The sequence below is a fragment of the Quadrisphaera sp. KR29 genome, from assembly GCF_052644995.1.
In genome coordinates, this window is the sequence record NZ_JBQXXG010000008.1 from 114,573 (window position 1) to 170,650 (window position 56,078).

The 56,078-nt window shown below is 77.3% G+C and carries 53 protein-coding genes and 1 tRNA gene (2 of these 54 cut by a window edge); 27 read left to right on the forward strand and 27 right to left on the reverse strand.

Features of this window, described 5'->3' with window-relative positions; translation table 11 throughout:
• Together ACUN9U_RS09445 and ACUN9U_RS09450 are read right to left on the reverse strand one after the other, a co-directional pair.
• On the reverse strand, positions 1-508 hold the 5' portion of the coding sequence (locus ACUN9U_RS09445; RefSeq protein ID WP_445484696.1) for an aldo/keto reductase. Its footprint begins 539 nt before the window's first position; the window shows 508 of its 1,047 coding nt (coding positions 1-508); its start codon is at positions 506-508; its stop codon lies beyond the left edge, outside the window.
• A gap of 390 nt (positions 509-898) precedes the next feature.
• Positions 899-1,792: a LysR family transcriptional regulator gene (locus tag ACUN9U_RS09450; RefSeq protein WP_445484697.1), complete on the reverse strand. Its 894-nt coding sequence runs from the start codon at positions 1,790-1,792 to the stop codon at positions 899-901.
• 88 nt (positions 1,793-1,880) lie between these two features.
• Here ACUN9U_RS09450 and ACUN9U_RS09455 point away from each other — a divergent pair, with 88 nt between their 5' ends.
• The 4 genes from ACUN9U_RS09455 (at position 1,881) to ACUN9U_RS09470 (ending at position 4,751) form a co-directional block, all read left to right on the forward strand.
• A complete protein-coding gene (locus ACUN9U_RS09455; RefSeq protein ID WP_445484698.1) occupies positions 1,881-2,648 on the forward strand; it encodes an aspartate/glutamate racemase family protein in 768 nt (255 codons plus the stop codon).
• A gap of 53 nt (positions 2,649-2,701) precedes the next feature.
• Positions 2,702-3,781 (forward strand): zinc-binding dehydrogenase, encoded by a 1,080-nt coding sequence (locus ACUN9U_RS09460; RefSeq protein WP_445484699.1) that lies wholly within the window; start codon positions 2,702-2,704, stop codon positions 3,779-3,781.
• Entirely contained in the window at positions 3,778-4,155 is a 378-nt protein-coding gene (locus ACUN9U_RS09465; RefSeq protein WP_445484700.1) for a TraR/DksA family transcriptional regulator, read from the forward strand. Before ACUN9U_RS09460 ends, ACUN9U_RS09465 begins: the two co-directional genes overlap by 4 nt.
• A gap of 149 nt (positions 4,156-4,304) precedes the next feature.
• On the forward strand, positions 4,305-4,751 hold the full coding sequence (locus ACUN9U_RS09470) for an HIT family protein (protein ID WP_445484701.1): 447 nt from the start codon (positions 4,305-4,307) through the stop codon (positions 4,749-4,751).
• Between the two features lie 23 nt (positions 4,752-4,774).
• Here ACUN9U_RS09470 and ACUN9U_RS09475 read toward each other — a convergent pair whose 3' ends face one another.
• Together ACUN9U_RS09475 and ACUN9U_RS09480 are read right to left on the reverse strand one after the other, a co-directional pair.
• On the reverse strand, positions 4,775-5,146 hold the full coding sequence (locus tag ACUN9U_RS09475; RefSeq protein ID WP_445484702.1) for an STAS domain-containing protein: 372 nt from the start codon (positions 5,144-5,146) through the stop codon (positions 4,775-4,777).
• A 114-nt stretch (positions 5,147-5,260) separates the two neighbouring features.
• Positions 5,261-7,492 carry a DEAD/DEAH box helicase gene (locus tag ACUN9U_RS09480; protein WP_445484704.1) on the reverse strand — a complete coding sequence of 744 codons (2,232 nt, stop codon included), beginning with the start codon at positions 7,490-7,492 and terminating at the stop codon, positions 5,261-5,263.
• Between the two features lie 226 nt (positions 7,493-7,718).
• Between ACUN9U_RS09480 and ACUN9U_RS09485 the strand changes: the two genes are divergently transcribed.
• Positions 7,719-8,156: a hypothetical protein gene (locus tag ACUN9U_RS09485; RefSeq protein WP_445484705.1), complete on the forward strand. Its 438-nt coding sequence runs from the start codon at positions 7,719-7,721 to the stop codon at positions 8,154-8,156.
• 11 nt (positions 8,157-8,167) lie between these two features.
• Here ACUN9U_RS09485 and ACUN9U_RS09490 read toward each other — a convergent pair whose 3' ends face one another.
• Positions 8,168-9,157: an SDR family NAD(P)-dependent oxidoreductase gene (locus tag ACUN9U_RS09490; RefSeq protein ID WP_445484706.1), complete on the reverse strand. Its 990-nt coding sequence runs from the start codon at positions 9,155-9,157 to the stop codon at positions 8,168-8,170.
• Between the two features lie 82 nt (positions 9,158-9,239).
• Between ACUN9U_RS09490 and ACUN9U_RS09495 the strand changes: the two genes are divergently transcribed.
• The gene (locus tag ACUN9U_RS09495; protein WP_445484707.1) at positions 9,240-9,863 is read left to right on the forward strand and encodes an SbtR family transcriptional regulator; all 624 of its coding nucleotides are present in this window, start codon (positions 9,240-9,242) and stop codon (positions 9,861-9,863) included.
• Between the two features lie 25 nt (positions 9,864-9,888).
• On the opposite strand, the gene ACUN9U_RS09500 is transcribed toward ACUN9U_RS09495, so the two are convergent.
• Together ACUN9U_RS09500 and ACUN9U_RS09505 are read right to left on the reverse strand one after the other, a co-directional pair.
• Positions 9,889-12,156, reverse strand: coding sequence for a S9 family peptidase (locus tag ACUN9U_RS09500; RefSeq protein WP_445484708.1), 2,268 nt, complete (start codon positions 12,154-12,156; stop codon positions 9,889-9,891).
• Between the two features lie 54 nt (positions 12,157-12,210).
• The gene (locus tag ACUN9U_RS09505; RefSeq protein ID WP_445484709.1) at positions 12,211-14,700 is read right to left on the reverse strand and encodes a GAF domain-containing SpoIIE family protein phosphatase; all 2,490 of its coding nucleotides are present in this window, start codon (positions 14,698-14,700) and stop codon (positions 12,211-12,213) included.
• Positions 14,701-14,855: 155 nt separating this feature from the next.
• On the opposite strand from ACUN9U_RS09505, the gene ACUN9U_RS09510 reads away from it, so the two are divergent.
• On the forward strand, positions 14,856-15,389 hold the full coding sequence (locus tag ACUN9U_RS09510) for an ATP-binding protein (protein WP_445484710.1): 534 nt from the start codon (positions 14,856-14,858) through the stop codon (positions 15,387-15,389).
• A gap of 42 nt (positions 15,390-15,431) precedes the next feature.
• Here ACUN9U_RS09510 and ACUN9U_RS09515 read toward each other — a convergent pair whose 3' ends face one another.
• The 5 genes from ACUN9U_RS09515 to ACUN9U_RS09535 form a co-directional block, all read right to left on the reverse strand.
• Complete coding sequence (locus ACUN9U_RS09515) at positions 15,432-15,875, reverse strand: OsmC family peroxiredoxin (RefSeq protein WP_445484711.1); 444 nt, start codon at positions 15,873-15,875, stop codon at positions 15,432-15,434.
• 126 nt (positions 15,876-16,001) lie between these two features.
• Positions 16,002-16,994, reverse strand: coding sequence for an acetamidase/formamidase family protein (locus ACUN9U_RS09520; RefSeq protein ID WP_445484712.1), 993 nt, complete (start codon positions 16,992-16,994; stop codon positions 16,002-16,004).
• Positions 16,995-17,029: 35 nt separating this feature from the next.
• Positions 17,030-17,623, reverse strand: a complete 594-nt coding sequence (locus ACUN9U_RS09525) for a nitroreductase family protein (protein ID WP_445484713.1) — start codon at positions 17,621-17,623, stop codon at positions 17,030-17,032.
• Positions 17,624-17,708: 85 nt separating this feature from the next.
• On the reverse strand, positions 17,709-18,677 hold the full coding sequence (locus ACUN9U_RS09530) for a DUF1206 domain-containing protein (RefSeq protein WP_445484714.1): 969 nt from the start codon (positions 18,675-18,677) through the stop codon (positions 17,709-17,711).
• Positions 18,641-19,516, reverse strand: a complete 876-nt coding sequence (locus ACUN9U_RS09535) for a DUF1206 domain-containing protein (RefSeq protein WP_445484715.1) — start codon at positions 19,514-19,516, stop codon at positions 18,641-18,643. The genes ACUN9U_RS09530 and ACUN9U_RS09535 overlap by 37 nt, the downstream gene beginning before the upstream one ends.
• A 154-nt stretch (positions 19,517-19,670) precedes the next feature.
• Between ACUN9U_RS09535 and ACUN9U_RS09540 the strand changes: the two genes are divergently transcribed.
• The 7 genes from ACUN9U_RS09540 (at position 19,671) to dhaK (ending at position 27,353) form a co-directional block, all read left to right on the forward strand.
• Positions 19,671-21,791 (forward strand): M3 family metallopeptidase, encoded by a 2,121-nt coding sequence (locus ACUN9U_RS09540; protein ID WP_445484716.1) that lies wholly within the window; start codon positions 19,671-19,673, stop codon positions 21,789-21,791.
• A gap of 10 nt (positions 21,792-21,801) precedes the next feature.
• Positions 21,802-22,080 (forward strand): hypothetical protein, encoded by a 279-nt coding sequence (locus ACUN9U_RS09545; RefSeq protein ID WP_445484717.1) that lies wholly within the window; start codon positions 21,802-21,804, stop codon positions 22,078-22,080.
• 111 nt (positions 22,081-22,191) lie between these two features.
• Positions 22,192-23,910 (forward strand): GAF domain-containing protein, encoded by a 1,719-nt coding sequence (locus ACUN9U_RS09550; protein ID WP_445484718.1) that lies wholly within the window; start codon positions 22,192-22,194, stop codon positions 23,908-23,910.
• A gap of 103 nt (positions 23,911-24,013) precedes the next feature.
• On the forward strand, positions 24,014-24,877 hold the full coding sequence (locus ACUN9U_RS09555; protein ID WP_445484719.1) for a class II fructose-bisphosphate aldolase: 864 nt from the start codon (positions 24,014-24,016) through the stop codon (positions 24,875-24,877).
• Positions 24,877-25,665, forward strand: a complete 789-nt coding sequence (locus ACUN9U_RS09560) for an HAD-IA family hydrolase (protein WP_445484769.1) — start codon at positions 24,877-24,879, stop codon at positions 25,663-25,665. The genes ACUN9U_RS09555 and ACUN9U_RS09560 overlap by 1 nt, the downstream gene beginning before the upstream one ends.
• Positions 25,662-26,306, forward strand: a complete 645-nt coding sequence (gene dhaL / locus ACUN9U_RS09565) for a dihydroxyacetone kinase subunit DhaL (RefSeq protein WP_445484721.1) — start codon at positions 25,662-25,664, stop codon at positions 26,304-26,306. Before ACUN9U_RS09560 ends, dhaL begins: the two co-directional genes overlap by 4 nt.
• A gap of 51 nt (positions 26,307-26,357) precedes the next feature.
• Positions 26,358-27,353, forward strand: coding sequence for a dihydroxyacetone kinase subunit DhaK (gene dhaK, locus ACUN9U_RS09570; RefSeq protein ID WP_445484722.1), 996 nt, complete (start codon positions 26,358-26,360; stop codon positions 27,351-27,353).
• 114 nt (positions 27,354-27,467) lie between these two features.
• Here dhaK and hrpA read toward each other — a convergent pair whose 3' ends face one another.
• Both hrpA and ACUN9U_RS09580 read right to left on the reverse strand, forming a co-directional pair.
• Positions 27,468-31,757: an ATP-dependent RNA helicase HrpA gene (gene hrpA, locus ACUN9U_RS09575; protein WP_445484723.1), complete on the reverse strand. Its 4,290-nt coding sequence runs from the start codon at positions 31,755-31,757 to the stop codon at positions 27,468-27,470.
• A 32-nt stretch (positions 31,758-31,789) separates the two neighbouring features.
• Positions 31,790-32,929, reverse strand: coding sequence for a PP2C family protein-serine/threonine phosphatase (locus tag ACUN9U_RS09580; RefSeq protein ID WP_445484724.1), 1,140 nt, complete (start codon positions 32,927-32,929; stop codon positions 31,790-31,792).
• A 44-nt stretch (positions 32,930-32,973) separates the two neighbouring features.
• Here ACUN9U_RS09580 and ACUN9U_RS09585 point away from each other — a divergent pair, with 44 nt between their 5' ends.
• Positions 32,974-33,138: a hypothetical protein gene (locus ACUN9U_RS09585; RefSeq protein WP_445484725.1), complete on the forward strand. Its 165-nt coding sequence runs from the start codon at positions 32,974-32,976 to the stop codon at positions 33,136-33,138.
• A gap of 42 nt (positions 33,139-33,180) precedes the next feature.
• Here the strand turns inward: ACUN9U_RS09585 and ACUN9U_RS09590 are convergent, their stop codons facing one another.
• Complete coding sequence (locus tag ACUN9U_RS09590) at positions 33,181-33,666, reverse strand: VOC family protein (protein WP_445484770.1); 486 nt, start codon at positions 33,664-33,666, stop codon at positions 33,181-33,183.
• A gap of 111 nt (positions 33,667-33,777) precedes the next feature.
• Here ACUN9U_RS09590 and ACUN9U_RS09595 point away from each other — a divergent pair, with 111 nt between their 5' ends.
• Positions 33,778-34,686, forward strand: coding sequence for an NAD-dependent protein deacetylase (locus ACUN9U_RS09595; RefSeq protein ID WP_445484771.1), 909 nt, complete (start codon positions 33,778-33,780; stop codon positions 34,684-34,686).
• 120 nt (positions 34,687-34,806) lie between these two features.
• On the opposite strand, the gene ACUN9U_RS09600 is transcribed toward ACUN9U_RS09595, so the two are convergent.
• Entirely contained in the window at positions 34,807-36,936 is a 2,130-nt protein-coding gene (locus ACUN9U_RS09600) for an acyl-CoA dehydrogenase family protein (RefSeq protein ID WP_445484726.1), read from the reverse strand.
• Positions 36,933-37,775: a TetR/AcrR family transcriptional regulator gene (locus ACUN9U_RS09605; RefSeq protein WP_445484727.1), complete on the reverse strand. Its 843-nt coding sequence runs from the start codon at positions 37,773-37,775 to the stop codon at positions 36,933-36,935. The genes ACUN9U_RS09600 and ACUN9U_RS09605 overlap by 4 nt, the downstream gene beginning before the upstream one ends.
• A gap of 80 nt (positions 37,776-37,855) precedes the next feature.
• Here ACUN9U_RS09605 and ACUN9U_RS09610 point away from each other — a divergent pair, with 80 nt between their 5' ends.
• From ACUN9U_RS09610 to ACUN9U_RS09620, 3 genes are read left to right on the forward strand one after another with little or no spacing between them, the layout of a single operon-like run.
• Positions 37,856-39,259: an acetyl-CoA C-acetyltransferase gene (locus ACUN9U_RS09610; RefSeq protein WP_445484728.1), complete on the forward strand. Its 1,404-nt coding sequence runs from the start codon at positions 37,856-37,858 to the stop codon at positions 39,257-39,259.
• Positions 39,259-40,653, forward strand: coding sequence for a 3-oxoacyl-ACP reductase (locus ACUN9U_RS09615; RefSeq protein WP_445484729.1), 1,395 nt, complete (start codon positions 39,259-39,261; stop codon positions 40,651-40,653). The genes ACUN9U_RS09610 and ACUN9U_RS09615 overlap by 1 nt, the downstream gene beginning before the upstream one ends.
• Positions 40,650-41,579, forward strand: a complete 930-nt coding sequence (locus ACUN9U_RS09620; RefSeq protein ID WP_445484730.1) for a MaoC family dehydratase — start codon at positions 40,650-40,652, stop codon at positions 41,577-41,579. Before ACUN9U_RS09615 ends, ACUN9U_RS09620 begins: the two co-directional genes overlap by 4 nt.
• A gap of 138 nt (positions 41,580-41,717) precedes the next feature.
• Here the strand turns inward: ACUN9U_RS09620 and ACUN9U_RS09625 are convergent, their stop codons facing one another.
• Positions 41,718-41,933, reverse strand: a complete 216-nt coding sequence (locus tag ACUN9U_RS09625; protein WP_445484731.1) for a hypervirulence associated TUDOR domain-containing protein — start codon at positions 41,931-41,933, stop codon at positions 41,718-41,720.
• 147 nt (positions 41,934-42,080) lie between these two features.
• Between ACUN9U_RS09625 and fdhA the strand changes: the two genes are divergently transcribed.
• Positions 42,081-43,298, forward strand: coding sequence for a formaldehyde dehydrogenase, glutathione-independent (gene fdhA / locus ACUN9U_RS09630; RefSeq protein ID WP_445484732.1), 1,218 nt, complete (start codon positions 42,081-42,083; stop codon positions 43,296-43,298).
• A 73-nt stretch (positions 43,299-43,371) separates the two neighbouring features.
• Here the strand turns inward: fdhA and ACUN9U_RS09635 are convergent, their stop codons facing one another.
• Positions 43,372-43,842 (reverse strand): PPOX class F420-dependent oxidoreductase, encoded by a 471-nt coding sequence (locus ACUN9U_RS09635; protein ID WP_445484733.1) that lies wholly within the window; start codon positions 43,840-43,842, stop codon positions 43,372-43,374.
• A 121-nt stretch (positions 43,843-43,963) separates the two neighbouring features.
• Between ACUN9U_RS09635 and ACUN9U_RS09640 the strand changes: the two genes are divergently transcribed.
• The 3 genes from ACUN9U_RS09640 (at position 43,964) to ACUN9U_RS09650 (ending at position 46,815) form a co-directional block, all read left to right on the forward strand.
• On the forward strand, positions 43,964-45,337 hold the full coding sequence (locus ACUN9U_RS09640) for an MFS transporter (protein WP_445484734.1): 1,374 nt from the start codon (positions 43,964-43,966) through the stop codon (positions 45,335-45,337).
• Positions 45,338-45,437: 100 nt separating this feature from the next.
• Positions 45,438-46,322, forward strand: coding sequence for a DNA-formamidopyrimidine glycosylase family protein (locus ACUN9U_RS09645; RefSeq protein WP_445484735.1), 885 nt, complete (start codon positions 45,438-45,440; stop codon positions 46,320-46,322).
• Positions 46,323-46,356: 34 nt separating this feature from the next.
• Positions 46,357-46,815, forward strand: coding sequence for a phosphoribosyltransferase (locus ACUN9U_RS09650; protein WP_445484772.1), 459 nt, complete (start codon positions 46,357-46,359; stop codon positions 46,813-46,815).
• On the opposite strand, the gene ACUN9U_RS09655 is transcribed toward ACUN9U_RS09650, so the two are convergent.
• Both ACUN9U_RS09655 and selA read right to left on the reverse strand, forming a co-directional pair.
• Positions 46,799-48,685, reverse strand: a complete 1,887-nt coding sequence (locus tag ACUN9U_RS09655; RefSeq protein ID WP_445484736.1) for a SelB domain-containing protein — start codon at positions 48,683-48,685, stop codon at positions 46,799-46,801. The two genes, ACUN9U_RS09650 and ACUN9U_RS09655, sit on opposite strands and share 17 nt — an antisense overlap.
• Positions 48,686-50,110, reverse strand: coding sequence for an L-seryl-tRNA(Sec) selenium transferase (gene selA, locus ACUN9U_RS09660; protein WP_445484737.1), 1,425 nt, complete (start codon positions 50,108-50,110; stop codon positions 48,686-48,688).
• 136 nt (positions 50,111-50,246) lie between these two features.
• On the opposite strand from selA, the gene ACUN9U_RS09665 reads away from it, so the two are divergent.
• Positions 50,247-50,543 (forward strand): DUF4287 domain-containing protein, encoded by a 297-nt coding sequence (locus tag ACUN9U_RS09665; protein ID WP_445484738.1) that lies wholly within the window; start codon positions 50,247-50,249, stop codon positions 50,541-50,543.
• 36 nt (positions 50,544-50,579) lie between these two features.
• Here the strand turns inward: ACUN9U_RS09665 and ACUN9U_RS09670 are convergent, their stop codons facing one another.
• Positions 50,580-51,128 carry a DUF2000 domain-containing protein gene (locus ACUN9U_RS09670; RefSeq protein ID WP_445484739.1) on the reverse strand — a complete coding sequence of 183 codons (549 nt, stop codon included), beginning with the start codon at positions 51,126-51,128 and terminating at the stop codon, positions 50,580-50,582.
• Between the two features lie 70 nt (positions 51,129-51,198).
• On the opposite strand from ACUN9U_RS09670, the gene ACUN9U_RS09675 reads away from it, so the two are divergent.
• Positions 51,199-51,693 (forward strand): Lrp/AsnC family transcriptional regulator, encoded by a 495-nt coding sequence (locus ACUN9U_RS09675; protein ID WP_445484740.1) that lies wholly within the window; start codon positions 51,199-51,201, stop codon positions 51,691-51,693.
• Positions 51,694-51,696: 3 nt separating this feature from the next.
• Here the strand turns inward: ACUN9U_RS09675 and ACUN9U_RS09680 are convergent, their stop codons facing one another.
• Positions 51,697-52,563: an SDR family oxidoreductase gene (locus ACUN9U_RS09680; protein ID WP_445484741.1), complete on the reverse strand. Its 867-nt coding sequence runs from the start codon at positions 52,561-52,563 to the stop codon at positions 51,697-51,699.
• Between the two features lie 9 nt (positions 52,564-52,572).
• Here ACUN9U_RS09680 and ACUN9U_RS09685 point away from each other — a divergent pair, with 9 nt between their 5' ends.
• Positions 52,573-53,223 carry a trimeric intracellular cation channel family protein gene (locus ACUN9U_RS09685; protein ID WP_445484742.1) on the forward strand — a complete coding sequence of 217 codons (651 nt, stop codon included), beginning with the start codon at positions 52,573-52,575 and terminating at the stop codon, positions 53,221-53,223.
• A gap of 4 nt (positions 53,224-53,227) precedes the next feature.
• On the opposite strand, the gene ACUN9U_RS09690 is transcribed toward ACUN9U_RS09685, so the two are convergent.
• Together ACUN9U_RS09690 and ACUN9U_RS09695 are read right to left on the reverse strand one after the other, a co-directional pair.
• Positions 53,228-53,920, reverse strand: coding sequence for a GOLPH3/VPS74 family protein (locus ACUN9U_RS09690; protein ID WP_445484743.1), 693 nt, complete (start codon positions 53,918-53,920; stop codon positions 53,228-53,230).
• Positions 53,921-53,957: 37 nt separating this feature from the next.
• Positions 53,958-54,050, reverse strand: a tRNA-Sec gene (locus ACUN9U_RS09695).
• Between the two features lie 79 nt (positions 54,051-54,129).
• Between ACUN9U_RS09695 and selD the strand changes: the two genes are divergently transcribed.
• On the forward strand, positions 54,130-55,197 hold the full coding sequence (gene selD / locus ACUN9U_RS09700; RefSeq protein ID WP_445484744.1) for a selenide, water dikinase SelD: 1,068 nt from the start codon (positions 54,130-54,132) through the stop codon (positions 55,195-55,197).
• Between the two features lie 72 nt (positions 55,198-55,269).
• Here the strand turns inward: selD and ACUN9U_RS09705 are convergent, their stop codons facing one another.
• Complete coding sequence (locus tag ACUN9U_RS09705; protein WP_445484745.1) at positions 55,270-55,818, reverse strand: hypothetical protein; 549 nt, start codon at positions 55,816-55,818, stop codon at positions 55,270-55,272.
• A 129-nt stretch (positions 55,819-55,947) separates the two neighbouring features.
• Positions 55,948-56,078, reverse strand: partial view of an NrfD/PsrC family molybdoenzyme membrane anchor subunit gene (gene nrfD / locus ACUN9U_RS09710; RefSeq protein ID WP_445484746.1) — the final stretch only. Its footprint extends 1,054 nt past the window's final position; only the last 131 of its 1,185 coding nucleotides appear in the window; its start codon lies off the right edge, out of view — the gene reads right to left on this strand; the stop codon is at positions 55,948-55,950.

Below are 56,078 nucleotides of genomic sequence, written 5' to 3' on the forward strand. Positions count from 1 at the left end.
GGGCCAGCGCGACCGCCTTCTGCACCTGCCACCCGGTGAAGTTGGACAGGCCCACGTACCGGACCTTGCCGGCGCGCACCGCGTCGTCGAGGGTGCGCAGCGTCTCCTCCAGCGGCGTCAGCGGGTCCCAGGCGTGGACCTGGTACAGGTCGATGGCGTCGACCCCGCTGCCGAGCCTCGCCAGCGAGGCGTCGATGGCCCGGGTGAGGTGGCGCCGGGAGAGTCCGACGTCGTTGGCGCCCTCACCGGTGGGGAAGCGGCCCTTGGTCGCCAGCACCACGCGGTCGGTGACGTCGGCGGGCCGGTCGGCCATCCAGCGCCCGACCACCTCCTCGCTGACGCCGGCGTTGTAGACGTCCGCGGTGTCGACGAGCGTGCCGCCCGCCTCCACGAAGGCGTCGAGCTGGGCGTGCGCGCCCGCCTCGTCGGTCTCCTTGCCGAACGTCATCGTCCCGAGGGTGAACGCCGAGACGGCGCACCCGCTGCGTCCCATGAGCCTGGTCTCCACGTCCCCACCCTGCTCGCGCGGGGCTCCCAGCGCTCGCCGATCAGCACGGCGACCGGCGAGTAGCCCCGCGTCGGTGGGCTGCAGGATCGAGTAGGCGCCGAGTCGGTGCGCGTAGAACGGCGGGGCGAGGTGTTCGACTCCTGCCGGACCCACACGCGTGTGACGCGTCGCGGAGCCGTGAATGACAAGCGCGCGGCGCGTCGCAGCATCGTGAACGACACGCGCGTCGTGCGTCGTCGCGTCGTGAACCACACGGCGGGTGCGCGTCACGGCGTCGTGAACGACACGGGTGGTGCCCGTCACGGCGTCGTGGACCACACCGGTGGCGTCCGTCGGCGGGCCGTGTCCGACACCGGTGTGCTGCGTCGCACCCCTGCGGCTCGGCCGCGCTCAGGCGGCGCTGTCGACCTCGGCCACCACGCGGCGGAGCTCCGCGGTCAGCGCCTGCACGGCCGGGACCCGCTGCGACTCGGGACGCAGCAGGAGCTCGACGACGCGGTCGTCCAGTCCGGCGGCCGGGGCGTGCACCACGCCCGGGACGGCGCTGGCGCGCAGCGCCCAGACGGGCAGCAGGGCGACCCCCAGCCCGGCGGCCACGAGGTGCTGGACCGCGACGTGGTCGTCGGTCTCCAGCCGGACGTCGGGGGTGAACCCGGCGGCCTCGGCGCAGCGCACCAGGTGCGCCCGGCAGCGCGGGCACCCGGCGATCCACGCCCGCGGGGCCAGGTCGGCCAGGTGGGCCGGCGCTCGCTCCCCGGCGGGGACGACGGCGTGCACCGCGTGCCGTCCCAGCGGCAGCCGCAGCAGGTCACCGGGCACCGGCTCGGGGTCGCGCTCGTAGCGGAAGACCAGCGCCGCGGAGACCCGGTTCTGCCGCACCGCCGCCTCCGCCTCGGGGGGCTCGGCCTCGGTCAGGCGCACCGACAGCCCCGGCGCCCGGGCGGCCAGGGCGGCCAGCGCCCGCGGCAGCACCACGGCCGACGCCGTGGGGAAGGCCGCCAGCGCCACCTGGCCCCGCACCAGTCCGGACAGGGCCGCCAGGTCGTCCTCGGCGGCCCGCAGCACCTCGGCCAGCTCCTCGGCGCGCCCGGCCAGCACCCGTCCGGCCTCGGTCAGCGCGCTGCCGCGGCCCTGGCGCACCAGCAGCGCGGTGCCGGCCTCCGCCTCCAGCCGGGAGACCTGCTGGCTGACGGCCTGCTGGGTCATGCCGAGCTGGGCCGCCGCCCCGGTCAGGGAGCCCGCCGCCTCGACGGCGTGCAGCACGAGCAGGCGGCGGGGGTCCACCGTCCGACTGTCCCACAAGCGGTGCTTGTGGGTGCCTGCCGGTCCCACCGCCTACCGCGGGCGCGGCCCGCGCACCACCGTGGAGGGCATGAGCACCCCGACCACCCTGGGCGTCCTCGGCGGCATGAGCTGGGAGTCGACGGCCCTGTACTACCGCCTGGCCAACGAGCTGGTCCGCGAGCACCGCGCCCAGGGGGAGGCGGCCGAGCCCCTGGCCAGCGCCGACCTGCTGGTGCGCAGCCTCGACTTCGCCCCGGTGCGCGAGCTGCAGCTGGCCGGGCGCTGGGACGCCGCCGCCGAGCAGCTGCGCCGCGAGGGTCTGGCCCTCGCCGGGGCCGGCGCGGGCGTCGTCGTCCTGGCCACCAACTACATGCACAAGGCCGCGGGCCCGCTGGAGGAGGCGCTGGCCGAGCGCGGCACGACCTTCCTGCACCTCGCCGACGTCGTCGCCGCCGCCGCGCTGGCGCGCGGGGCGCGCACCGTCGGGCTGCTGGGCGCCGGCGGCACGATGACCGAGCCCTTCTACGCCGAGCGGCTGGCCCGGTCCGGGGTCGAGGTGGTGGTGCCCGACGCCGCCGGCATCGCGCGCGTCGACACCGCCGTCTTCGGCGAGCTGTGCCGCGGGGTCTTCTCCCCGGTCACGCGCGCCGACCTCGCCGGCGTCGTGGCGGACCTGGCCGCCCGCGGCGCGCAGGCGGTCGGGCTGTGCTGCACCGAGCTGGAGCTGCTGCTCGGCCCCGGGGACGCCCCGGACGGCGTGCCGCTGCTGCCCTCCGCGCGCCTGCACGTCGAGGCCGCCCTGGCCGCCGCCGGACAGGCACCGGCCGCCGTCAACGCCTCGGCCGCCGCCCGCTGAGGCGGCGCCCGGGCGCCGCGGGCCGGGCCCGGGGCGGGGTTAGCCTGCGCGACGTGCGCGCGCTGCAGTACGCCGAGCCCGGCGGCCCCCTGTCCCTGGTCGAGCTGCCCGACCCCGAGCCCCCCGCGCACGGCGCCGTGCTCGCGGTGGAGGCCACCGGCCTGTGCCGCAGCGACGTGCACGCCTGGGCCGGGCACGACCCCGACGTCGTGGTCGGCGCCCACGCGGGCCCCGGCGGCACGGCGGCCACCCACGTGCCCGGGCACGAGCTGGCCGGGCGCGTCGTGGCCGTGGGCGAGGGCGTCGACAGCTCCTGGGTGGGACGGCGCGCCACGACCCCCTTCGTGCACGCCTGCGGCGCCTGCCCGGAGTGCCGCGCCGGGGACGGCCAGGTCTGCCGCGACCAGACCCAGCCCGGCTTCACCGCGCAGGGGTCGTGGGCCGACCAGGTGGTCGTCCGCCACGCCGACGTGAACCTCGTCGCGGTGCCCGACGACGTCGACGGCGGGGCGGCGGCCCTGCTCGGCTGCCGCTTCGCCACCGCCTACCGCGGCCTGGTGCAGCGGGCCCAGCTGCAGGCCGGTGAGCGGGTGCTCGTGGTCGGCTGCGGCGGCGTGGGCCTGTCGGCGGTCATGGTGGCCGCCGCCCGGGGCGCGGAGGTCGTGGCCGCGGACGTCGACGAGCGGGCCCTGGCCCGGGCCGTGGAGCTCGGTGCCACCAGCACCGTGGCGACGGCGGGGCTGTCCCCGCGCGAGGTCGCCGACGCCGTCGCGGACACCGCCGGCGGTCCGGTGGCGGTGAGCGTCGACGCGGTGGGGCGCCCCGGAGCCCTGGACGCGGGGCTGCTCTCGCTGGCCCGGCGGGGTCGGCACGTGCAGGTCGGGCTCGTGGCCGCCGAGCCCGTGGTCGAGGTCACCCGGGTGATCACCCACGAGCTGTCGCTCCTGGGCAGCCACGGGATGGACGCCCGCAGCTACCCCGAGCTCATGGGCCTGGTGATCAGCGGGCGGCTGCGCCCGCAGGACCTGGTCGCGCGGTGGCTCCCGCTGGCCGACGCCGCCGGGGTCGAGGAGCTCGTGCGGGCGATGGACGCCGGCACGGCCCCGGTGGGCGTCACGATGCTGCGCCCGTGACCGCCCAGCCACCCCCGGGGGAGGGGCTGTCGCTGGCCGACGTGGTGGCGGCCCTGGAGGCCGAGCGCGCCGACGCCACCGCGCAGGTGCGCGAGCTGGAGCGGGTGGTGGCGGGTGTGGTGGAGGCCTCGCGCGACTCCAACGCCGACGACGAGCACGACCCCGAGGGCGCCACCATCGCCTTCGAGAGGGCGCAGGCGATCGCGGTGAGGGACCGCCAGCTCGCGCGGCTGCGCGAGGTGGACGCCGCGCTCGACCGCGTGGCGGACGGCGCCTTCGGGCGGTGTGAGCGCTGCGGGTGTGAGATCGCTCCGGGGCGGCTCCTGGCCAGGCCGACGTCGACCACTTGCGTGACCTGCGCCGCTCTGCGCTGAGCCGTTTCTCACACAGTTCGTGTGAGGAAGGGCGCGGAGGCCGTGTGAGGTGAGTGCCCGAGGCTGTGTGAGCTCGAGTGGATGACGGTGTGAGGTCCGCCGCGGGCCCGCACGGGTTTCCGCCGCCCGCGGAGGGGCAGGGTGAGCGCGTGGCGCAGGAGTTCACCCCGCGGGGGTCCGACCAGCCGTGCGTGTTCTGCAGCATCGTGCGTGCGGAGGCCGGCGCGGAGGTGGTGCACCGCACCGACACCGTGGTGGCCTTCCTCGACGCGCACCCGCTCTTCCCCGGGCACGTGCTCCTCGTGCCCACCGTCCACGTGCAGACCTGGGACGACCTCCCCGCCGACCTCGCCCACGAGTGGCTGACCACCAGCCAGGCCCTGCAGCGGGCCGTCGAGGCGGCGACCGGGGCCGACGGGGCGCTGCTGCTGAACAACAACGTCGTCAGCCAGAGCGTGCCCCACGTGCACCTGCACATCATCCCGCGCCACCGCGGCGACGGGCTGCGCTTCTTCCTGGGCCCGCGCCGCCGCTACGCCGCGGGCCAGGCCCGTGAGGTCGCCGACGCCGTGCGCGCCCAGCTGGTCGCCGGCTGACGCCCGCCGTCGGTGCTGACCCGTCAGGTGCCGGTGGGGCGCTCCTGCTCGGACGCGGCCGACGGAGCCGGCTCGAGGTCGACGACCTGGTCGGCGCCGAACATCTCCAGGGCGGCCAGCGGCTGCCCACCGGCGCCGACCACCCGCACCCGCCGGGGCGCCACCCGGCGGGCCACCTGCACGAGCAGGCGCATGCCCGAGGAGTCCAGGAACGTGGTGCCGGACAGGTCGACCCTCTCCACGGCCTCCCAGCGCTCCGCCTCGGGCCTGACGCCCTGGGTCACCGAGAGGTCCACCTCGCCGCTGAGGACGAGCGTCGTGGGGTCGCCGTCAGCGAGCTCGACCGAGCCGAACACCTCCTCGACGGCGTCGTCGTCCGTCGGTGCAGTTCCCACGCCTCCATCTTGCACGCCGCAGGCCCCTGCCGCGGACCGGCGGCCGCCGGGCACCCGTCCGCGTGCTCCGGGCGGGCGTCTCCCGTACGAGGCGCACCCCCGCACCGGGCCGGCTCAGGCGCGCTTGAGCAGGGCCAGCGGGTAGACCGGGCCGGCGCCGGCCTCGCGCAGCAGCACCGCGGCGACCGTCAGCGACCAGCCGGTGCGCGTCTCGGCGTCGACCACCAGCACCGGCGCGCCCCCCGAGGCGTCCACCGCCTCGCGGCCCTCGACCGACAGCTCCAGGCGCGCCAGCGCCACGCCGGCCGCTGCTGAGGCGGGCGCGGGACCCGCGCCCTCGCGGCGCGGCGCCTCCAGCGGCGCGCCGGGCACCGCCGCCAGCGCGGGCAGCACTCGCAGGCGCCCCACCTCACCGAGCGCCTCGGCCAGGGCCCGGGCCGCGGCCTCGCGCACCGAAGAGCCACCCGCCGCGCCCGAGCCGTCAGCGCCGTCAGGGAGCCACGTCACCCACGCCGGCCGGCCCGCCGGCCAGCGCCAGCGGCTCAGGGTCCGCACGCACCCGTCGAGGACGTCGGACCACGTCGCGGCGGACGGCCCCTCGCGCAGCACCGCGGCCACGGCGTCTCCCCAGGCCGGGTCCTCGCCGATGGCCAGGGCGCGGCCCGGCTCGGCGCGCACGCCCTCGGGGATGCGCCCCCGGCGCCCGGCCGTGCCGGAGGGCCACATCTTGCGCGGCTCCAGCACGGTGGTCTGGCTGCGCAGGTGCCGCAGCGCGGCGGCGGCCAGCTGCTCGTCCACGTCCAGCGCCGGTGCGGGCAGGCGCCCGGTGCAGGCCGAGCAGCGGCCGCAGTCGACCGCGCCGTCGTCGTCGAGCTCGGAGCGCAGCACCCGCAGCAGGCACGGCTGCGACCCGGGTGCCTGCTCGGCCGGGGTGGCCGCGTAGCGGCGCATCACGGCCTGCTCGGCGCGGCGCGCGGCGGCCACCCCGGCGATGCGCTCGGCGTCGTAGTGCCACGGCTGCCCGGTGGTGCGGTAGCCGCCGGCGACGCGCTCGACGGCGCCGTCGACGTCGAGCACCTTGAGCAGCGCCTCCAGCCGGCCCCGCCGCAGCCCGGCCTCGACCTCCAGCTTGGGCAGCCCCACCCCCTCCTGGCCGCCGCTGAGGCGCTCCAGCACCTCCAGCACGCGGCGGACCACGGGCTCGGGCGGGAAGGCGGTGGAGTCGAAGTACGCCCAGATCCGCTCGTCGGCGGCGGTCGGCAGGAGCACGCCGACGGCGCCGTCGAGCGCGCGGCCCGCGCGGCCGACCTGCTGGTAGTAGGCCACCGGTGAGCTCGGCGCCCCGAGGTGGACGACGAAGGCCAGGCGCGGGTGGTCGTAGCCCATCCCCAGGCTGGAGGTGGCCACCAGGGCGCGCAGCTCCCCGGACAGCAGCGCCGCCTCGAGGCGCTCGCGCTCGGCGGGCTCGGTGGCCGAGGAGTACGCGGCCACCGCGTGCCCGCCGCCCTCCTCGGAGGCCAGGAACTCCGCCAGCCGCGCCGTCTCGGCCACGGTGAGGGTGTAGACGATGCCGCTGCCGGTGGACTCGCGCAGGAACTGCGCGGTCCAGGCGTAGGCGTGGGCCACGTCCGGTGTGGGCACCACCGCGAGCTCCAGGCCCTCCCGGTCGAGGGGGCCGCGCAGCGTCAGGGCCGGGGTGCCGTCAGCGGACAGCTGCGCGGCGACGTCGGCGGAGACGCGGGCGTTGGCCGTCGCCGTCGTCGCGAGCACCGGGGTGCCCTCGGGCAGCCCGGCCAGCACCGAGGCGAGGCGGCGGTAGTCGGGGCGGAAGTCGTGGCCCCAGTCGGAGATGCAGTGCGCCTCGTCGACGACGAGCAGGCCCAGGCGCGGGGCGAGGCGGGGGAGCACGCGCTGGCGGAAGCCCACGGAGTTGAGGCGCTCGGGGCTGACGAGCAGCACGTCGACGGCGTCGGCGGCGACCTGCTCCTCGATGGCGGGCCAGTCCTCGACGTTGGCGGAGTTCAGCGTGACCGCGCGCAGCCCCGAGCGGGTGGCTGCGGCGACCTGGTCGCGCATGAGCGCCAGCAGCGGGGAGACCACGAGCGTCGGGCCCGCGCCGCCGACCTGCGGGTGGTGGCGCCGCAGCGCGGTGGCCACCCAGTACACCGCCGACTTGCCCCACCCGGTGCGCTGGACGACGACGACGCGCCGGCGCTCGGCCACCAGCGCGCTGATGGCGGCCCACTGGTCCTCGCGCAGGCGGGCGCCCTCACCGGCCAGGGCCCGCAGGTGCGCCTCGGCGGCCTCGCGCAGGTCGGTGGCCGGGGTCGTCGCAGGAGCGCTCACGGGGGACCACTCTGCACGCCGCCGCCGACAGCGCGCCGTCCGCTCGGGCCCGTCCGCTCGGGCCCGTCCGGTCGGGCCCGTGCGGTCGGGTCCGTGCGGTCGGGCCGGGCCGCACCGGTCACACCTGGCGGCCGCTGCGCGTCGACCGGGTGCAGCCGCCGCACGCAGGTGCGGCGGCGGTCAGGGCATCCTGCCTCCGCAGCCACCGACGACCACAGGAGGAGCCATGACCCAGCAGGAGAGCGGTTTCAGCGCTGCCGAGCGCGCCGCGATGGCGCAGCGCGCCGAGGAGCTGCGCAGCGCGACGGGGCTCAAGGGCGCGGCGAAGCTCGTCAAGGAGCTCGAGGCCTGCACGGCCGCCATCGACGCGCTCGAGGGCACCGACCACCAGGTCGCGGCGCGCCTGCACGTCGTCGTGGCCGAGGAGGCGCCGCACCTGGCCCCCAGGACCTGGTACGGCTTCCCCTCCTACGCCAGGGACGGCAAGGTGGTCGTCTTCTACCAGCCGGCCTCCAAGTTCGGCACCCGCTACGGCACGGTGGGCTTCCAGGAGGACGCGCAGCTGGACGACGGGCCGATGTGGCCGACGTCCTTCGCCGTCCTGGAGGTCACCGACGCCGTGGAGCAGCAGCTGCGCGAGCTGGTGCGGCGCGCCGCCGGCTGACCCCGCCGGGCTCAGACGACGTGGAGCGGGGCGCCCAGCACCGCCTCGGTCTGCGCCCAGACCCTGGCGCCCAGGGCGGGGTCGCGGTAGCGGGGGTCGCCCGCGTCGAGGACGGGCGGCCCGGCCGTCTTCCCGGTGGGACCCCAGTACTGCCCGCCGCGCGCTGCGGGGTCCGTCGTCGCGCGCACGGCGGGCCAGGCCGCGGCGTCCTTGCCCTGCCCGACGAGGCCGAAGAGCGGCTCGTGGCGGCGCTCGCCGTGCCGGTGCTCCAGGACACCGGGCCGCGATGGCGTGCGGGAGCCGACGGCGACGCCGGGGTGGCTCAGCAGCGCCGCCGTGGTCGAGCCCGCGGTCCGCAGCCGGCGGTCCAGCTCGTAGACGTAGGCCTCGTGCACCGCCTTGCTCTGCACGTACCGCCGGCCGCCGCTCCACGCGCCGGCCCGGGCCAGCGGGCGCGAGGAGGTCGCCAGGTCCTCCACCGCCGGGCGCAGGCGGCGCACCAGGCCGCTGGTCGTGCCGACCACGCGTCCGCCGGGACGGCGAGCCAGCACCGGGAGGGCCGCCTCGACCAGGGCCGCGCCGGCCAGGTGCCCGGTGCCCATGACGACGTCGTGGCCGTCAGCGGTCGCCTCCCCGCGCCGGGTGACCCGCATCTGGGCCCCGTTGAGCACCAGGGCGTCCAGGTGCTCCAGCTCGGCCAGCTGCAGCCCGGCGCGCCGGACGCCGTCCAGGGAGGCGAGGTCGACCAGCAGCGCGCTGGTGGTCGCCCCGGGGTGCTGGACCGCGATGGCCTCCCGCGCTGCCTCGGCGCGCCCCGGGTCGCGGGCCGCGAGCACCACGTGGGCGCCCGCCCCGGCCAGCTGCTCGGCGATGAAGTAGCCGATCCCCGACGTGGCGCCGGTGACCAGCACGGTGCGCCCGGACTGGTCGGGCAGGCGGTGCGGGTCCCAGGCGACCCGCTCGTCGGCGTGGGCGTGGGCGTCGGGTGCGGTGGCGGTCATCGGGTCCCCTCCTCAAGTGGAGCCTTCCTCCACTTGAGGACACTAAGCGGAGGATCTCTCCGCTGACAAGTACGCTCGGCACGTGAGCATCCGCCGCCGAGCCGACGCCGAGCGCAACCGGGCCGTCCTGCTCGCCGCCGCGCGGGAGCACCAGCAGCGCTGCGGGGAGCTCCCGGGCCTGACGGACCTGGCGTCCCTGGCCGGCGTGGGGGTGGGCACCGCCTACCGCAACTTCCCCACCCAGGGGGCGCTGGTCGCCGCGATGGCGGCCAGCGGGCTGGACGAGCTGGTCGCGACCGCCCGGGCCGCCGCGGACCTGGACGACGCCCGCGCGCTGCCGGCCTTCGTGGAGGCGGGTGTGCGCCTGCTGCTCGCCGACAGGCAGCTCGCCGACGTCGTGGCCGCGGCCACCGCCGGCGAGGCCGCCTCCGGGCCCGCCCCCGTGGGCACCGCAGCGCACGACCACACCGCAGCCGCTGCCGTCGCCGAGCTGCTGCACCTGCTGGCCGACCTGCTCGCCCGCGCCCAGCGCGCCGGCGCGGTCCGCGGCGACCTGGGCCCCGCCGACGTCGCCCGCCTGGCCTGCGGGGTGCAGCACGCGGTCCGCCTGCACACGGGGTCCGCGACGTCCGGGCCGGGGCCCGGCCACGACCCCGGCGTGGTGCAGCGCTACGTGCAGGTGCTGCTGGCGGGGCTGCGCGCCTGACGGGAGCGCGCGCAGGCGCGGGGCGTCAGGCCAGCCCGAGCACGTCCAGGGCCCAGGCGTCCTCGAAGGCGCGCTCGCGCCAGGTCTCGTAGCGCCCCGACCGCCCGCCGTGCCCGCCGTCCACCTCGGTCTTGAGCAGCACCCCGGGGGCGCCGTCGGGGGCCTGGGCCCGCATCCGCGCCACCCACTTGAACGGCTCCACGTAGAGCACGCGCGTGTCGTGCAGGCTGGTCGTCACCAGCAGCTCCGGCCACGTCGGCGAGCCCGGCCCGCCGTCCTCCACCGACGGCAGGTTCTCCGTGGGCGCGTAGCCCTTGATGAGCGCGTACGCGTCGGCGTCGCGGATCGGGTCGCCCCACTCCTCCTGCTCGGGCACGGTCAGCGGCAGCGACTCGTCGAGCATGGTGGTCAGCGGGTCGACGAAGGGCACCGCCGCCAGCACCCCGGTGAACAGCCGCGGCGCCAGGTTCAGCGCCGCGCCCACGAGCAGCCCGCCCGCCGAGCCCCCGGAGGCGACCAGGCGCGCCGGGTCGACCCACCGCTCGCGGACCAGGTGCTCGGCGGCAGCGACGAAGTCGGTGAAGGTGTTGCGCTTGTGCGCCAGGCGCCCGTCCTCGTACCAGCGCCGGCCCAGCTCGCCCCCGCCGCGCACGTGCGCCACCGCGAAGACCACGCCGCGGTCCAGCAGCGACAGCCGGGGCACGGAGAACCACGGGTCCAGGCTGACCTCGTAGCTGCCGTAGCCGTACAGGTAGCCCGGCGCGGTGCCGTCGGCGGCGACGTCGGCGCGGCGCACCACCGACAGCGGCACCCGCACCCCGTCGGGAGCCGTCGCCCAGGTGCGCTCCTCGACGTAGGCCGAGGCGTCGTAGCCGCCGCGCACGGGCGTCTGGCGGCGCAGCACCAGCTGCCCGTCGCGCTGCCCCCCGGACAGGTCCAGGTCGACCACGCGCACCGGCGTGGTGAACGACGTCTGCTGCAGGCGCAGCAGGGGCGCGGCGGAGGAGGGGTTGCCCGCCAGCACCGAGGAGGCCAGCGCCGTGGGCACCGGCACCTCCTCCGGCGCGCCCAGCACGCCGTCCCGGCCGACCCTCAGGACGGCGACGCGCGGCAGCGCCTCGCGCCGCCAGGAGACCGCGACGTGGCCGGCGAAGGCGTCGACGTCCTCCAGGCGGCGCCCCGGCTCGTGACCGATGACGGTGGTCCACCGCTCGTGGGCGGTCGCGGGGTCGGCGGAGCCGTCGAGGACCCCCTCGGCGTCCAGCAGGGACAGCTCGAAGTCGGGCGCGCCGTCGTCGTGCAGCACCAGCAGCGCGTCGCGCCCGCCCAGGACGGCGTGGTCCACGGAGTACTCCACGCCCTCGCGCCGCCCCGCCACCGAGACCGGCACCTGCCCGGGCCCCCGGTCCACGCCCCCGGCGTCGAGCAGCCACACCTCCGAGGTGCTCTTGGACCCCGCCGACAGCACGATGAACCGCCCGGAGCGGGTGCGGCCCACGCCCAGCCAGTACCGCTCGTCGTCCTCGCGCAGCACCACGGCGTCACCGGCGCCGTCGGGCGCGCTCTCGCCGACCACGTGGCGGCGCACCTCGAAGGGCCGCCAGGCCTCGTCGACCACCGAGTACAGCAGCGTGCGCGAGTCCGAGGCCCACGTGGCGCCGTGGCCCAGGCCGGCGACGGCGACCTCGAGGTCGGCGCCGCTGACGAGGTCGCGCACCCGCAGCGTGAAGCGCTCGTCGCCGGTGGTGTCCGCCGACCACGCCAGCAGCTGCCCGTCGGGGCTGACCGAGGCGGCGCCCAGGGAGAAGAAGGCCGAGCCCGCCGCCTCGACGTTGCCGTCCAGGAGCACCTGCTCACCGGCCAGCGCCGAGCCGTCCTCCGGCAGCGCCGGCGGCTCCCAGGCGGCCGGGTCCTCCACCGCGCCCTCGGCGCGGACCCGGCAGATGAGCCCGTACTGCTGGCCCTCCACCGTGCGCCGGTAGTACCACCACGCGCCGTCGCGGGAGGGCACCGACAGGTCGCTCTCCTGCGTGCGCGAGCGCACCTCCTCGAACAGCTGCTCGCGCAGCGGCTCCAGGTGCGCCGTGCGCGCCGCCGCCCACGCGTTCTCGGCGTCGACCAGCTCCCGCACCCGCGGGTCCTCGGCGTCGCGCAGCCACTCGTGCTCGTCGACGACGACGTCGCCGTGGTGCTCGCGCACCACGCGCTCGCGGGGGGCCACCGGCGGGTGCTCCGGAGCCTGCGGCCCCTGCGGCGGCTGGGCGTCGGTCTGCAGGTCGGGGGCGCTGCTCACGGACCCGACCCTACGGCGCACCCAGCGCGGCGCCGTCGGCCGCGGCGGCCGTGCTCAGGCCCGGGGCACCCAGCCGACGGCGAGCACCGTGGTGTCGTCGGCGCGCGCCGAGACCGAGCGCATCAGCTGGTCGCACAGCGCGTCCAGGGAGCCCGCGGGGCCGCTGGCGGTGGCCAGGACGCGCTCGAGGCGCTCGGTCCAGGCCGACCTGCGCTCCTCGACGAGGCCGTCGGAGTACAGCAGCAGCGCTCCGCCCGGCTGCAGCTGCACCCGGGTGGCCGTGTGCTCGACCTCGTCGAGCAGGCCGACGGCCGGGCCGCGCGCCCCGTCGTCCACCAGCACCGCCGTCCCGTCGGCCCCGCGCAGCACCAGCGGCGGGTGGCCGGCGTTGGCGATGGTCGCCGCCCCGGTGGCCGGGTCGACCACGACGACGACGGCGGTGGCCAGCTCACCGGGCAGGAGCCGGGTCACCAGGTCGTTGAGGCGGCCGAGGGCCTGCGCCGGGTCGCGGGTGGCCAGCACGTGGGCCCGCAGCGCGTTGCGCATCTGGGCGCTGATCGCCGAGGCGGCCAGCCCGTGGCCCGCCACGTCCCCGAGCACCACCGCGGTGCACCCGTCGGCCAGCGGCACGATGTCGTACCAGTCCCCGCCGACCACGTCGTCGCTGTGGGGCACGTAGCGCACCGCCAGGTCGAGCCCCGGCACGTCGGGGAGCTTCTCCAGCAGCAGGGTCTGCTGCAGCGCGGTCGCGAGCCGGTTGGTGCGCTCCACCTCGCGCAGCATGGAGTCCGACAGGTGGCGCACCAGCCCCAGCGCCGCCTCCACCTCGTGGGGCGCCCACGCCTGCGCGGTGCGCCGCACGGTCTCGCTCCACGCCGCGAAGGAGTGCCGGGGAGACAGGCGCAGCGCCCCACCGGGGTCGCTGACGACCTCGTGGGAGCGGGGGTCGCCGCCCCAGGTGACCTCCTGCAGGACCTCCGGGCGGAACCAGGCGACCAGGTCGCCGGGCTGCCCCCCGGAGACGGGCGCCGCCAGCACGCCGCTGGCCACCGCCCACACCTGCCCGGGGTCCGCGGCGGCGCCGGCGCGCTGGGCGGCGCCGGGGACGGCCTCGGCCAGGCACGAGGTCACCAGCGGCCCGTCGCCGAGCGCTCCCGCGAGCGCCGCCACCACCCCCGCCGGCGGGGTGGTGCCCAGCACCCGCAGCTCCCCGTGCAGGCGCACCGCGACCCCGCCGCAGGGCACGAGGTCGGCCACGGTCACCTCCTCGCGGGTCAGCGCCTCCACCGGCATGTCGGGGTGCTCGGCCAGCAGCTCGGTCAGGCGCGCGCGCACGCGGGCGGCGGCCACGACGTCCTGGTCGGCCTCGCGCCCCACCGCCACGGGCAGCAGCAGCGAGGCGGTGCGCCCGAGGAACTCCGCGGCGGTGCGCACCGGGACGCTGGGGCGGTGCGGCCCGGCGTAGTGGTGGCACGCGATGAGGCCCCACAGCCGGTCCCCGTGCAGGAGGGAGATGGACATCGAGGCCGCCACGCCCATGTTGCGCAGGTACTGCAGGTGCACCGGGGAGACGCTGCGCAGCACCGCCAGCGACAGGTCGAGGGGCTCGCCGGTGGGCTGCGCCGGCTCCAGCGGCACCGGCTCGTAGCTCGACGTCGGGATGATGCGCAGCCACTGGCGGGCGTAGAGCGCGCGGGCCTGGGCGGGGATGTCGGTGGCGGGGTAGCGCAGCCCGAGGAAGGGCTCCAGGTCGTCGCGGCGCTCCTCGGCGACCACCTCCCCGTTCCACTCCTGGTCGAAGCGGTAGACCATGACCCGGTCGAAGCCGGTGAGGCGCCGCACGCCGGCGGCCAGCCCGGCGGTCAGGTCCGCGACGGTCCCGGCGTCCTGCAGGTGTCGCAGCACCGCGGGCAGCTGCAGGTGCCACGGGCTGGCGGCGCCCTCGTCGCCGTCAGCCGGCTCGAGCTCGAGCACCACCACCGCGCCGGGCGGGGCCTGTCCCGCGCCACCGGCGCTGCGGGCGGCGGTGCGGTGGGCCACCGCGTGGTGGGTGACCCCGGAGCCGGGCGGCAGCTCCACGGGCCGGGTGGTGGTGGCCTGGTCGTCCTCACCGCCGGCGACGGCGCTCACGAGCGCGGCGAGCTCGGGGGAGAGGTCCTCCAGGCGGCCGCCCGCGCGGGCCGCCGCCCCGAGCGCCTCGGCGGCGCCCGCGGAGGCCGACAGCACCGGCAGGCCCCCGGGTCCCTGGCCGATGACGAGGAGGTGCCCGTGGGGCTGCACCGTGCCGGGCACCCGGATCGGCTCGTCGGCGCACGCCGCCGCCGCGGCGGCGAGGGCGTCGGCGGACAGGGCCGCCACCCCCGGCGCGGTGGCCGTGCTGGCCGTGCCGGCCGTGGTGGCCGTGGTGGCCGAGGCCGTGGGGGGCCCCGAGGCGGCCGCCTCGGTGGCGCCGGCGACGGCGCGGTCGAGGGCCGCGGCGTCGGAGCCGGCGCTGCCCGTGGGGACCTCGGGAGGGGTGGCCGTGGGCCGCTGGGCGGGGGGCACGTGGCTCCTGCGGTGCTGGGCGGGCCGTGCCCGCGGTCACCGCCGGACCACGCTGTGGATCGTCGGGTGGTCACGGGGTGTGCGCTCGGCCTGCGCGGGTAGGACCGTGCCATCATCGCACCGCTGCTGCGCCACCCCGCCGACCAGGAGGCACCGTGCACCTCAGCTACGGGCTCCGGCTGCCGACGGACGTGCGCCACGTCCCCGTCGTCCGCCACCTCGCCACCGCCACGCTCACCGAGCTCGGAGTCAACCGCCAGAGCATCGACGACATCGCCCTGGCCGTCACCGAGGCCTGCAGCAACGTGGTCCAGCACGCCGGCGCGGGCGCCGACTTCGAGGTGCGGATCCGCGTGGAGGGCGAGTGGTGCCGCATCGAGGTCGTCGACGGCGGCGGCGGCTTCGACCCCGCTCGCGCGGCCGCCGAGGTGCTCGCCGAGGGACCGAGCAGCGACCTCACCCACGGGCGCGGGCTGGGCCTCATGCGGATCCTCGTGGACCAGCTCCACTTCGAGCCGGGGGAGTCGGGGACCACGGTGGTGCTGGTGAAGCACCTGGGGCTGCGCAGCGGGTCCGTGCTGGCCGCCGGCGCCGCCGCCGCAGGCGGCGAGGCTGCTGCCGGGGAGCTGGCCGGCTCGGACGCCGGCCCCGCTGCGGCCACCCCGCCCGCCCGGGCCGCCGACGCGTGAGGGCGCCCGGGGCCGTGGCCCCGGGCGCCCTCGGCAGCGCTCTCAGGACTCCAGCGAGGCGTCCAGGGTGATCTCCACGCCGGTCAGGGCCTTGCTGACCGGGCAGCCGGCCTTGGCGTCGGCTGCGGCCTTGGCGAAGCCGGCCTCGTCCAGGCCCTCGACCTCGCCGACCACGGTCAGCTTGATGCCGGTGAGCTTGAAGCCCCCGGCCTGGGAGTCCGGGCCGAGGGAGACGTCTGCCGTGACCTGCAGGGACTGCGGCGTGCCACCGGCCTGGGCGATGAGCGCCGACAGCTGCATCGCGAAGCAGGAGGAGTGCGCGGCGGCGATGAGCTCCTCGGGGCTGGTGGTGCCGTCGGCGTCGTCGGCGGCGCGCTTGGGGAAGGACACGGTGTAGGTGCCGACGCCGGAGCTGGTGAGCTCGACCTGGCCGGAGCCCTGCTCGAGGGTGCCGTTCCAGGCGGTGCGAGCGGTGCGGGTGGGCATCTCGTCTCCTCTGCTTGCCAGTGGTCGCCCGTGGTCGCCAGTGGTCGCCAGTGGTCGCCACGTCTGCTGTCGGTGCGGGCCCGGCGGGGCCGGACCGCAGTCCTGAACCTATCGCGTGCGACTCGATCACGCGCCGCGAGGTGGCTCGCCCACCTGCAGCCGACCGGGCGGCAGCACGGCGTGCACCCCGTGCACACCGCCGTTGACCACCTGCGTGACGCGCAGGTCGACCGCCGCCGAGGCCAGCGCCAGCGCCCGCTGCCGGGAGAGCCCGTGCCGGCGGCAGAGCAGGTCCACGACGCCCCCCAGCGCGTCGGCGGCCGCCTGGTCCAGCGTGGTGCCGCAGCCCAGGACCACCACCCCGGCGGGGGTCTGCGCCCACGGCCTGCCGCCCGGCAGCGACCACCACCCCTGACCGCGGTGCAGGACCAGCTGCAGCTCCAGGCGCTCCAGGGGGCACTCCAGCGCGACGCCGGCGACCTCGCCGTCGCCCTGCGCCGCGTGCCCGTCCCCGACGGACAGCAGCGCCCCGGGCACCTCCACCGGCAGGAACAGCGCCGAGCCGGCCACCAGCTCGCGGCAGTCGACGTTGCCGCCGGTGCGCCGCGGGGGGACCGTCGAGCGCGGCGGCGCCCCGGCCGGGACGGCGGGGCAGGTGCCCACCAGCCCCGGGAAGGCGCGCACGGCGACGCTGTCGCCGTGCTGGTCCACGGCGGTGCGCCGCTGCTCGTCGAGGCGCCAGACGAGCACCTCGCGGGGCAGGCGGTCCACCCCGGCGGCGCGGTCGGCGTAGGTCTCCCTCGAGCCGGCGCCCGTCAGCGCCCACGCCCCCGGCACCACGTCCAGCACCCGCACCTCGAGCACGTCGCCCGGCAGCGCGCCGCGCACCGCCACCGGCCCGGTGAGCGCGTGCCCGGGGTCCAGCGCCGGGTCGTGCCCGGGCCAGGGCTCCAGCTCACCGCTGGCGAGCGCGTCCTCGCCCTGGTGCGGCGCGTGCCAGCCGGAGTCCAGGGTGGAGGCGACGACGACGTCGCCGTCGTCCACCACCAGCGCGGGGGCCAGTGACGGGTCCAGGCGGCCGTGCGGGGGGTGGTCGGCCGGGTCGAGGCGGTGCCTCACGTGGGACTCCTCTCCGGCGCCGCGCTCGAGCGGGCTCAGCGCGCGGCGGCCCGCAGCGGCAGCAGCAGCTCCGGCAGCGGGCGCCGGGAGCGGTCCAGCTCGCGCTGGCGGGCCTTCTCGTCCAGCGCCGACAGGTCGCCCTGGCGCCCGACCGCCACCACCACGAGCGGCTCCACGCCCTCGGGCACCTCGAAGGCGGCGCGCACCTGCTCGACCTCGAAGCCGCCCATGGTGTGGACCACCAGGCCCTCGGCGGCGGCCTGCACGCCCAGGTGCGCCACCGCCTGGCCGGCGTCGAGGTCGGCCCAGCGCTGCACCTGCCCCTGCGGCGTGGTGCGCTCGGCGGCCACGAGCACCAGCGCGGAGGCCTTGTCGGCCCACACCCGGTTGAAGCCCATGAGGGTGCCCAGGAGCACCTCGTGCTCGGGGGTGCCGCGCAGGGCCACCACGAAGCGCCAGGGCTGGGTGTTCTTGGCGCTGGGCGACCAGCGCGCGGCCTCGAGCAGCCGGCCCGCGGTCTCGGCGTCCAGGACGTGCTCGGCGTCGAAGGCGCGGGTGCTCCAGCGCTCGGACAGCAGCGGGTGGACGTCCTGCGCTCCGGCGGTGCCCCGGACGGCGGTGGTGGTCACGGCCGTGGCAACCGACGGCCGCCGCGGAACCTTCCCGCGCGCGGGAGGGTTCCGCCTCCGCCGCGCCCTCGGGGGCGCGGCGGCCTCACAGGTGCCCCAGCCGGGCCCTCACCACGGCGTAGGCGCCGTACGCGGCGAAGCCGGCGCCCACGCAGCCCAGCAGGACCGGCCCCGCGGGCAGCTCCAGCAGGGCCCGCAGCGCGGCGTCCAGACCCCCGGCCTCGCGGGGGTCGTTCGTGGCGGCCGCGACGACGAACAGCCCCCCGACGACGCACAGCGCCAGCCCCTTGGCGGCGTAGCCCACGACCCCTGCCACGTCGACGCCCAGGCGCGCGGGCCCGTCGGGGAGGGTGAGGTCCTCCCGGAAGCGGCGCCGCACGCCCTTGGCGACGTGGTAGAGCCCCACGCCCACGACGACGAGCCCCGCGGCGGCCACCGCCAGCGTGCCGAGCAGCTGCTCCATGAGCTGCTCGGTGACGTCGTCGCTGGTCTCCTCGGTGTCCGTCCGCCCGCCCGCGGCGTAGGTGGCGGCGGTGACCACCACGGCGCTGTAGACCACGCCCTTGGCCAGGTCCTTCACGCCCGCCGAACGCTGACGCCAGCGCAGCTCCAGCGCGCCGTCGACCAGGTGCCACAGCGCCAGCGCCGCGAGCGCGGCGCTCGCGGCCCACAGCAGCACCGAGCCGCCCGGCGTGCCGGCCACCGCGGCCAGCGCCCCGCCCTGGTCGGCGGTGCCGCCGCGTGCGCCGAGGGCGAGCCGCACGGCCAGCCCACCGATGAGCACGTGCAGGACGCCGCTGAGGGCGTACCCGACCCGGGCGAGGGGCTCGAGGTGCTCGCGGGCGGCGCGGGCGCCGTCCTCGACGTCGTCGGAGACCTCGCCGTCGCCGTCGCGGTCCAGCCGGGAGCGCAGCGGGTGCAGCCACCGCTGCAGGTGCCGGCCGAGCCGCCCGAGCCGGCGGTGCAGCGCGCCGCCCGGCCCGCGCCCGGCGTGCTCGGCCAGCTGCGGGCCCGGGCTCAGAGCTCGCCCCAGCGGGCCCGCACGAAGCACCACACGCCGTACAGCGCGAAGCCCACCCCGACGGCCAGCAGCAGCGCGACCCCGAACGGGGCGCCCACGAGCGTGCGCATGGCCGCGTCCAGGCCCCCGGCCCGGGAGGGGTCGTTGCGCACGGCCGCGACCAGGAACAGGACCCCGACCACCACCAGGGCCAGGCCCTTGGCGACGTACCCGGCGCGCCCCGCCCACAGCGCCGCGCCGCGGGCCCTCCCGGACGGGCCGGAGCCGGCGAGGTCGTCCGCGACCTTGCGCGAGCAGCCCTTGTAGACCAGGTAGCCGCCGCCGCCCAGCACCGCCAGCCCCACGGCGCCCACGAGGAGGGCGCCGCCCGGAGAGCCCATGAGCGTGGCGGTGACGTCGTCGGTGGAGGACTCCGAGGAGGACGATCCGCCCCGCGCGAAGGTCAGGGCGGTGCCGGCCAGGACGAGGTAGACGACGCCCTTGCCCAGTCCCTTGGCGGCCTCTCCGGCCTCGCGGGCGCGGGCCTGCAGGGCGCCGTCGAGCAGCTGCCACAGCCCGAGGGCCGCCAGCGCCACCACCGCAGTCCACAGCGCGAGGCCGCCGAAGGGCGTGCCGGCGACCTCGGCGAGCGCGCCGCTGGAGTCGGCGCTGCCCGAGCCGCCCGACCCGCCCGAGCCGCCGAGGGCGATGCGCACGGCCAGCGCACCGATGAGGACGTGGAGCAGCCCGGAGACCACGAAGCCCACCCGGGCCACGGGCTCCAGGCGGCGGTGCAGCTCCTGCGCGCTGCGCCCGGCCTGCGCACCGGCGCGCCGACCGGCGTCCCCGGCCGAGGACGGCGACGACGACGGCGACGCTGACGACGGCGGCACAGCGCACATGCTGGACCTGCCGGGCCCGCTCGGCACGTCGGCGCGGCACGGCAGCGCAGCAGGTCAGCGGGCGCATCGGCGCCGGCGTCCGGTGGCGCGGGCAGTCGGCGGCGGGGGCGACCGGTGGCGCAGGCGCTGGGATAGCGTCGCCCGGGTGCTGGACCCCGAGAACCCCCTGGCCGCACCGAGCACCCTGCCGCACGGCCTGCCGCCCTTCGACGCCCTGCGCACCGAGCACTTCGCGCCCGCGCTGCGCGAGGGGATGGCCCAGCAGCGCGCGGAGGTGGAGGCCGTGGCCACCTCGGCCGCGCCGGCCTCGTTCGCGAGCACCGTCGGGGCGCTGGAGGCCTCCGGTGAGCTGCTGGCCCGCGCCGCCAACGCCTTCTACAACCTCGTCTCCTCCGACTCCGACGACGCGCTGCGCGCCGTGGAGGCCGAGCTGGCGCCGGAGCTGACGGCGCACTCCGACGCGATCCACCTCGACAGCCGCCTCTTCGCCCGGCTGACCGCGGTGCGCGACCAGACGAGCGACGGCGGGCCGGACGCCGACGGCGAGGTCCTGGACGCCGAGCAGCGCGCGGTGCTGGAGCGCTGGTGGCGCGACCTGGCCCGCGCCGGCGCCGGCCTGGACGAGGGCGCCAAGGCCCGCCTGCGCGAGGTCAACGGGGAGCTGGCGCGGCTGACCACCCAGTTCGGCACCGCGCTGCTGGCCGCGACCAACGCCGCGGCCGTGCACGTCACCGACGCCGCCGAGCTGGCGGGCCTGTCCGACGGCGAGCGCGCCGCCGCCGCCCAGGCCGCCACCGCCCGCGGCCTGCAGGGGTGGGTGCTGCCCCTGTCGCTGCCCACCGACCAGCCGGTGCTGGCCTCCCTGGACCACCGCGGGCTGCGCGAGCGCGTGTTCCGCGCCTCCACCACGCGCGGGCTGGGCGGTGAGCACGACACCCGGCCCCTGCTGGTGCGGATCGCCGCGCTGCGCGCCGAGCGCGCGGGGCTGCTGGGCGCCGCCCACCACGCCGAGCACGTGCTGGCCGACGCCACCGCCCCGTCCGTGGAGGCGGTCATGGAGCTGCTGACCTCGGTGGTGCCCGCGGCGGTGAGCAACGCGCGCGGGGAGGCCCTGGAGCTGGCCGAGGAGCTGCGCGCGGTGGAGGGCCAGGACGCGGGAGGCCGGGACGCCGAGCTGCGCCCGTGGGACTGGGCGTGGGCCGCCGCCCGGGTGCGCGCCCGCCGCTTCAGCCTGGACCCGGCCGAGCTGCGGCCCTACTTCGAGCTGGACGCCGTCATCACCCGCGGCGTCTTCGCCGCCGCGACCGCCCTGTACGGGCTCACCTTCACCGAGCGCCCCGACCTGCCGACGTACCACCCCGACGTGCGCACGTGGGAGGTCTTCGACGAGGCCGGAGCGTCCGTGGGGCTCTTCCTGGGCGACTTCTTCGCCCGGGAGTCCAAGCGCGGCGGGGCGTGGATGAGCAACTACGTCGACCAGGTCGCGCTCCCGGCCGCGGAGGGCCGGCCCGCCCGGACGTCGCGCCCCGTCGTCGTCAACAACCTCAACGTGCCCCGCCCGCCCGACGGCGAGCCGGCGCTGCTGACCCCGGACGAGGTGGAGACCGCCTTCCACGAGTTCGGGCACGCGCTGCACGGGCTGCTCTCCGACGTCCGCTACCCCCGGCTGAGCGGTACCACGGTCCCGCGCGACTTCGTGGAGTTCCCCTCCCAGGTCAACGAGGTGTGGGCGTGGGACCCGGCACTGCTGCCCGCCTACGCCCGCCACGTCGAGACCGGCCGGCCGCTGCCCGCCGAGCAGGTCTCGGCGCTGCTGGCCTCCCGCTCCTACGGCCAGGGCTTCGCGACCACGGAGATCGTGGCCGCGATGCTGCTCGACCAGGCCTGGCACCAGCTGGCGCCGGGAGAGGCGGTCGAGTCCGACGACGTGGAGGCCTTCGAGGCCGCGGCGCTGGAGCGGCACGGCGTGGCGCTGGAGCTGGTGCCGCCGCGCTACCGGTCCACGTACTTCAACCACGTCTTCTCCGGCGGGTACTCGGCGGGCTACTACTCCTACCTGTGGAGCGAGGTGCTCGACGCCGACACCGTGGAGTGGTTCGCCGAGCACGGCGGGCTGCGCCGGGTGAACGGCGCGGCCTTCGCCCGCGAGGTGCTCTCGCGCGGCGGCGCCGTCGACCTCGCCGCCGCCTACCGCGCCTTCCGCGGCCGCGACCCGCGGGTCGAGCCCCTCCTGGAGCGCCGGGGCCTCGCCGCCACCGGCTCCTGAGGGGCCGGCCGTGCCGCGGGTGCCGGGGGAGAACAACGGGCTGGGCGCCGTCTCGGCCGCGGTGGGGCTCGCCTCGCTGCTGCTGGGCGTGGTCGTGCCCCTGCTGCTGCTGGGGGGCTTCCCCGGGATCTGGCTCGCGGTGCGCGCCCGCCGTCGGGTCATCGACGGTGACGCCTCCAACCCGCGCACGGTGCTCGTCGGCTTCTTCACCTCCGCGGCCGCGGCCGCGCTGTTCCTCGTGCTGCTGACCATCGGCGTCCTGCGCTCCGCCGGGGTGGTCGGCGGCTGAGGTCGCCTGCGCCCGCAGGTGCGGGGCGGGGCTCGCCCACGACGTCCAGGCGGCCCTAGGGCACCATGGCGCCGTCCGGACGCTGCGGTCCGGCGGGCGAGGCGGGGGCTGATGACGGCGCTGCACGAGCGGGCGACGACGGCGACGGCGACGGGTCGCACCCCGGGCACGGGCCCGGAGGCCGCCGAGCTGCTGGCCGGGCTGGCCGAGCACCTCGCGGGAGAGCTGCGGCTGCGCCCGCTGCTGGAGCGGGTGCTGCGCGCGGCCCTGGAGCTGCTGGGCTGCGCCGACGGCGCGGTGAGCCTGCTGGAGGACGGCGGGCGCACCTACCGCAAGGAGGTGGAGGTCGGCGTCGTCTGCGACGCCGGGCGCAGCTTCCCCGTCGACGAGGGACTGACGGGCCTGGTGCTGCGCGGGGAGGCCACCGTCATCGTGGAGGACTACGCCGACGTGCCCGCCGGGCACCTGCACGCCGTCGACAGGGCCCGGCTGCACGCCGCCGTGGGCGTCCCGGTCCTGCACGGCCCCGCCGGGGCGGTGCTCGGCGCGCTCGTCGTCTTCTCCGCCGACCCGGCCCGCCGCTTCACCGCCGGTGACGCCGAGCTGCTGGCCCTCTTCGCCCGCCACGCCGCGGTGGCCCTGTCCGCCGCGCGCCTGCACGCGGCGCTGTCCGAGCGCGAGCGCGCCACCGCGGCCGCCCGCGACCGCGAGGCGGCCGCCGCCCGCGCCGCCGAGCGCACCGGGCGCCACCTCGCCGAGGTGGTCGACCACCTCGCCCACGGCCGCCCCGGACCCGCCGAGGCCGCCGCCCGCTGCGCGCTGGCCGCCTCGCGGCAGGCGTCCTCGAGCCCGGTGACGGGGTGGGGCGCCGGCAGCGGCCCGGTGGCCCCCGCGGCGGTGGAGGCCGCGCTGCGCGCCGAGGCCGCCTGGGCCCACCGCACCCTCGCGCTGCCCGTGCGGGTGGTCGTGGCCGGGCCGGCGAGGACCGTCGGCCGCGACGTCGCGGACCACCTCGTGCTGGCGGTGCGCTCCGCGGTGCTGCGCCTGGGCACCGGGGCGCGTGCCGGCGCCCTGCGCGTCGGGCTGGTGCACGGCGACGACGGCGTGGCCCTCCTCGTCGAGGACGACGGCGGCGCGAGCGACCAGCCGGACCCCGAGCTGCTCGAGCTGGTCGCGGCCACCGAGCGGCTCGGCGGCAGCGGAGCGGTGACCACCACCCCCGGCTGGGGCACGCACCTGCGCCTGCACCTGCCGCGCTCGCGGCAGACCGGTGAGGCGGCGGCGCCCGCGGCGCCGACCACCGGCGTGCTCGTGGTGGACGGCAGGCCCGCGGTGCGGGCGGGCCTGGCCGCGCTGCTCGCGCAGCCCGGGTCGGGCACCAGGGTGGTCGCCCAGGTGGCCGGTGCCGCCGAGCTCGCCGGCGCCGCGGGGGCGGCCAGGCCCCACGTGGTGCTCGTCGGCGCCGCGCGCGAGGGTGGGGCCGGCGCCGCCGTGGAGGCGCTGCACCGCGCGCACCCGGGGATGCCGGTGGTCCTGCTGGCCGGCCTGCCCGACGACGTCGGCGCCGCGGAGCTGTCCGCGGCCCTGCAGCGCGCCGCCCGGGGTGCCGCCGGCGCCGACCCGGCGCGGAGCGGTCCCGAGGTCGCCCCCGCCGGAGCCACCCCCCGGGAGCGGGAGGTGCTGGCGCTGCTGGAGCGCGGCTGGTCGGACCGCCAGATCGCCGACGAGCTGGTCATCACCCGCAAGACGGTGGAGAAGCACGTCGGCTCGCTGCTGCGCAAGCACGGCGTGCACAGCCGGACCGCGCTCGTCGCCGCCCGCCTCCACTGACCTCCGCGCCGCCGCGGGATGGGGGATCTCCCCACCCCGCGGCCACGGAGGATGGGGGACCTGCCCGATCCGCGACCCGTCGCGGGCGACCTAGCGTCGGCGCATGCCCGTCGTCCCCCTCACCGAGATCGTCGGCCCGGCCGCGCAGCAGCGCTACGGCGTGCCGGCGGTCAACGTCCTCAACGACCTGACCCTCGAGGGCGTCCTCGCCGGCGCCGTCGAGGCGCGCTCGCCGCTGATCGTCCAGACGAGCGTCAAGACCGTGAAGAGCATCGGCTCGGAGGTCCTGTTCTCGATGTGGACGGCGATGACGCGCGGCATCGAGGTGCCGGTCACGCTGCACCTGGACCACTGCCCCGACCGCGCGGTCATCTCCGAGTGCCTGCAGCGCGGGTGGAACTCGGTGCTCTTCGACGCCCACGAGCTGACGCTGGAGGAGAACCAGCGCCAGACCGTCGAGGTGGTCGCCGAGGCCCGCGGGTTCGGCGCGCACGTCGAGGGTGAGATCGAGGGCATCGGCGTGGAGGACGGCGTCGGCTCCGAGGCGGTCGGCCCCGACGGGCGCCTGGCGGTGGAGCGCCAGGTGGAGTTCGTGCGGGCCACCGGCATCGACGTCTTCGCCCCCGCCATCGGCAACGCCCACGGCCAGTACGCCAGCGCTCCCGTGCTGGAGGGCGGCAAGGTCACCGCCATCGTCGAGGCCACCGGCATCCCCGTGGCGCTGCACGGCGGCACGGGGCTGAGCACCGAGCAGTTCGGCGACCTCATCGCCCGCGGCTGCGCCAAGGTCAACATCTCCACCGGGCTGAAGGAGACCTTCATGCGCTCCTCCCTGGCCTTCCTCAAGGGCGCCGAGGAGAGGGGGACGTGGGACCCGCCGTCGCTGTTCACCGCGGTGCGCGCCGACGTCGTGGGGTTCACCCGGGGCCTGTGCGAGACGTTCGGCTCGGCGGGGAAGGCCGCGTGATGGCCGGCCCCAGCAGCGGGCGGAGGGCGCTCGTCTTCGACTGCGACGGCGTCCTGGCCGACACCGAGCGCGACGGCCACCTGCCCGCCTTCAACGCCACCTTCGCGGAGGTCGGTCTGCCCGTGCGCTGGTCGGAGGACGACTACGCCGAGAAGCTGCGGATCGGCGGCGGCAAGGAGCGCATGGCGAGCCTGCTCACCCCCGAGTTCGTGCGCGCCAACGGCCTGCCCAGCGACCCCGAGGGGCAGAAGGAGCTGCTCGCCGACCTGCACCGGCGCAAGACCACCCGCTACACCGAGGCGGTCGCCCGCGGCGACCTGCCCGCCCGCCCCGGCATCGCCCGGATCGTCGAGGAGGCCGCGGCCGCCGGGTGGGCGCTCGCGGTGGCCTCCACCTCGGCGGAGGCGTCCGTGCGCGCCGTCCTCGAGCACGCCGTCGGTGAGGAGCGCGCGGCCGGCTTCGCGGTCTTCGCCGGTGACGTGGTGCCGGCCAAGAAGCCCGACCCCGCCATCTACGTCCTCGCCGTGCGCGAGCTCGGGGTGGACGCCGACGACGTCGTCGTCGTCGAGGACAGCCGCAACGGCCTGCGCGCGGCGCTGGGCGCGGGGCTGCGCTGCGTGGTCACGACCTCCAGCTACACCGGCGGGGAGGACTTCACCGGGGCCGCGCTCGTGGTGCCCGACCTCGACCACGGGCCCGACGGGCCCGTCGACCTCGCCACCCTCGAGCGGGTCCTGGACGGCCCCGCGCCCCGGACCGCCACGACCAGCAGCGAGGAGCAGCGATGACCAGCACGTCCACCACCACCCAGGCCGACGTCGAGGGCGTGGTGCGCACGATCGCCCAGACCGTCGTCGACCACGAGAAGGAGTTCGGTGACCTCGACGCCGTCGCCGGGGACGGCGACTTCGGGTTCTCCATGGCCCGCGGCTTCGAGAAGGTCCTCGAGGGTTGGGACGGCTTCGACCGGTCCGACCCCGGCACCTTCCTCACCAAGGTCGCCCTCGTCATCACCAGCCGCATCGGGGGCACGTCCGGGCCCATCTGGGGGACGCTCTTCCTGCGCGCCGGCACCACGGTGAAGGGCTCGGCCGAGGTCACCGGGCAGCAGTGGGTCGAGGCGCTGCGCGCGGGCATCGACGGCATCAAGGCCCGCGGCGGCGCCGACCTGGGCGACAAGACGCTGCTCGACGCCCTGGCCCCCGCCACCGACGCCCTCGAGGAGGCCCTGGCCGACGGCGCCGACGGGCCAACCGCGCTGCGCGCCTTCGCCACCGAGGCCCGGCGCGCAGCGGACGCGACGGCCTCGATGCAGGCGCGACGCGGCCGCGCCTCCTACTCCGGGGAGCGCAGCATCGGCTCGGTCGACGCCGGGGCGACCGCCGTCGCCGTCCTGGCCGAGGCGGTGGCCGACGAGCGCTCCCGCTGACCCGACAGCCCCACCCGACAGCCCGACCCGACGCTCGACGAGGAGACCGCGGTGAAGAAGTTCGTCAACAACCCCAAGCAGTTCGTCCCGGAGATGCTCCAGGGCCTGGCGCTGGCCAACCCGGACACGCTGCGCTACGTGCCGGAGTTCAACCTCATCCACCGCGCTGACGCGCCCGTGGCCGGCAAGGTCTCGATCGTGCAGGGCTCCGGCTCCGGGCACGAGCCCGCCCACGTCATGGCCGTGGGCCGCGGCATGCTCGACGCCGCCTGCCCGGGCGACGTCTTCGCCGCCCCGCCGATGGACTACGTCTACGAGACCGCCAAGCTCATGGCCTCCGACGCCGGCGTGCTGCTGCTGGTGAACAACTACACCGGTGACCGCATGGCCTTCGACATGGGCCGGGAGATGGCCGAGGCCGAGGGCATCAAGGTGGCGGTCCTCCTCATCGACGACGACGTCGCCGTGAAGGACTCCTCCTACACCGTCGGGCGCCGCGGCGTGGCGGGGAACTTCTTCGTCATCAAGGCCGTCGCCGCCGCCGCGGAGCAGGGTGCCTCGCTGGAGGAGCTCGTCGAGCTCGGCCAGCGCGTCAACGCCGTCACCCGCACCATGGGCCTGGCCCTGACCAGCTGCACGCCGCCCGCGAAGGGCTCGCCGCTGTTCGAGCTGGGCGAGGACGAGTACGAGCTGGGCGTCGGCATCCACGGTGAGCCGGGCCGCTCGCGCGAGAAGATGGCCGACGCGAACACGCTGGTCGCCAACCTGCTCGACCCGGTGGTGTCCGACCTGCCGTTCAGCAGCGGCGACGAGGTGGCGCTCATGGTCAACGGCCTGGGCGGCACGCCGATCAGCGAGCTGTACCTCGTGTACGGCATCGCCCACCAGCGCCTGGCCGACGCCGGGATCCGCGTCGCCAAGAACTACGTGGGGGAGTACTGCACGTCACTCGACATGGCCGGTGCGTCCATCACGCTGGTCAAGCTCGACGCCCAGCTCAAGCAGCTGCTCGAGGCCCCCGCCGAGATCGGCCTGCGCATCTTCTGACCGCCTCCTCCTCCCCCTCGACGATCAAGGACGTGAGCGTCACCACTCGCCTGCGTGGCGCCGCGAGATGGCGCCGAGTTCCTTGATCGTCGCGGGAGGGGGGAGGGTGGGCGGTCAGCGCAGGGCGGTGATGGCGGCGGCGACGCGCTTCTCGCTCACCGGGCCGCTCGCGCCCACCGTCTGGGCGAACAGGCTCACGCGCAGCTCCTGCAGCTGCCAGCGCACCGCCCGCGCCTCGGCGGCGTCGCGGCGAGCCGAGGGCAGCGCGGCGACAGCCCGCTCCAGGTCGGCCTCCAGCCGCTGGACGACGCCGGTGCGGTCCCGGTCGCGCTGCGCGGCCTGCGCCGCACCGGCACCCCCGAGCACCTCGAGCCGCCTCAGGAGCGCCCGCAGGTAGCGCTGCACGTCGGGCAGCCGCTCCAGCCCCACCTCGGCGACGAACCCGGCGTGCACGAGCACCCCGAGCTGCGCGCGCACGTCAGCCAGGGACGCCACCAGGGGCAGCGACGCCGGCGTCCGGTCCAGGGCGTGCTCGACGTCGCGGGCGGACTTCAGCACCCGCTGCACCAGCCCCAGCACCTGCTGCGTCGTGGCGAGCAGGTCGGGGCGCACGGCGCGCAGCAGCGCGTCGAACGCCTGGCCGTCGCGGACGCCGAGCCCACCGCCGGGTGCGCGCTGGGACACCAGGTGGTCCACCGCGGCGTCCGCGCAGTCGGCCAGCAGCGCCTCCACCGTCCCGTGCGGCGAGCGCGCCAGCGCCAGGCGCGCCGGCGTGCCCAGCCCGTCGAGCAGCGCCTTCGTCGGGTTGGCGAGCACGAGCCGCGCCAGGCGCGCCACGCCCCGCGGGTGGGCGGCGCGGGCCTCGGCCTCGGTGGCGAGCACGCGCACCGCGATGCGCCGCTCGCCGTCCTTGCGCTGCTTCGACGCCGCCGTCCAGCGCTCCACCACGAGGCTGGGGAAGCCGACCACCGGCCGCCCGTCGGGCGCCGCGGTCTCCACCTGCTCGGCGAGCACCAGCCCCGCGGGCCAGGAGGTGAGCGCCTCGTGCTCGAGCTGCTGCCCCGACGCCCGCGCCCCGGCGGTCACGGCCTCGACGACCGCGGCGCGCTGCGCCCCGGCGGTCCGCTCCCGCAGCGCGGCGAGGTCCTTGCCGGTGGCGACGACGCGCCCGTCGGCGTCCTCCAGGGCGTACGTGGGCAGCAGGTGCGGCGCGCTCTCCGCCAGCCGGGCGGCGTCCCACGCCTCCGGGGGCACGACGACGCCGCGCCGTGCGCGCAGCACCTCGCCGACGGCGTCGACCAGCCGCACACCGGGCGGGGGGACCTCCGGCAGCGCCGCGGCCACCTCCCGGGCGGTGTCGGGCACGGGCACCAGCTGCACCCTGACCGGCTTGGGCAGCGCCCGCAGCAGCGCCGTCACCAGCTCGGTGCGCCACGCGGGCACGCCCCAGTCCAGGCCCGTCTCCGGCACCTGCGCGAGCACCGCCAGCGGCACGTGCACGGTGACGCCGTCGTCGGCGGCGTGCGGGTCGAAGCGGTAGCTCAGCGACAGGTCGAAGCTGCCCGAGCTCCAGGACGTCGGGGCGTCGTCGAGTGACAGGGCGTCGGCGTCGTCGATCGTCAGGTCCGCGACCGTCAGGGTCAGCAGGTCCGGCCGGGTGCGGCGCTCGCGCCGCCACCAGGACTCGAAGGCGCGGGCGGACGTGGCGTCGGCGGGCAGCCGGGCGTCGTAGAAGGCGACCAGCGCCTCGTCGTCCACGCGCAGGTCGCGGCGGCGGGTGCGGGCCTGCAGCTCCTCGACGTCGCGCGCCACCGCGGCGTTGGCCTCCACGAAGGCGACAGCCGCGCCGCGCGCGTCCCACTCCCCGCCCACCAGGGCGTGGCGGATGAACAGGTCGCGCGCGGCCTCCGGGTCGATCCGCGCCAGCGGCACCGTGCGCCCGGCCACCAGCGGCAGGCCGTACAGCGTGACCCGCTCGGTGGCCACGGCCCCGCCGCGCTGCTTGCTCCAGCGCGGCTCGGAGTGGCTGCGCACCACGAGGTGCGCCGCGAGGGCCTCCACCTGCTCGGGGTCCACGCGCGCGACCACGCGCGCCCACAGCCGGGAGGTCTCCACCAGCTCGGCGGCCACCACCCAGCTCGGGGAGCGCTTGGCCAGCACCGACCCGGGAGCGATGGCGAAGCGCGTGCCGCGGGCCCCGACGTACTCCGCCGAGCCGCGCCGCCGGGCCTCGCGCGCACCGTCGCGGCCATCACGGCCGTCCCGACCGCCGCCGCGGCCGGCCTTCTCCTCGGCGCGCAGGTCCTTGCTGCCGACCTGCGTCAGCAGCCCCGCCAGCAGCGCCGCGTGCACCTGCGCGCGGACCGGCTCGAGCTCCTCGCCGGTGCGCACCCGGGCGGCCTCGGCGCCGCTCGGCGTGGAGATGCCCAGGCCCCGCAGCACGCGGCGCAGCTGGGCGTGCACGTCCTGCCACTCGCGGATGCGCAGGTGGTGGAGGAACTCCGCCTTGCACATCCGCCGGAACGACGACGAGGACCGCTCAGCGGCCTGCTCGGTGAGGTAGCGCCAGAGGTTCAGCGTGGACACGAAGTCGGAGTGCTCGTCGGCGAAGCGCCGGTGGCTCTCGCGGGCGGCGTCGGCGTTCTCCAGCGGCCGCTCCCGCACGTCCTGCACCGACAGCGACGCCACGAGCACGAGCAGCTCGGGGACGACGCCCTCGCGGTCGGCCTGCAGCAGCATCCGCGCGAAGCGCGGGTCGGCCGGCACCTGCGCCAGCCGCCTGCCGACCTCCGTGAGCCGCGGGTTCCCCTCGGGCGAGGGGTCGTCGATGGCGCCGAGCTCGTGCAGCAGCGCCAGGCCGTCGCGCACCTGGCGGCGGTCGGGGGCGTCGAGGAAGGGGAAGTCCTCCACCGCGCCCAGGCCGAGGGAGGCCATCTGGAGGATGACGCTGGCCAGCGACGTGCGCTGCACCTCGGGCTGGGTGAACCTCGGACGGCTCTCGAAGTCGCGCTCCGAGTAGAGCCGGATCGCCACGCCGTCGGCCACGCGGCCGCAGCGGCCCGAGCGCTGCGCGGCGCTGGCCTGGCTGACCGGCTCGATGGGCAGGCGCTGCACCTTGGTGCGCGCCGAGTACCGCGAGATGCGCGCGGTGCCGGTGTCGACGACGTACCGGATGCCCGGCACCGTCAGCGACGTCTCCGCCACGTTGGTGGCGAGCACGATGCGCCGCGACGTCCCGGCACCGGGCCTGGAGAAGACCCGGTGCTGGTCGGCGGCCGACAGGCGCCCGAACAGCGGCAGCACCTCGGCGGCGCCCGCGCCGCCGGAGCCCGCCGGGCGCAGGCCCGGCACCTCCCGGCGCTCGATGGCCGCGGTGAGGGCGTCGGCGGTGTCGCGGATGTCGCGCTCACCGGAGAGGAACACCAGGACGTCGCCCTCGCCCAGGGCGGTCAGCTCGGCGACGGCGTCGATGACGCCCTCGGTCTGGTCCCGGTCCTCGGACTGGCCGCGGCGCGCGTCGTCGGGGTCGGCCTCGAGGGACTCGCCGTCCTCGTCGTCGTCCTCGGACCCCTCGAGCGGCGCCTCGTCGAGGCTGAGCGGGCGGTAGCGCACCTCCACCGGAAACGTGCGGCCGGACACCTCGACCACGGGCACCTCACCGGCGACGGTGGAGAAGTGGTCGGCGAAGCGCTGCGGGTCGATGGTCGCGGAGGTGATGACGACCTTGAGGTCCGGGCGGCGCGGCAGCAGCCGGTGCAGGTACCCCAGGAGGAAGTCGATGGTGAGGGACCGCTCGTGGGCCTCGTCGATGATGATCGTGTCGTAGGCGAGCAGGTCGGGGTCGCGCTGCACCTCGGCGAGCAGGATGCCATCGGTCATGAGCTTGACCAGGCTGTCGGGGCCGACCTCGTCGGTGAACCGGACGGCGTAGCCGACCGCCTGGCCGACCTCGCCGCCGAGCTCCTCGGCCACCCGCTCGGCCACCGCGCGGGCCGCGATGCGCCGGGGCTGGGTGTGCCCGACCAGGCCGCGCACGCCGCGGCCCAGCTCCAGGCAGATCTTGGGCAGCTGGGTGGTCTTGCCCGAGCCGGTCTCCCCGGCGACGACGACCACCTGGTGGTCGCGGATCGCGGCGGCGATGTCGTCGCGGCGGGCGCTGACCGGCAGGTCGGGGTAGGTGATGGACCCGACGAGGTCGGCGGCGGCGCCGGCGCGGGAGGCCAGCCGTCCCTGCGCCACGACGACCTGCTCGGCCACCTCGGCCAGCTGCTGGGCGCGGCGCGGGCCCTTGGCGCGCTCGGCGCCCTCCAGGCGCCGGGCCAGGCGCCGCTCGTCGCGCAGGGTGGTGGCCACGAGCCCGCTGCGGAGCACTGCCGGGTCGGGGCCCGCGGTCGTCGTCGTCATCTCGCCGTCCAGCGTAGGCGGCGCCCCGGACCTCAGGCGGTGCGCACGGCGAGCACGGCCACGTCGTCGTCGCGGTGGCCGCGCAGCAGGTCCGGCAGCAGCGCGTCGAGCAGCGGGTCGAGGTCGCGGTGGCCCTCGCGCTCCAGCGCGGCCAGCAGCGCGGCCGTCCCCTCCGCGAGGTCGGTCTCCCGCCGCTCCACCAGCCCGTCGGTGTGCAGCAGCAGGGTCGCTCCGGCCGGGAGCGCGCAGCAGTGGTCGCGGCGGGGCGAGCCGCTGACCACGCCCACCACGAGGTCGGGCCCCTCCGCTCCGCAGCTCAGCGCCCGGGCGCGCGGCTCTCCGCCGGGCGAGCGGGTCAGCAGCACCGGGGGCGGGTGGCCGGCGGTGCTCCACACCAGGCTGGCCGCCCGGCCCTCGCCCGCGGGGTCGATGCGCGCCACCACCAGGGTGGCCATCACCTCCAGGCCGAGCCGCTCCAGGGCGGCCTCGGTGCGCCCGATGAGGGCCGCCGGCGACTGGCGCCCCTCCACGGCGTAGGCGCGCAGCACCGCCCGCACCTGCCCCATGGCGGCGGCGGCCCGGATGTCGTGGCCCATGACGTCACCGATCACCAGCGTCGTGGAGCCCGAGGGGTCGACGATCGCGTCGTACCAGTCCCCGCCCACCTGGTCGCCCGTGCTGGCGGGGGTGTACCTGCTGGCCAGCTGCAGGCCCTCGGTCTGCGGCAGCCGGGTGAGCAGCGCGGACTGCAGGGTGCGCGCGGCCTGGCGGCGGTCCTGCAGCTGCGCCAGGTGGGTGCGGCGCACGCCCGCGACCGCCGCCGCCACCGCCGTCGACAGCGCCACCACCGCGACGCTGATGAGCGTGGTCAGCAGCGGCGTGCCGTCGACCACGCACGTCCACAGCGCCACGAGCACCGACAGCACGCCGACCACCGCCACGTGCCAGCGCGCCCCGCCGATGGCCGTCAGCGTGGGAGCCAGCGCGAAGCTGCCCCCGATGTTGGCGGCGCTGCGGTCGCCGCTGAGCTGTCCGGAGACGAGGTCGGTGGCGGCCAGCCCCAGGCAGGCGACCACGCCCAGCCACAGCCAGCGCGCAGTCGGGCGCAGCAGCACGTGCTCGTCGGTGCCGTCGGCGACGAGCGCCGCGCCGCCCCTGCCGTCCCCGTCCACGGCCTCAGCGTGCCGCACCTCGCTGGCCGGGGTAGGCAGGAGGCATGAGCGAGAGCACCCACGAGAGCGGCGTCGGCAAGACCGGGGGCCTGCCCGGCGCCAACGCCGACCCGGCGGCGGCCGAGACCCCCGAGCGCGAGCTGCAGGAGCTGCAGGCCGGTGAGGTGTCCCCGCCGGAGCCGGGCAGCGCCGGCAGCCCCAGCGCCTGATCCGCGGCCGCTGCGCCCGTCGTCGTCGTCCGGCTCGGACGGTCAGGACGACGACGGCGGCACCGCCGCGACCGCCCGCTCCAGCTCCGCCACGTCGATCTTCCCCATGGTCATCATCGACTGCATCGCCGCACGGGCGCGGTCGGGGTCGGGGTCGGCCATGAGCTCGGTCAGGCGCCGCGGGACCACCTGCCAGGAGAAGCCCCACGGGTCCTTGAGCCAGCCGCACCGGCTCTCCTGCCCGCCGCCCGCGGTGAGCCCGTCCCAGTAGTGGTCGGTCTCGGCCTGGTCGGCGGTGTGCACCTGGATGCTCACCGCCTCGTTGGGGGTGAAGGCCGGCCCCCCGTTGAGCCCGAGGAAGCGGCGGCCGTCGAGGGTGAACTCCACGGTCAGCACCGCCCCCTCGGAGACGCTGGGGTTGTCCGCGGGGGAGCGGACCACGGCGTCGACGGAGCTGCGGGGGAACAGCTCGGTGTAGCGGCGGGCCGCCTCCTCGGCGGCGCCGTCGAACCACAGGCACGTCACCATCTCGGGCACTGCTCGGCCCTCCTCATCCTCGGTGCTGCAGGGGACTCCTGCTCCGACCGCTCGGGCGCGCAGGACTCATCGGTGCTGGCTTAGCGTGAGGCGGTGAGCGAGGTGCCCGCCGGGCCGGTCGAGGACCTGCTCGCGCTGCTGGCCTCGGCGCGCGCGCAGGGGCGCGGCGTCCTGGCCCTGACGGGTGCGGGCATGTCCACCGCCTCGGGCATCCCGGACTACCGCGGCCCGACCGGGTCGCAGCGCAAGGGTTCCCCGATGCGGTACGCGGAGTTCCTCCACGACCCCGAGGGCCGCCGCCGCTACTGGGCCCGCTCCTACGTCGGCTGGTGGCAGATCGCCACGGCGCGCCCCAACCCCGCGCACGCGGCGGTGGCCGACCTGCAGCGCGCCGGCGCGGTGGGGGCGCTGGTGACGCAGAACGTCGACGGGCTGCACCAGGCCGCGGGCAGCCAGCGGGTGCTGGAGCTGCACGGGACGCTGGCCCGGGTGGTGTGCCTGGACTGCGGCGCGGTGGTGCCGCGCGACCAGCTGGACCGGCGGCTGCGCGCCGCCAACCCCGGCTTCGCCGAGGCGGCCGAGGGCGTCGCGGACCAGCTGCGCGTCAACCCCGACGGCGACGTCGACCTGCCCGAGGACCTCGTCGCGGGCTTCGTGGTGGTGGCCTGCCCGGTGTGCGAGGTGGGCGTCCTCAAGCCCGACGTCGTCTACTTCGGCGAGCCGGTGCCCAAGGACCGCGTGGAGCGCGCCTACGACCTGCTCGAGCTCGCCCCCGCGCTGCTGGTGCTCGGCTCGTCGCTGACAGTGATGAGCGGCTACCGCTTCGTGCGGGCGGCGGTGCGCCGCGGGCAGCCGGTGGCGGTGGTCACCGACGGCGCCACCCGCGCCGACGGGGACCCGGTGCTCAAGGTGGCCGCCCCCGTGCAGGAGCTGCTGCCGCAGCTGGTGCGCCGCCTGGAGGCGCAGCCCTCCGACGACGGCGGGCTCGCCGCGGTGCCGGCGCAGCGCTGACCCCCACCCGCTGACCCACCCGCAGGCGCCCACCCCCGGACCGCAGCCAGGCGCTCGGCTGCGGTCCGGGGGGCCCGGGAAGCGCAGCCAGGCGCTCGGCTGCGGTGCGAGGGGGGACGGTCAGCTGGCGATGTGCGCGCCCAGCCAGCCCTCGGGCAGCCCGAAGGCGTCGACCACCCGCAGCGCGTGCGGGCGCACCTGGGCGCACAGCGCGTTCACCGCGGTGGTGAGCTCGCGGCTGCGCCCGGCGGTGATGAGCCCGCGCTCGAGGTACCAGGCGCGGTCGGCCTCCACGAGCGTGAGCACGTGCAGGTCCAGCAGGCGCGAGAGCAGCACCCTGGCGCGCTCGTCCTCGGCGCGGCCGATCGCCGCGTCCGCCGCACGGGCGACCCAGGCGTCCAGGTGCGCGCGGGCCGCGAGGACGAGGTGGTCCTGCACCTCGTTCATCACGGTGAAGCCGCTCTCCCCGGCCTGCGCGCGCTTGCGCATGCGCAGCGCCAGGCTCTCCAGCGTGCGGCGCTCGCGGTGCTCGAGCACCCGCAGCTGCCAGGCCCTGTCGAACAGCTCCGGGTCGGCGTCCTCGGCCTTCCTCTCCGTACGCTGGCGCAGCGAGGAGATGTCGGTGACCACCTCGCCCACGAAGCCGGCGACCGCGCGGGCGGGGGTCCGCCCGGCGTAGGCGTCGACCAGGGAGGAGGTCACCGCCTTCGCCTGCCCGAGCTTGCCGGCGCCCCTGAGGGCGTCGCGGTGCTGCGAGAGCAGGTGCTTGCCGAGCAGCTGCATGAGCACGGTGTTGTCGCCCTCGAAGGTGGTGAAGACGTCGGTGTCGCCCTTGAGCTGGGCGATCCGGTTCTCCGAGAGGAAGCCCGAGCCGCCGCAGGCCTCGCGCGCCTCCTGCAGCGAGCGGGTCGCGTGCCAGGTGAGCAGCGCCTTCATGCCGGCGGCCCTGGCCTCCAGCGCCTTCTGCGGGCCCGGGTCGGGCGCGGCGCCCAGCAGCACCGGGTTGGTGACGCGGTGCAGCTCGGCGACGACGTCGTCCTGGGCGAGGGCGTACACCGCCGAGGAGGCCAGCAGCGGCAGCAGGCGGCGCTGGTGGGTGCGGTAGTCCAGCAGCGTGACCTCCTCGCCGGGGGCGCCACCGGCCTTGGGGAACTGCTGGCGGCGCTCGGCGTAGGTCACCGCGATGGCCAGCCCGGTCTTGGCGGCGGCCAGCGCCGCGGCGCCGATGCAGACGCGGCCCTTGACCAGCGCGCCCAGGGTGGTGAAGAAGCGGGCGTTGTCGCTGGCGATGGAGGAGGTGTACGTGCCGTCCTCGGCGACCTGGCCGTAGCGGTCCAGGAGGTTCTCGCGCGGCACGCGGACGTGGTCGAACACGATCCGGCCGTTGTCCACGCCGTTGAGGCCCATCTTGCGGCCGCAGTCGGACAGGGTGACGCCGGGCAGGGCGTTCCCGGCCTCGTCGCGGATCGGCACGAGCACGGCGTGGACGCCGTGCCGCTCGCCCCTGGTGACCAGCTGCGCGTAGACCACGGCCATGCGGGCGTCGCGGGCGGCGTTGCCGATGTAGTCCTTGCGGGCGTCCGGGCCGGGGGAGTGGACGACGAACTCGCCGGTGGTCTCGTCGTAGGTGGCGGTGGTGCGCAGGCTGGCGACGTCGGAGCCGTGCCCGGTCTCCGTCATCGCGAAGCAGCCGAGCAGGTCGGTCTCCACGGCGTCGCGCAGGTAGCGCTCGTGGTGGCGGGCCGTGCCGAGGGCCTGGATGGAGCCGGCGAACAGGCCCCACTGCACTCCCGCCTTGATGGTCAGCGACAGGTCGGCGTGGCCGAGCATCTCGAAGTTGACGGTCTGCGCGCCCACGCTGTCGCCGCCCAGCCCGCCGGTGGCGCTGGCCGCGAAGCCGTAGCGGTGCTCACCGGTGGGCACGACCTCCTGCAGCCGCTGCAGGGTCAGCGCGCGGTGCTCCTCGGTGGACAGGTGGTCGGTGGGCTCGCACCAGGCCGCGGGGATGGTGGCGCGGGCGCGCTCGCGCACGTGGGCCCAGCGCCCGTCGAGCACCTTCTGCACGGCGCGGGGGTCGGCAGCCAGCTGCTCGGGGTCGACCGGCCAGACGTGGCCGGCCTCGCCCTCGGCCTGCCCGTCCAGGCGGCTGGGGGTGGCCTCGGAGGTCTCGGCCAGGTCAGCCGCGACGTCGGCCGCCGCGGCGGCGGTGCTGTCCTCGCGGGCCGCGCTCTGCGTGGTGGGGCTGCTCATCGCGTCTCCTCCAGGGGGTGCTGCGCCGCCGGGTCCCGGCGGTCGGTGCGGTGGGTCTTCTCGGGGGCGGGGTCGCCCGTCGTCCGCGTCGGCGGCGGCGTCGTCGTCGCTGAGGACGACGGCGCCAGCGGCGCCCGGGACAGCCCGCCCCAGGCCAGCGCGGTGAGCTGCTCGGCCAGCTCCCCCGAGGGGGTGCGGCGCGCGCCCTCGGGCACGGGGGCGGTCATCCAGTGGTCGGCGGCGGCGCGGACCATCCCCACCAGGCCGTGGGCCCACGGCCCGGCCGTGGCGGCGTCCAGGCCGGCGGTGCGCAGCTGGCGGGTGATGGCGCGGGCGAGCTCCGCGCTGACCGCCGTGGTCAGCCCGGCCAGCGGGTCTGCGCTGGTGGCCACCGACCCCGCGCCACGGGTGACGAACCAGTACACGTCGGGGTCCTCCTCCACCAGGCGCAGGTAGGTGGCGATGACGGCGCCCAGGGCGGCGCGGGGGCGCTCGTGCTCGGCGGCGGCCGCCAGGAGGTCGCGCAGGATGCGCCGGCTCACGCGGTCGGCGACGGCGAGGTACAGCTGCTCCTTGTCGGCGAAGTGCCGGTACAGGGCGGTCTTGCTGGTCCCGGCGGCGGCGGCGATCTCGTCGACCCCGACGCCGGGGCCGTGCTGGGTGATGGCGCGCAGCGCCGCCTGCACCAGCTCCTCACGGCGGGCGCGGCGGTGCGCCTCCCAGCGGGTGCTGCGCCCGTCCGCCGCCAGGACGGGCGCCGCGGCGGGCACCAGCGCGGGAGCCGGTGCGGGCGCCGGGGCGTCGCCGGCCGGCGCGGGCGTCGTCGCGGCGGGTGTCACAGGAGCGAGCGTAACCCGGTACCCGCGGTACCCGCTACCTCCAGTACCGGATAGACCTCCGCTGCCGGTACCGTCGGGGGGTGGCCACCTCCACCGCACCTCCCCCCGCCCCATCCGCGCGTCCGGCAGGGCGGCTGACGGACCCCGCCGGGCTGCGCGACGCCGTCGTCGTCGCCGCCGACCGCACCCCCTTCTCCCGCGCCGGGCGCGCCTACGCCCGCGCCTCGGCCCAGGACCTGCTCGCCGCCGCGCTCGACGGCCTGACCGCCCGCACCGGCCTGGCCGGGGAGCGCCTGGGCGCCGTCGTCGCCGGCTCCGTGCTGCGCCACAGCACCGACCTCAACCTCACCCGGGAGGCGCTGCTGTCCAGCGCGCTGGCACCCACCACCCCCACCACCGACCTGTCGATGGCGTGCGCCACGGGCCTGGAGGCCGCCGTCATCGTGGCCAACGCCATCCGCGTCGGCCAGATCGACGCCGGCGTCGCCGGGGGCGCCGACAGCGCCAGCGACGCCCCCCTGGCCGTGGGCGACGACCTGCGCCGCACGCTCCTCGCGGCCCGCGCAGCACGGTCGGCCACCCAGCGCCTGCGCGCGCTCGCCGGGCTGCGCCCCGGGTCCGTGCGCGTGGAGGCCCCCCGCAACGCCGAGCCGCGCACCGGCCTGTCGATGGGCGAGCACGCCGCGCTGACCGCCGCCGCGTGGGGCGTCAGCCGCGCCGCGCAGGACGGCCTGGCGGCGCGCAGCCACCACGCCCTGGCGAAGGCGTGGGACGAGGGCTTCTTCGACGACCTGGTCACCAGCTGCCTGGGGCTGCGCCGCGACGACGTGCTGCGCCCCTCCACCAGCGTCGAGGCCCTCGCGGCGCTGAGGCCCGTCTTCGGGCGCGACCTGCCCGCCGAGCAGGCCGGAGCGGCCACCATGACCGCCGGCAACTCCACCTCGCTGACCGACGGCGCCGCCGTCGTCCTGCTGGCCACCCGCGAGTGGGCGGCGGAGCGCTCCCTGCCCGTCCTGGCCCGCGTCGTGGACGCCGAGTCGGCGGCCGTCGACTTCGTCACCGGCACCGACGGCCTGCTCACCGCGCCCGTCTACGCCATGCCGCGCCTGCTGGACCGGGTCGGCTGGTCGCTGCAGGACGCCGACGTCGTGGAGGTCCACGAGGCCTTCGCCTCCACCGTGCTCGCCACGCTGGCGGCCTGGGAGTCCGAGGAGTTCTGCCGCGAGCGGCTCGGGCGCCCCGCCCTCGGCCCCGTGGACCGGACCCGCCTGAACCCCGTCGGCTCCTCGCTGGCCACCGGGCACCCCTTCGCCGCGACCGGCGGCAGGGTCCTCGCCACCGCCGCCAAGCAGCTGCACCAGCTCGCCCAGCAGCGCGGGCAGGCGGGCGGTGCCTCCGGGCAGGACGGCGCGAGGCCCCGCGCGCTCATCTCCGTGTGCGCCGCCGGCGGGCAGGGCGTCGTCATGGCGCTGGAGGCGGCGTGATGGCCGCGCCCGCCCAGCCCCGCGACGCCTACGCCGACCTCGTCCGCACCGTCCCCGGCGCTGCCGTGGCCCGCCGGCTCGGGCTCCCGCGCCCGGCCGTCCTGCGCCGCCACACCCCGGGTGCGCCGCTGCTGCCCGGGCCCGCCCTGGTGGTCACCGCGGGCTCCGGCCCCTCCGCGTTCCGCACCCGGGAGGCGGGCGGGGCGCTGGCCTCGCTGCTGCGCCGCGCCGGCGCCCAGGTGCAGGCCGAGCCCGCCGACGACGGGCAGCGCCTCGGCGCCGTCGTCGTCGACGCCACCGGCGCCACCCGCGTCGGCGACCTGGCCGCTCTCGGGCTGGCGCTCGGGCCCGCCGTGCGCCGCCTGGCCCCCAGCGCGCGGCTGCTCGTCGTGGGCCGCACCCCGGCTGCTGGTGGGAGTGCCGACGACGTCGAGGCGGCGGGGGTGCAGCAGGGTCTGGAGGGGCTGGTCCGCACCGCGGGCAAGGAGCTGCGCGCCGGCGCGACCGCCAACCTCCTGCGCCTGGCGCCCGGCGCCGGACCCGCTGAGCTGGAGGGCCCGCTGCGCTTCCTGGCCTCGGCGCGCTCGGCGTTCGTCGACGGGCAGGTCGTGGAGGTGTCCGCCGCGCCCGGGCCGGTCGAGCAGCAGCACGCGCGCCCGCTGGAGGGCGCCCTCGCCGTCGTCACCGGGGCGGCCCGCGGCATCGGGCGGGCGACGGCGCAGGTCCTGGCCCGCCAGGGCGCGCACGTCGTCGCCGTCGACGTCCCGGCCGCCAGCGGCGACCTGGCCCGCACCGCCAACGGCGTGCGCGGGCAGGCCCTGGCCCTGGACGTCACCGCCGCCGACGCCCCGGCCCGCCTGGTCGAGCACCTGCAGCGCTCGCTGGCCGGGCGGCGGCTCGTCGTCGTCCACAACGCCGGCATCACGCGGGACCGCCTGCTGGTCAACCTCGACGCCGCCCGGTGGGAGGCGGTGCTGGGGGTCAACCTCGCTGCCCCGCTGCGGCTCACCGAGGCGCTCCTGGAGGCCGGGCTGGTCGGCGACGGCGCGCGCGTCGTCGGCGTCTCCTCCACCTCGGGGCTGGCGGGCAACCGCGGGCAGGCCAACTACGCCGCCTCCAAGGCCGGCGTGGCCGGGGTGGTGCGGGCGCTCGCCCCGCGCCTGGCGCAGGTCGGTGCCACCGCCAACGCCGTGGCACCGGGGTTCATCGAGACGGAGATGACCGCGAGGATCCCCCCGGTGCTGCGCCAGCTGGGGCGGCGCACGGCCAGCCTGCAGCAGGGCGGGCAGCCGGTCGACGTCGCCGAGGCGGTCGCGTGGCTGGCCGAGCCCGCCAGCGCCGGCGTCACGGGCCAGGTGGTCCGGGTCTGCGGCCAGGCGCTGGTGGGCGCGTGAGCGAGCCAGCGAGGGCGGGGCGCTCCCTCGCCCCGGTCTACGCGCGGGCGGTGCTGTCGGCGCGGCGCAAGGGGAGCGCGGCGCGCGCCTCGGCAGCCGCCGGGACCCCGCTCGCGCTGCCCACCGGCCCGGTTGGCGCGCTGGTGCACCCCGGCGTCGCCGTAGGACCCGAGCGGGCCGCGGCGCTGGCCCGGGCCACGGGCGTCCCGCTGCGCCCGGTGCTGCCCGTCCTGGGCCCGCACCTGCTGGCCTTCGCCGCGCAGCTGGAGCTGCTCTCGGCCGAGGCCTTCCCCCTGCCGCTGCCGGGTCTCGTGCACGTCACCCAGGTCGTGCGCCAGCACCGCCCGGTCGGCGTGGGGGAGCCGCTGGACGTCCGCGTGGCGGTGGCCGGACCCCGCCCGCACGCCAGGGGCGCCGTCGTCGAGCTGACCTCCACCCTCACCAGCGCCGGCGAGGTCGTCTGGGAGGGCGTCAGCGGCTACCTGGCCCGCGGCGTCCTCGCCGACCCGGCCGCGGCTCCCGCGCCCGACCTCGACCTGCCCGACCCGGCGACCCGCACGGCAGCGCGCTGGCGCGTGCCCGCCGGTGCGGGCCGGCGGTTCGCGGCGGTCAGCGGCGACGTCAACCCGATCCACCTGTCGGGGCTGGCCGCCAGGGCGCTCGGGTTCCGCGGTGCCATCGCCCACGGCGTCTGGACCCTCGCCCGGGCCCTCGGCCAGGTGGAGCCGCGACTGGCCGCGGCCACGGGCGGGACGGAGGTGCGCGCCCGCTGGGGCTCCCCGCTGCTGCTCAGCTCACGCGCCGCGCTCTGCGTCGAGCCGCTGGCGGGCGGCGCGCGGGGGTGGTCGCTGGCCGTGCGCTCCGGCAGCCCGCTGCCCGGCGAGCGCGTGCACCTCACCGCGATCGCGGTGCCCCTCCTGCACTGATCGCGGCCGGGAGCGGTGCCCGGGCCTTCGTGCGCCGATCTTGGCGATCGGTGGTCGCCCGGAGGCTCGTGGACCCACCGAACGCCAAGATCAGCACACCGGATCCCTAGGACGGCCGCCCGGGCGCCTGCCCGGGGGTCAGGCCTTGTCGAGGGCGTCCGGCTTGTGGACGGCCTCCTTGCCGGTCTTGTCGCTCTTGACGAGGTACTGCGGGTCGTCCTTGTCGGCCTTCACCGTGCGGCCCGCCGCCTCGGTGTCCGAGGTGATCTTCTTCTCGACCGTGCCCTCGACGGTGTTGCCGTGGGAGGACCACTCGACGTCGTCGCCCTTGCGGAAGGTCTGCTCATCAGCCATGGGCCTGTGATGCCCAGCCCCGCGCGGTCCACACGTGGCCGGACGGGGGAGGGGTTGCCAGGCGGTGACGGCCTCCCTACGGTCGGTTCCACCGGGACAGCGACGTCGTCGGTGACGCCGCTGCCGGACCCCACGGGAGGTGCGTGCATGAGCAGCAACCGCGCAGTGGCCTACAACGGGCACGGGGTCGACGTCATCGACATCGACTACCCGACCTTCGAGCTCAAGGACGGACCGGGCGTCAACCCCGCCAACGTCGGGCGACCGGTCAGGCACGGCGTGATCCTCAAGACCGTCTCCACCAACATCTGCGGCTCCGACCAGCACATGGTCCGCGGGCGCACCACCGCCCCGGAGGGCCTCGTGCTCGGCCACGAGATCACCGGTGAGGTGGTCGAGGTCGGCCCCGACGTGGAGTTCATCAAGGAGGGCGACCTCGTGTCGGTGCCCTTCAACATCGCCTGCGGCCGCTGTCGCAACTGCAAGGAGCGCAAGACCGGCATCTGCCTCAACGTCAACCCCGACCGCCCGGGGTCGGCCTACGGCTACGTCGACATGGGCGGCTGGGTCGGCGGCCAGGCCGAGTACGTGCTGGTGCCGTACGCGGACTGGAACCTGCTGAAGTTCCCCGACAAGGACCAGGCGATGGCCAAGATCCTCGACCTGACGATGCTGTCGGACATCTTCCCGACCGGCTTCCACGGCTGCGTCACCGCGGGCGTCGGCGTCGGGTCGACCGTCTACATCGCCGGCGCGGGGCCCGTGGGCCTGGCAGCGGCGGCCGGGGCCCAGCTGCTCGGCGCCGCCGTCGTCATCGTCGGCGACCTCAACGAGGAGCGGCTGGCCCAGGCGCGCACCTTCGGCTGCGAGACCGTCGACGTCTCCAAGGGCGACCCCAAGGACCAGATCGAGCAGATCCTGGGGGTGCCGGAGGTCGACTGCGGCGTCGACGCGGTCGGCTTCGAGGCGCGCGGGCACGGTGCCGGCGCGCAGCAGGAGGCCCCGGCCACGGTGCTGAACTCCCTCATGGAGCTCACGACGGCGGGCGGTGCGCTGGGCATCCCGGGCCTGTACGTCACCGGTGACCCGGGCGGGGTGGACGAGGCCGCCAAGCGCGGCGCGCTCTCCCTCGACCTCGGCACGGGGTGGGCCAAGTCGCTGTCCTTCACCACCGGCCAGTGCCCGGTGATGAAGTACCACCGCGGCCTGATGATGGCGATCCTGCACGACAGGGTGCAGATCGCGAAGGCCGTCAACGCCACGCCCATCTCGCTGGAGGACGCCCCGCAGGGCTACGCCGACTTCGACAAGGGCGCGGCCAAGAAGTACGTGCTCGACCCGCACGGGGTCATCGGCAGGAGCTGACCCTTCGTGATCATGGGCGATCGGCCGCTGCGGGTGGTCGATCGCCCATGATCACGCCGGGGAGGGCGGCGGGTCAGGTACCGGGGGCGAGGGGGTGGATGCGCAGCGCCACCTGCTCCGGCGGGGTCTTGCCCCTGCGGCGGGCGAGGGCGGCCCCGGCCCGCTGCCCGCCGAGCATCAGCCGCCCCAGCACCGGGTGCTTGATCTGCACCAGCAGGCGCAGCCGGCGGACCACCGCCGGGTCGACCACGACCTCCGCGAGCGCCTCGAGCTCGGGGGCGCCGGGCTGGGGCCGCCCGCGCTGGTCGCAGGGCACCACGAGCACGCGGCCGGTGTGCCGCAGCCGCTTGACCTTACCGGCCCGCGCCCCGGTGATGACGAGCAGGTCGCCGTCGCGGCCCCCGAGGGCCGACCTGTCGGCGACCACCCACACCGGTGTCGGGACCGGGGTGCCGTCGCGGCGGAAGGTGGTGAGGCGGACGTACGTCTGCCGGCTGAGCGCGATGAGCGCCGCGGAGTCGGCGGCTCCGGCGGGAGTGGCCACGGAGCGAGCCTAGGGCTGGGAGGATGGCGGCGGGGCGACAGCGCAGCCGACCCGGCGCACCGGCACCCCACCGGTGCGCGCGCCAGACCGCACGCCACACCGACCGGAGGCCGCGCACGCCGTGGAAGCAGCCCAGCACGCCCCCACGCCCCTGAGCAGCACGACGCCGAGCAGCGCGGCCGCCAGGCCCGGGCCGGCGCTGCTCGCGCTGGCGATCGGCGCCTTCGCGATCGGCTCCACCGAGTTCCTCATGATGGGGCTGCTGCCGCAGGTCGCCGCCGACCTGCGCGTCTCGGTCCCGGCGGTCGGGTACGCCATCTCCGCCTACGCCGTCGGCGTCGTCGTCGGCGCGCCCACGCTCACGGCCCTGTCCACCCGCTTCCCCCACCAGCGGGTGCTCACCGGCCTGATGGCGCTGTTCGTGGCCGGGCACGCCGTCACCGCGCTGGCACCCGGCTACGAGGGACTGCTGGCGGGCAGGTTCCTCACGGGCCTGGCCCACGGCTCCTTCTTCGGGGTGGCCGCGGTCGTGGCCAGCCGGCTGGCGGCCCCCGGCAGGGCGGCGTCGGCGATCAGCCGGGTCTTCACCGGCCTGACCGTGGCGCAGGTGCTGGGCGTCCCGTTCGGCACGATGCTCGGCCAGGGCGCCGGGTGGCGCTGGGCGTTCGCGGCCATCGGCTCCCTCGGCGTCGTCACCGCCCTGGCGGTGCTGCGCTGGGTCCCCCTGCGCCGCGACACCGCCACCCCGCTGCGCCGGGAGATGGCCGACCTGGTGCGCCCGCAGGTGCTCCTGACCCTGGGGGCCACCGCCGTCGGCACGGGCGGCCTGTTCGCGGTGTACAGCTACGTCGCCCCCATCCTCACCGACCTCGCGGGCTTCTCGGCCGCCGCGGTGGCCTGGGTGCTGGTCGTCTACGGCGTCGGCACCGTCGCCGGGACCCTGCTGGGCGGGCGCACCGCCGACAGGTACCCCGAGGGGGCCGTGGTGCTGGGGCTGCTCGGGCTGGGCGCGGCCTGCCTGCTGCTGCTGGTGCTCTCCGGCTCCCGCGCCGGGGCGGTGGTGGCGCTGGTGGCCTTCGCCGTCGTCGCCTTCTTCGTGGGGCCCGCGCTGATGAACCGCACGATCTCGGTGGCGCCCGGGTCCGGGCTCATGGCCTCGGCCTTCAACCAGGCCGCCTTCAACGCCGCGAACGCCCTGGGGGCGGCCGCCGGCGCGCAGGTGCTCGCCGCCGGCTTCGGCCTGCGCGCCACCATGGTCGTCGGCGCCGCGCTGGCGGTCGCGGGGTCGGCGATCGCGCTGCTCGCCGTCGTGCTGCGGCACGGGGCGCCGCAGCCCGCGGCGCGGCTGGCCGGGCTGGCGCGCACCCGGGCGGGCCGGCGGGCGGTGGAGCACGAGCCGTCGCTGGTGCTGGAGGCGCTGCGCCTGGCCGGGGAGGCCGGCGCGACCTCCAGCGTGGCCGCCGTCCGCCTGTCCGAGCCGTCGCCGCGCGGCTGACCGGCCCCCCCCCACCCGCCCCGCCCCACCCGCCGCGGGCAGCGAGCCGCGTCCGCCCGCCCACCTCGCCGCGCGACCCGCCGCGGGTGAGGATCGGGGGGTGCCCGAGGGAGACACCGTCGCGCGGCTCGCGCAGCGCATGCGGCCGCTGCTGGAGGGCCGCACCCTCGTCCACGGCCGCCTCAACGTGCCGGCCCACGCGACCGCCGACCTCGCCGGCGCCCGCGTGCTGGGCCTGGCCACCCACGGCAAGCACCTGCTGACCCGCCTGGACCTCGGCGGTGAGGCGCTCACCCTGCACACCCACCTGCTCATGGACGGCGACTGGGCCCTGCTCGGGCCCGGCAAGCGGCTGCCCGCGAGGCTCGTGCCCGACGTGCGGGTGCTGCTGGTCACCGACGAGCAGCGCACCGCCGCCGGGCTGCGGATGCCGGTGGTCGAGCTGCTGCGCACCGCCGACGAGCAGCGCGCCACCGGCCACCTGGGCCCTGACCTGCTCGACCCGGCCCTCGACGTGCCCGCGGCCGCCGCGCGCCTGGCCGGCGACCCCGCCCGCCCGCTGGCCGCGGCGCTGCTGGACCAGCGCCTCGTGGCCGGGCTGGGCAACCTGTGGGCCAACGAGCTGTGCTTCCTCACCGGCCGCAGCCCGTGGACGCCCGTCGGCGACCTCGGCGAGGACGGCGTGCGGCGCCTGGTGGTGCGCGCCGCCCGGGCGCTGCGCGCCTCCGCGGCCGGGACCACCGGCTACCAGGTCACCACCGGCAACACCCGCCCCGGGCAGGAGCACTGGGTGGCCGGCCGCGCCGGGCAGCCCTGCCGGCGCTGCGGCACCCGCGTGGAGGTCGTCGCCGAGGTGGCCGGGGTCCCGAAGGACGACGACGACGCCGCGGGCGTGCGCCGCCGCACCTGGTGGTGCCCGCACTGCCAGCCCGGGCCGTCCCCGCTGCAGCCGGCGGCTCCGCCGGCGCCCCGCGTCCGCGCCTAGGGTGGCGCCGGTGACGAGCCAGCCGCGCGAGGTCATGACCTGGGAGCTGTTCGGGACGGCGGTGCGCGAGCTCGCCCAGCAGGTGGCCGACAGCGGCTACGAGCCCGAGGTGGTGCTGGCCATGGCCCGCGGCGGCCTCGTGCCCGGCGGGGCGGTCGCCTACGCCCTCGGGGTCAAAAACACCGCCGTGATGAACGTGGAGTTCTACACCGGCGTCGACGAGCGCCTGCCCGTGCCGGTGGTGCTGCCGCCGGTGCTGCAGGCCGTGGACGTCGCCGGCAGCCGCGTGCTGGTGGTCGACGACGTCGCCGACTCCGGCCGCACGCTGCAGGTGGTCCTCGGCTTCTGCGCCGGCCACGTCAGCGAGGTCCGCAGCGCGGTCCTGTACGACAAGCCCCGCTCGGTGGTGACCCCCGAGCACTCCTGGAGGCGCACCGACCGCTGGATCGACTTCCCCTGGTCCGCCCAGGGACCCGTCACGCCCGCCCGCTGAGGCCCGGCCCGGCCAGGGTCCGGGTGCCGTCGGGCGCGCGCCGCGTCGCACCGCGCCGGTCCAGAAGCTCCAGCAGCGGGACGACCACGCGCCGCGAGGTGCCCAGCGCCCGCCGCGCCTCGCTGGCCGTGAACGCCGCCGCGGGGTCCGGCAGCTGCCCGGCGAGCACCTGCGGCGCCGCCTGGACCGCACCCGCCGCCAGGTAGACGCCCTCGGCCACCCGCTCCAGCGCCCCGGCGCGCACCGCGGCGGCCAGCTCGCGCGGGCCCAGGCCGAGGTCGCGCAGCCGGTGCGCCTCCGGGGCGGCGTAGGGCTCGCGGGCCAGGTCGGCCAGCACCTCGCCCACCGCGCGCTCCACCGCCGGCGGCAGCGCCGGGCCCGCCGGCGCGGCACCGGCCACCAGCCGGCCCTCCCGCACCGCCAGCGCGGGTCCCGCCAGCCGGGCCACCAGGCCCGGCGCCGCCAGGCCGAGGCGGCGCCGCACCACCTCCAGCGGCGGGCCGGGCTCCAGCGGGTGCTCGCGCCGGTGCGCGGCCAGCTCACCGGGCAGCCGGGCCCGCAGCGCGTCGGCGAGGCCCGCGGAGACCAGGTGGTCACCGTCGGCGAGCACGCCGGGCGCGCCGGCCAGGGCGTCCACCGCCTCGCGGCCCAGTCCCAGCGCCCGCAGCTGGGTGCGGGTCACCTGGCCGCGGCGGTCCAGCTCACCGGCCGGGTCGCCCGCCACCACCGCCTGCTGCGCGACCTGCTCCAGCACCGCTGCGCGCTCGCGGGCGGCGCCGCGGCGGGACAGCGCCGGGGGAGCCGGGTCGAGCACGAGCGCGGCGGCCAGCACCCGGTGCCCGCCGGGGTCGCGGACCAGCCCCCGGTCACCGGTGCGCAGCGGCAGCGGGGAGGCCAGGGACAGCCGGGCGTGCCTGCCACCGCTGGACGCCGGGCCCAGGGGGCGCACGCGCACGGGCACCGCCGCCGTCCCCAGGTGCAGCACGAGGTGCTCGGGCCAGCGCTGGTCCCCGTCGGCGGCGCCGCGCCCGGGGACGGGCAGCAGCCGGACGTCGGCGCTCGTCGTCGTCGTGGTGGTGCCGGGGGCGCTGAGCGCGGTGCCGCGGCGCACGGCCGCGGCCGTCACCCCGCGCAGGTTGAGGGCCACCCGCGCCGGCCCGGTGGCGGAGGCGACCGGGGCGTCCAGGCTCTGCAGGCCCCGGACGGCCACGGGGGCGCCGTCGGGCAGCGCCAGCTCGTCCCCGGCGCTGACGGTGCCCGCGGCCAGCGTGCCGGTCACCACGGTGCCGGCGCCGCGCACGGTGAAGCTGCGGTCGACCCACAGGCGCACCGGCGCGGCGGGGTCCGGGCGCGGGGCGGTGGCCAGCACCCGGGCCAGGGCCGCGCGCAGCTGCGCCAGGCCCTCGCCGGTGACGGCGCTGGCCTCGACGCGGACGAGCCACTCCAGGCCGCTGCCCTCGAGCTCGGTCGCGGCGCGCGCGAGGACGCCGTCGCGCTGGGCGCGGTCGGCGAGGTCGGCGCGGGAGAGCACCAGCAGGCCGCGCCGCACCCCGAGGGCCGCCAGCGCGTCGAGGTGCTCGGTGGTCTGCGGCATCCAGCCGCCGTCGGCGGCGACGACGAGCAGCACGGCGCCCACCTGGCCGACGCCGGCGAGCATGGTCGGCACGAAGCGCTCGTGGCCGGGGACGTCGACGAAGGCGACGTCGTCCTCACCGCCGTCGAAGGCCAGGCGGGTCCGCACGAAGCCGAGGTCGGTGGTCATCCCGCGGCGCTGCTCCTCGGCGAGCCGGTCGGGGTCGGTGCCGGTCAGGGCGCGCAGCAGCGCTGACTTGCCGTGGTCGACGTGCCCGGCGGTGGCGACGACGTGCACTCAGGCGCCTCGGGCCGTCAGCGAGCGGGCGGCGTCGAGCACGGCGGTGGCGAGGGCGTCGTCGTCCTCGGGGGCCACCGAGCGCAGGTCGAGCAGGCAGCGGCCCGCCTCGACGCGGCCCACCACGGCCACCACCGCGTCGGCCGCGGGGTGTGCCGCTGCCGGGCGCGGGGTGCGCAGCGGCTCGGCGTAGGCGGCGGGCAGGGACAGGGCCACCGACGGCAGGACGACGCCGGGCGCGCCGCCCCCGCCCACCACGGCCTCGCTGTCCACCACGTCCACGTCGGCCGAGGGGTCGGCGGAGCGCACGACCTGCGCGTGGCGCCGGGCGCGCTCGCGCAGCTGCCCGAGGTCGGCCTCGAGCGCGGCGACCACGGGGGTCGTCGGGCCGGCCAGCGTCGCCTCCAGCGCGGCGAGGGTGAGCTTGTCGACCCGCAGGGCGCGGGCGAGGGGGTGGCGGCGCAGCCGCTCGACGAGGTCGGCGCGGCCCAGCACGAGCCCGGCCTGCGGGCCGCCGAGCAGCTTGTCGCCGCTGGCGGTGACGAGGTCGGCGCCGGCGCGCAGGGCGCTCGCGGCGTCGGGCTCGTCGGGCAGGTCCCGGCGGGGGGCGAGCAGGCCGGAGCCGGTGTCGACCAGCAGCGGCACCGCCTCCCCGGCGACCTCGGCCTCGGCGGCGCAGACCCGGGCGAGGTCGGCCGTGGTGGGCGCTGCCGTGAACCCCTCCACGCGGAAGTTGGAGGGGTGGACCTTCATCACCAGACCGACCCGGCGGCCCTCGCGGCGGGCCGCCGCGAAGGCGCCGGCGACGTCGGCGGCGGTGGTGCGGTTGGTGGTGCCCACCTCGCGCAGCCGCGCGCCGGTGGAGGCGATGAGCTCGTGCAGGCGGAAGCCGTCACCGACCTCGACCATCTCCCCGCGGCTCATCACGACGTCGCGGTCGAGCCCGCCCCCGGCCAGCGCCGTGGCCGCGAGCACCAGCGCTGCGGCGCCGTTGTTGACCACGTGCACGGCCTCGGCGTCGGGCACCGCAGCGGCCAGGGCGGCGCTCGCGCCGCGGCCGCGGCGGGCCCGGCGGCCGGTGGCGAGGTCCAGCTCGACGTCGGTGGTGCCCGCGGCGTCGACCACCGCCTGCACGGCGGCCCGCGAGAGCGGAGCGCGCCCGAGGTTGGTGTGCAGCAGCACGCCGGTGGCGTTGAGCACGGGCCGCAGCGAGGAGGCGGTGGGCGGCAGGTCGGCCAGCACCGACGCCACGACGGCGCCGAGGTCGGGGTCCAGGGCCCCCTCGCGCACGCGCTGCTGCGCCCGGCCGACCGCCGCGCGCACCAGCGGACGGCCCAGGTCCACCAGGGCTGCGGCCAGGTCGGGGGAGTCGAGGACCGCGTCGGTGCGCGGCACCTGACGGCGCACGTCGGGACCTGTCGCCACCGGACCACCCTAGGAACCGCCGCCGCGCCCCGCCGCGGGGGCGGTCCCGCAGCCACCTCCGCCGCCGTGCGGGAGGCGGCGATGAGTCCGGGCCGGGTGGGGCGTCACCCTGGTGGCACGACCACCAGGAGGAGAGATGTCCTACCAGGCCTACCTCGACGCGCTCGAGGCGAAGACCGGCGCGACCCCGCGCCAGCTGCTCGACCTCGCCGCCCAGCGCGGCTACGGGCCCACCACGAAGGCCGCCGAGGTGGTGGCCTGGCTCAAGGACGACTACGGCGTGGGCCGCGGGCACGCGATGGCCTTCTACGGCGTGCTGAAGAACGGCGCCACGATCAGCGACGCGCACGTGGGCTCCTCCGGCAGCCACCGCGACGCCTCCACCGAGCTGCACCTCGACGGCGTCGCGGCCCGCCCCGGCACCTCCGCCTGACGGCGGCGGTCCGGGGGAGCGGCTCAGGGCAGCGGCTCAGGGCAGCAGCGACAGCTTCCCCACCGCCTTGTCAACGGCCTTGCGCGGGCCGACCACGCTGACCGCCAGCAGCGGCAGCTGCTCGGGGGAGGCCCGGGCCACCTCCGCGAGGTAGTCGTCGTAGACGCGGGTGCTCTGCGCGGCGGCGGGCATGTCGGCGGTGAAGACGCCCTCGGCGCGCAGGGCGCGGGCGCGCACGGCCAGCAGCTGCCCGGCGTCGGCGCCCAGCACCGAGCACCCGGCCCAGGGCAGCCCGGGGTGGGTGGTGCCGCCGGCGTCGACGGCGTCGGGCCCCAGCAGGCCGGCGACGGCGGTGGCCGTGGCGCTGGCCACGCAGACCGCGGCGTTGACCGCGCGCCCCGGCGGCAGGGCGGAGTCGACCACCACCACCCACTTGAGGCGCGCGCTCCGCGTCGGCTCGCCGGTGGCGACCTCCTCGGGGGAGAAGCCGACGCCCGAGCGCGGCGCCGCGGCTGCTGCGGTGTCGAGAGGGCCGGTCGCAGGACCGGTCACGGGGTGGCTCGTGCTGGTCGTCTGTGCGGGCATGCGGTGGACGTTCGCAGGACGTCCAGCGGTTGTCGAGCGCCTCCGCACGACGTCCGGCTAGCGTGCCGCTGTGCGGGACCTCGACGGACTTGATGCGGCGATCCTGGCCGCCCTGCAGGCGGACGCACGGCGGACCAACCGCGACGTCGCCGCCGCGGTCGGGGTCTCGCCCACCACGGCGCTGGACCGCACCAGGGCGCTGCGCGAGCGCGGGGTGATCCGCGGGGCCACCCTCGACGTCGACCTCGCGGCGATCGGGCGCCCGGTGCCGGCGCTCATCGGGGTGCGGATCCGCCCGCCGTCGCGGGCGCGCATCGAGGGGTTCCGCAGCTGGGCCGCGGCCCTGCCGGAGGTGGTCGGGGTCTTCGTGACCAGCGGCACGGAGGACTTCCTGCTGCACCTGGCCGTGCCGGACAACGAGGCCCTGTACGCCTTCGTCATCGACAGGCTCACCGAGCGCCCCGAGGTGGCCGACGTGCGCACCTCCGTGGTCTACGAGCACCTGCGCCCCAGGGTGGTGGCGCCCGCGCCCGGCGCCGGCGGCCGTCCCGGCGGCCGGCGCTGACCACTAGGCCGACGGGTCGGCGGTGGGCTGCAGGTCCACCCGGCTGACCCACACGCGCGCCGGGGCGCTCACCACCTGCAGGACGACGTCGGCGACGTCCTGCGCCTGCAGCAGCGAGCCGGGGGAGCGGCGCCCCACGGGGCTGTCCAGCGAGGCGCCCGCGGCCACCATGCCGGGGTTGACCAGGCTGACGCGCACCCCGCGGCCGCGCAGCTCCGCTCCCAGGGACCCGGCCAGGCCGGCGAGCAGGTGCTTGGCGGCCACGTAGGCGGCGTTGTGGGGGTAGGCGGTGACGGCCGCGCCCGAGCCGATGAGCACCGCGGTGCTCGGCGCGCCGCGCAGCAGGTGCGGCAGCAGGGTGCGGGTGGTCTGCGCCGCCGGGACGCCGGTCACGTCCAGCACCTCCTCCCACCGGTCGGCGTCGGCGTCCACGGCGTCGGCCCAGTCGAAGACGCCGGCGGCGTAGACGAGCACCCGCAGCGGCTCCGGGCACCGCTGCGCCGCCTCGGCGACGGCCCGGCGGTCCCGCACGTCGACGACGTCGCTGCTCACCGCCGCTCCCGCCGCCGCGCCGGCAGCCACCTCGTGGGCGGCGCGGGCGAGCCGGTCGGGGTCGCGGCCCCACAGGTGCACGTGGTGGCCCCGGGCGGCCAGCCCCTGCGCGATCGCGGCGCCGATGGCGCTCGAGGCCCCCACGACCAGGGCCGCTCCGGACCCTGCGCGCAGTGCGCGCCCTGCGGGCTGCGCGGCCGGCACCGCAGGGACCGGTGACCCGTCGGGCGCCGCGCCGGCTGGGCCAGGGGTGCTCACGCGCAGCAGCGTGCTCCCGACCCCGCGTCCCCGCCCGCCGAGCTGACGGGCATGGCCCACGATGACCCGGTGCCCGGATCGACCCTGCTGCTCGTGCTCGACCTCGTCGGCGTGCTCGCCTTCGCCGTCGACGGCGCGCTGACGGCCTCGCGCACCGCACGGCTCGACGTCGTCGGCGTCGTGACCCTGGGGGTCATCACCGCCCTCGGCGGCGGCATCATGCGCGACCTGCTCATCGGCAGGGTCCCCCCGGCCACGTTCTCCGACTGGCGCTACCTCGCCGTCGCCGCCACCGGCGGCGTGCTGGTGTGCCTGTTCGGCTACCGCATGGGCCGGCGCCGCGTGGCCCGCAGCCTCACCGTGCTGGACGCCGCGGGCCTGTCGCTGTTCGCCGTCACCGGCGCCGGCACGGCGCTCGCGGCGGGGCTCGGGCCGGTGCAGTCGGTGCTGCTCGGCGGCCTGACGGCCATCGGCGGCGGGACGCTGCGCGACGTGCTGACCGGCAGGTCGCCGCAGGTGCTCAGCTCGGGCCTGTACGCCGTGCCGGCGCTGCTGGGCGCCACCGTCGTCGTCCTGAGCGCCCAGGTGACCCACACCGACGTCGTCGGCATCGGCTCGGTGTGGGCGGTGGTCGCCGCGGGGCTGTGCTTCGCGCTGCGGATGGTGGGCGTGGTGCGGCGCATCGACCTGCCCGGTCCCCGGCAGCCGCCCGCGGCCTGACCGCTCAGCTGGAGCCGGCGACGAAGACCGGCACCATGACCGCGACCATGACGGCGGCGTCCACCGAGGCCAGTGCGTGCTTGACGCTCCCGGCGATCCGGTCGTCCGCGGCGACGGCCTTCCCGGCGGCCTCCAGGCCCTTCCGGTCCAGCCCCACCGACGCCGGGTCGACCACCTTCGGCAGGACCTTCGAGACGCTGAGCAGCGCGACCAGCGCCGCGGTGCGCTCGTCGTCGGCGCGCCCGCCGCGCAGGGCGCTGGCCACCCTGTCGCGCACGGAGCGCTCGGCGCTCGGGTCGGCCGCGGGGTGGGTGGTGCGCGAGAAGACCAGCAGCACCTTCTCCTGGCGCGGTGTGACGGCGCCCGCCGCCACCAGCCGGCTCACCAGCTCGGGCTCCAGGCCCTTCGCCACCGGCCCCAGCAGGGCGTCGGCGCGGCTGGGGCGCCGTGCCCCGATCCGCGCCAGCGCGGCGTCGAGCACCGGGTCGCCCAGCGGGGCGTCGTCGACGACCACGAGCTTCGCCTTCGGGCCGGGCTCACGGCCGTCGGCGCCGGGCTCGGGCCGCAGGCGGCCGGCGAGCACCAGCTCGGTGAGGACCGCGCCGGCGAGCACGGGGCCGCGGTGGGAGGAGTCGAGCAGCCAGGTGCCCTTCGCGTCGTCCAGGAGCAGCAGGGCGAGGTCCTCGGCGATGAGCACGGCACGACGCTAGCGGCGCCGGGACCGGCCGGTCGAGCGGAGGCGGACGGGGATCGAACCCGCCAGACCGAGGTGCTCGGTCTCGTCGGCTTTGAAGGCCGCGACTCCCACCAGGTGAGCAGACGCCTCCCCGGCGCACGTCCCGCCCGGGGGCGGTGCGGCGCCGTCCCAGCAGGCTAGGCCAGGGCCGGGGTGCCTAGCCTGCGGGGGTGAGCGCTCCTGCACCGTCGACGCCGGCGGCCACCCGCCGGCTGACCAGCTACGCCCACGGCGGGGGGTGCGCCTGCAAGATCCCGCCCGGGGAGCTCGAGGCCGCCGTGGCCGCCCTGGTCGGCGGCCAGCCGCGCACACCCGCCGTCGAGGGGGCGGAGCTGCTCGTCGGGCTGGACGACGGCGACGACGCGGCCGTCGTCGTCCTGCCCTCCTCGACGGCTGGTGGCCAGGCGGTGGTGTCCACCACCGACTTCTTCACGCCCGTGGTCGACGACGCCTACGACTGGGGCCGCATCGCGGCCACCAACGCCCTCTCCGACGTCTACGCCATGGGCGCGGACCCGCTGGTGGCGCTGAACCTGCTGTGCTGGCCGCGCACCGGGGAGCACCAGCTGCCGGTGGAGCTGGCGGCGGAGGTGCTGCGCGGCGGGCTCGACGTGGCGCGCGCCGCGGGCTGCTTCGTGGCCGGAGGGCACTCGGTGGACGACCCCGAGCCCAAGTACGGCATGGCGGTGACGGGCCTGGCCGACCCCGCCCGCGTGCTGCGCAACGACGCCGCCGAGGCCGGGCAGCCGCTGACGCTGACCAAGCCGCTCGGGCTCGGGGTGCTCAACAACCGCCACAAGGCGACCGGGGAGGTCTTCGAGGAGGCGGTGGCCGCGATGACCACCCTGAACCGGGACGCCTCCCGCGCGGCGCTCGCCGCGGGGGCGCGTGCCGCCACCGACGTCACGGGCTTCGGGCTGCTGGGCCACCTGTACAAGATGGCGCGCGCCAGCGGCGTCACCGCCGTCGTCGACGCAGCCGCGGTGCCGTACCTGGCGGGGGTGCGGCGGTCCTTCGCCGACGGCTACGTGCCGGGCGGCTCGCGGCGCAACCTCGCGTGGGTGCAGCCGCACCTGGACGCCCGGGTCGGCGACGACGAGCTGCTGCTGCTCGCCGACGCGCAGACCTCCGGCGGTCTGCTCGTCGCCGCCGACCTCACCGGGTCCGTGCCCGGGTCGGCGCTGGTCGGGGAGCTGGTCCCGCGCCGCCCCGACGGCGCGGTCGTCGTCGTGCGCTGACCCCCACCCGGAGCGCCAGGTCCTCCAGGCCGGAACCGGCCTGGAGGAGCTGGCGCTCGCGCGGGACGCGGGTCAGCTGCGGTGGCCGGCGCCGGTGACGCCGGGCAGCACCTCCGAGGCGCGCTGCTGCTCGCCGGCGAAGGAGCTGATCACCACGAGCGTGCCCGTGAGGGCCGGGATGACCCACTGCATGAGGTCGAGCTTGCCCTGCGCGGAGCTCACCTCCGCGGGGGTGTTCTTGGAGGACTTGGTGCCGCCCTTGACGCGCGGGTCACCAGCGGCGTCCACGACCTTGCCCAGCGCCCGCGAGTAGGCGGTGGCGCCGAGCGCGGCGACGGTGACCACGGTCTTGACCGTGGACATCGCCTTCACCCCGGGCTGGGCGGCCAGGCGGCCGGAGTTGCCGGCCAGCTGGCCCACGGAGCCGACGAGGTGGGCCCCGATGGCCACGGCGTTGACGGGCGTCCACCGGTTCCAGCCGGCGTTGGTGACGCGGCCGGCGTCCTTCTCGTCGGCCTCACCCGCGGCCGCGTTCAGGGCGACGGCGTTGGCGAGCGTCCCGCCGAACCAGGCGGCCAGGCCGACGTCGTGCAGCGAGCGGGAGAAGGTGTTGCGAGCCACAGGAGACCTCCGTGGGGCAGATCGGTCACGGTCAGAGGTCCTCTACCCCGCGATCCCAAGACCACTACCCCTCGGGCGGTCGGATGCTCGGCGGCAGCCGCAGCCCCGCAGGCTCCCGTCAGGCTCAGCTCAAGGGGCCGTCTCCGGCGCGAGGTGGGCGTCGGGCTGCCGGCCCTCGCGGCGCGCGTCGAGGCGCTCGCGCTGGGGCACCACCGTGTACTTGGGGTCCCTCGCCGAGATCATGCCCGCCTCGTACACCC

Excerpts from the sequence above, each read along its gene's own strand:
- ACUN9U_RS09455 (WP_445484698.1), top strand. The coding sequence starts at position 1,881 with ATGAGCACCCCGACCACCCTGGGCGTCCTCGGCGGCATGAGCTGGGAG.
- ACUN9U_RS09485 (WP_445484705.1), top strand. The coding sequence starts at position 7,719 with ATGACCCAGCAGGAGAGCGGTTTCAGCGCTGCCGAGCGCGCCGCGATG.
- ACUN9U_RS09490 (WP_445484706.1), bottom strand. The coding sequence starts at position 9,157 with ATGACCGCCACCGCACCCGACGCCCACGCCCACGCCGACGAGCGGGTC.
- ACUN9U_RS09515 (WP_445484711.1), bottom strand. The coding sequence starts at position 15,875 with ATGCCCACCCGCACCGCTCGCACCGCCTGGAACGGCACCCTCGAGCAG.
- ACUN9U_RS09550 (WP_445484718.1), top strand. The coding sequence starts at position 22,192 with ATGACGGCGCTGCACGAGCGGGCGACGACGGCGACGGCGACGGGTCGC.
- ACUN9U_RS09555 (WP_445484719.1), top strand. The coding sequence starts at position 24,014 with ATGCCCGTCGTCCCCCTCACCGAGATCGTCGGCCCGGCCGCGCAGCAG.
- ACUN9U_RS09560 (WP_445484769.1), top strand. The coding sequence starts at position 24,877 with ATGGCCGGCCCCAGCAGCGGGCGGAGGGCGCTCGTCTTCGACTGCGAC.
- dhaL (WP_445484721.1), top strand. The coding sequence starts at position 25,662 with ATGACCAGCACGTCCACCACCACCCAGGCCGACGTCGAGGGCGTGGTG.
- hrpA (WP_445484723.1), bottom strand. The coding sequence starts at position 31,757 with ATGACGACGACGACCGCGGGCCCCGACCCGGCAGTGCTCCGCAGCGGG.
- ACUN9U_RS09585 (WP_445484725.1), top strand. The coding sequence starts at position 32,974 with ATGAGCGAGAGCACCCACGAGAGCGGCGTCGGCAAGACCGGGGGCCTG.
- ACUN9U_RS09590 (WP_445484770.1), bottom strand. The coding sequence starts at position 33,666 with ATGGTGACGTGCCTGTGGTTCGACGGCGCCGCCGAGGAGGCGGCCCGC.
- ACUN9U_RS09600 (WP_445484726.1), bottom strand. The coding sequence starts at position 36,936 with ATGAGCAGCCCCACCACGCAGAGCGCGGCCCGCGAGGACAGCACCGCC.
- ACUN9U_RS09615 (WP_445484729.1), top strand. The coding sequence starts at position 39,259 with ATGGCCGCGCCCGCCCAGCCCCGCGACGCCTACGCCGACCTCGTCCGC.
- ACUN9U_RS09625 (WP_445484731.1), bottom strand. The coding sequence starts at position 41,933 with ATGGCTGATGAGCAGACCTTCCGCAAGGGCGACGACGTCGAGTGGTCC.
- fdhA (WP_445484732.1), top strand. The coding sequence starts at position 42,081 with ATGAGCAGCAACCGCGCAGTGGCCTACAACGGGCACGGGGTCGACGTC.
- ACUN9U_RS09650 (WP_445484772.1), top strand. The coding sequence starts at position 46,357 with ATGACCTGGGAGCTGTTCGGGACGGCGGTGCGCGAGCTCGCCCAGCAG.
- ACUN9U_RS09665 (WP_445484738.1), top strand. The coding sequence starts at position 50,247 with ATGTCCTACCAGGCCTACCTCGACGCGCTCGAGGCGAAGACCGGCGCG.
- ACUN9U_RS09670 (WP_445484739.1), bottom strand. The coding sequence starts at position 51,128 with ATGCCCGCACAGACGACCAGCACGAGCCACCCCGTGACCGGTCCTGCG.